The following is a 55924-nucleotide window of genomic DNA, read 5'->3' on the forward strand; positions in this document are numbered from 1 at the left end:
CCCCGCCGCGCCGCCCCACCGCCCCCCCCCCCCCCCCCCCCGCCCCGCCGGGCCCCCCCCCCCCCCGCGCCCCCCCCCCCCCTGCCCGCACCCATCAGGAGGGTCCGTGAAGGTCGCCGTCTCCGGCGCGTCCGGGATGATCGGCAGCGCCCTGCTGCCCGCGCTGCGAGCGGACGGCCACGAGGTGGTCCAGCTGGTGCGCCGCACCCCTCGGACCGCCGACGAGCACCGGTGGGACCCGCAGCACCGGCGCATCGACCCCGGCGTCCTCCGCGACGTCGACGCGGTCGTCAACCTCTCCGGCGTGGGGGTGGGTGACCGGCGCTGGAGCGAGCGGCACAAGCAGGCGGTGCTCAGCAGCCGGGTGGACAGCACCGCCACGCTGAGCGAGGCGCTGGCCGAGGCCGCCACCGCCGACCCCGACCGGCCCCGGGTGCTGCTGAACGGCTCCGCGGTCGGCTGGTACGGCGACACGGGCGACCGCGTGGTCGACGAGTCCGACCCGCCCGGGGACGACTTCCTGGCCCGCGTCTGCGTGGCCTGGGAGGGGGCGACCGCCCCCGCCGCCGACGCCGGGGTGCGCGTGACCACCCTCCGCACCGGGCTGGTGCTCGGCCGCGGCGGCCTCCTCGCGCGGATGCTGCCGATCTTCCGCGCCGGCCTGGGCGGGCGGCTGGGCTCCGGGCGGCAGTACGTCCCCTGGATCAGCCAGGCCGACGAGGTCGCCGCCATCCGCTTCCTGCTCACCCACCCGGTCGCCGGCCCGGTGAACCTCTGCGGCCCGGAGCCCGTCACCAACGCGGAGTTCACCGCGGCGCTGGGCCGGGTGCTGCACCGGCCCACGGCGCTGCCGGTGCCCGGCCCGGCGCTGTGGGTGGTGCTCGGCGAGTTCGCCCAGGTCGGCGTCCTGGCCGGCCAGCGGGCGGTGCCCCTCGCGCTCACCGAGGCCGGGTTCCGGTTCACCCACACGGACGTCGACGCCGCCGTGCGGGCCGCGGTCGCCCGGGACTGAGCCTCCGAGGCCGGGGTCAGGCCACGCGCTCCGCGCGGTCGATCCGCCAGCCCTCCGGTGTGCGGACGAGGACCATCCGCACCTGGGCCTCGCCCCGGCCGGGGACCGTCCGCACCGCCGGGCCGCCCGGGTCGTCGGCGGGCACCACGCGGTAGCCCGGCCAGCGGTCGGTGAGCAGCAGCTCGGCCCGGTCGGCCGACGCCTCGACGACGGCGACGTCCACCACCTCCGGGGCGAACCCGCTGAGCGCCTCCCCCGCCCCGGCCAGGCCACGCGCGTGCTCCTCGTCCGCCGCCAGGAGAGGGCTGCCCGGCAGATGGACGGAGCGCAGCCGGTCCGGCGCACCGCTGAGCCCCTCGGCACGCCGGGCGTAGAGCTCGGCCACCAGCGCCCGCCACCCCTCCGGGGACGTGGGCGCCGCGGCCCCACCGGCCGACGGGGCCGGGGGGACGGCCGCCGCTCCCGGAGGCGGGGTCGGCGTCGCGGTCGGAGCGGGGGTGCCGGACCCGGTCGGCGTCGCGGCGGCGGCCGGGCCCGGCGCCTCGGCGCCACCCCAGCGCGCGCCCAGCCAGGCGGTGACCGCGAGCGTCGCCACCACCAGCGCGGTGACGAGCAGCCCGCGGGCCACGCGAGCCGAGCCGGCCGCGGCACGCACCGACCACCGCCGCCGCGCCGGCGGCGCCACCTCCGCCGGGCCGGGTCCAGGGCGTCGCCCCGGCACCACGTGCGTCAGGGCGGCCGGCCCGTCCGGGCGGCCGTGGCCGCCCGGGGAGGCGGTGCTCAGCGCCACGGGCTCCGCTCGGCAGGCGTGCCGCAGGTCGAGGGCGAACTCCGCCGCGGTGCCGCGCTCGTGCGGGTCGGCCGCCAGCCCGCGCGCGATCACCTCGACCAGCCGCGGCGGCGCGCCCGGGGCGAGCTCCGCCAGATCCGGGAGGTGACCGGCGGCGGCCACCGCGAGCGTGCCGGTGGGGGTGGCGGCGTTCCACGGGGCGATGCCGGTCAGGGCGTGGAACGCGGCGGCGGCGACGCCGAAGACGTCCGAGGCGGGACCGGGGGCGCCACCCCGGGCCACCGCCGGGTCGACGTAGGCCGGGGTCACCTCCGCCGCCGCCGTCTCGCCCAGCACCCGGGCCACCCCGAGGTCGGTGAGCACCGGCCGCCCCTCGGCGGTGAAGACGATGTTCCCCGGAGCGAGGTCCCCGTGCACCACGCCGTGGTCGTGGGCGTGCGCCAGGGCCGCGGCGACCGGCGCGATCGCGGTGACGACCTCGCCGGGGCGCAGCCGGCCACGGCGGGCCAGCAGCGCGGCGAGGCTCCCGCCGGGAAGCAGCTCGAGCACCAGCGCGACCCGGGCGACCCCGCCCCGGCGCGGCTGGTGCACCACCTCGATCAGCCGGACCAGGTGCGGGTGGTCGAGCTCGCCCAGGAGCGCCGCCTCGCGCGCCTGACGGGCAGGGTCCCCGGCGACGAGCACCTTCACCGCCACCGGGTCGCCGCCCTCGCGCGGAACCGCCTGCCAGACCTCCCCCGACGCACCGCGGCCGAGCAGGTCCTGCAGGACGTAGCCCGGCACGGCCGGGGGCGGCGGTGAGCCCGGCGCGTCGGGCGGGGGGACGGGGATCGGCACGAGGGAGCACGCTAGGGGCACCCGGCCCGCCGGCGCTCCCGTCGTCCACAGGCCTGGGCCACGCGGACCTCCGGTGCCCGCTACCGTCGGGCGGTGTCCACGTCGCCACGGGCCGAGGTCCTCGTCGTCGGAGCCGGCCTGGCCGGGCTCACCGCCGCCACCCGGCTGGCCGCCGCCGGTCTGGACGTGCACGTCCTGGAGGCCGGGGACCACGCCGGCGGGCGGCTCGCGACCGAGCGCATCGACGGCTTCCTGGTCGACCGCGGCTTCCAGGTGTTCAACACCGGCTACCCGCGCGCGGCCGACCTCGACCTCGCCGCCCTGGATCTCGGGTGGTTCGAGCGTGGCGCGGTCATCCGCGTCGACGGGCGGGCGCACCGGGTGGTCGACCCCCGCCGGCAGCCGACCGCCGTCGTCGGCACGGCCGTGGCGCCGCTGGGCTCGGTCCGTGAGAAGGCGGCCCTGGTGGCCTACTCCCTGCGCGCCGGCTACTCCCCCGTCGACCGCCTGCTCCGCGCCCCGGAGACCACGGCGGAGGCGGCGCTGCGCGCGGCCGGCGTGGGGGACGCGGCGCTGGACCGCTTCCTCCGCCCGTTCCTCGCCGGTGTGCTGCTGGAGGATCAGCTCGCCACCTCCAGCCGCTACCTCGACCTGTTGTGGCGCAGCTTCGTCCGGGGGGCGACCGGCCTGCCCGCCGCGGGCATGCAGGCGATCGGCGAGCAGCTGGCCGGGCGTCTGGACGCCGGGCGGGTGCACCTGCGCACCGCGGTGCGGTCGGTCTCCCCCGGATCCGCGGCCACCGACGAGGGCACCTGGTCGGCCGACGCCGTCGTCGTCGCCACCGACCCGGCGACGGCGTCGCGGCTGCTGCCCGGCGTCGAGGCGGACGCGCCCCGGGAGGTGACCACCCACCTGCACGTGCTGCCCGGCTCGCCGTGGCCCACGCCGCTGATCGTCCTGGGGCAGCCGCGCGGCCGGCTGGTCAACACCGCCGTGGTCTCCGACGCCCAGCCCCGCTACAGCCCGGACGGCCGCGCACTGGTGGCCAGCTCCACCCTCGACCGCACCCGGGAGGAGGAGGTGCGCGGCGAGATCGCGGCCGCGCACGGCGTCGCCCCCTCGGACCTCGAGCACCTGACGTCGGTCACCGTGCCGGGCGCCCAGCCGGCCGCGCTCCCGCCCCTGCAGCTGCGCCGACCCGTCGACCTCGGGGACGGGCTGTTCGTGTGCGGGGACCACCGGGACACCCCGTCCATCCAGGGCGCGATGGCCAGCGGCGCCCGGGTGGCCCGCGCCGTGCTCCGCCGCCTGCGCCCGGCCGGAACGCGAGGAGCCGCCTGATGCCCGCGACCGCGCCGACGATCCTCGCCACCAGCATGGGTTTCGCCCCACGCGGCCGCGGCCCCGCCGACTGGCGGCCCGGACCGGTGTTCGACCTCGCCGTCGAGCTCGCCGGCGCCCCCGAGCGCCCGAGGCTCTGCTACCTGGGCACCGCCACCGGCGACGACCCGGCCCGCGTCGCCGCCGTCTACGGCGCCTTCGCCGGCAGCCGCGTCGAGGTCAGCCACCTCAGCCTCTTCCCGATGCCCACGGTGCCCGACCTGCGGGCGCACCTGCTCGCGCAGGACGTCGTGTGGGTCGGTGGCGGGAGCGTCGCCAACCTGCTGGCCGTCTGGCGGGTGCACGGGCTGGACGAGGTGTTCCGCGAGGCGTGGGAGGCCGGCGTCGTGCTCTCCGGCGTCTCGGCGGGATCGCTGTGCTGGCACGTGGGCGGCACCACCGACTCCTACGGCCCCGACCTCCGGCCGGTCACGAACGGGCTCGGGTTGATCCCGACCAGCAACGGCGTGCACCACGACTCCGAGGAGCAGCGGCGCCCGCTGTACCACCGGCTGGTCGCCGACGGCACGCTCCCCGGTGGGCACGCCACCGACGACGGCGCCGGGCTGGTCTACCGGGGCACCGCGCTGGTGGAGGCGGTCAGCGACCGCCCCGGCGCCGCCGCCTACCGGGTGGAGCGCGGCCCCGACGGGACGGCGGTGGAGACCCGGCTGACCCCGCGCCGCCTCGCGTGACCGGCCCCGTCCAGAGGCTCGTCGCGAGCGTGCGAGCCATGAGGAGGACGGGGTCCTTTCTATAGGCTGGCGGCCGTGAGCGAGCTGCGGATCATCCGGGCGGGCACCGTTCCCTACGAGGAGGCGTGGGCGCAGCAGCGCGAGCTGCACGCCCGGCGGGTCGCCGGCGAGGCTCCCGACACGCTCCTCCTGCTCGAGCACCCGCCGGTCTACACCGCCGGCAAGCGCACCGAGCCCCACGAGCGACCGTTCGACGGCACGCCGGTCATCGACGTGGACCGCGGCGGGAAGATCACCTGGCACGGCCCCGGCCAGCTGGTCGGCTACCCGATCGTCGCGCTGGCCGACCCGGTCGACGTGGTCGCCTACGTCCGGCGGCTGGAGGGCGCGCTGATCGAGGTGTGCGCCGGGTTCGGGCTGGAGACGGTCCGCGTGGAGGGCCGCAGCGGCGTCTGGGTGGCGGCGGACGGGGCTCGCCCCGAGCGCAAGGTGGCGGCGATCGGCGTCCGCGTCGCCCGGGGCGTGACGATGCACGGCTTCGCGCTCAACTGCGACCCCGACATGACCGCGTTCGCCAACATGATCCCGTGCGGCATCCCCGATGCGGGCGTCACCTCGCTGTCGGCCGAGCTGGGCCGGGACGTCACGACGGCCGAGGCGATCGCGCCGGTCGAGGAGGCGATGCGCGCCGTCCTCACCATCGGCGCGACGACGACCGCGGCACGCTAGCCCGTCCGCCGGGACCGCTCCCGCGGGAAATCTCAGCGCTAAGGTAGTCCTCCCGCCGGGAGGAGAACCGAGATGCCCAGGATCGAGCCGTTGCCGCGCGAGTCGCTGCCGGAGTACGAGGACACCTTCCGTGCCGTGGAGGCCGCGCTGGGGGTCCTGCCCAACAGCACGCTGACCATGGCCCGGCGGCCCGAGATCATGGAGGCGTTCGCCCGCCTCAATGCGGTGGTCATGGCCGAGGGCACGGTCGGAGGCGTGCTCAAGCAGTTGGTCGCGACCGTCGTCTCCGGTGCCGCCGGCTGCGCGTACTGCCAGGCGCACACCTCGCACGTGGCGCAGCAGCGGGGTGCCGACGCAGAAAAGCTGGCCGCGGTCTGGGACTTCGAGGCCAGCCCGCTCTTCACCGACGCCGAGCGGGCCGCCCTGCGCGTGGCCCGTGGCGCAGGCCTGACGCCGAACGCCGTGACCGACCAGGAGATGGCCGACCTGCGCCGGCACTTCGACGACGACCAGATCGTCGAGATCGTCGCGGTCATCGCCAACTTCGGCTTCCTCAACCGGTGGAACGACACCATGGCCACGCAGCTGGAGCGTTCGCCGCTGGCCTGGGCCACCGACCGCCTGCAGGACGCGGGGTGGGAGGCCGGCAAGCACGCCGGCTCCTGAGGACCCCGCCGGGCTGCGGTGCTGCCGCACCTCGGCCCGGCGCGGGTCCTCAGCCCAGCACGAAGTTGACCAGCCGGCCCGGGACGGCGACGACGCGGCGGATCGTCGCCCCGTCCAGGTAGCCGGCGATCTTCTCGTCCGCCCGCGCGGCCGCCTCGAGCGCGGCGGCGTCGGCGTCCGCGGGCACGGACACCTGCGACCGCACCTTGCCGTTGACCTGGACGGCGACCTGCACCGTGTCCTCGACCAGCCACCGCTCGTCGGCCACCGGGAAGGGCGTCCAGGCCGAGGACGAGTCGTGGCCCAGCCGCGACCACAGCTCCTCGGCCAGGTGCGGCGCCAGCGGGGCCACCATCAGCACCAGCGGCTCGGCGACCGAGCGCGGCACCGGCCGGTCGGCCCCGAAGGCCTGCGTGAGGTGGTTGGTCAGCTCGGTGATGCGGGCGATGGCGATGTTGAACCGCAGCGTGGCGTAGCCGTCGCGGACGCCGTCGATCGCCCGGTGCAGCGCCCGCAGCGTCTCCTCGGCCGGCTCGACGTCGGCGGCCCGGACCGCCCCGGTCCCCTCGTCGACGACGACCCGCCAGATGCGCTGCAGCAGGCGCTGGGAACCGACGACCGCCTTGGTCTCCCACGGCCGCGACTGCTCCAGCGGGCCGGTGGACATCTCGTAGACCCGGAAGGTGTCGGCACCGTAGGCGCCGATCATCTCGTCCGGCGTCACCATGTTCTTGAGGCTCTTGCCGATCTTCCCGTACTCGCGGTTGACCGGCTTGCCCTCGTAGAAGAACCGCCCGTCCTTCTCCTCGACGTCGGCCGCGGGCACGTAGAAGCCCCGCTCGTCGGTGTAGGCGTAGGCCGAGATGTAGCCCTGGTTGACCAGCCGCCGGAACGGCTCCTCGCTGGACACGTGGCCCAGGTCGAACAGCACCTTGTGCCAGAAGCGGGCGTACAGCAGGTGCAGCACCGCGTGCTCGACGCCGCCGACGTACAGGTCGACACCGCCGACGTCGCCGGGCTCGCGCGGGCCCATCCAGTACCGCTCCAGCTCCGGGTCGACCATCCGCTCGTCGTCACCCGGGTCCAGGTAGCGCAGGTAGTACCAGCAGGAGCCGGCCCAGTTGGGCATCGTGTTGGTCTCGCGGCGGTACTTCTTCGGCCCGTCGCCGAGGTCCAGCTCCACCGTCGTCCACTCCGACGCGCGCGACAGCGGCGGCTCCGGGGCGGAGTCGGCGTCGTCGTCGTCGAACGTCTTGGGCGAGTAGTCGTCGACCTCGGGCAGCAGCACCGGCAGCATCGACTCGGGGACGGCGACCGGGCGGTCGTCCTCGTCGTAGAGGATCGGGAACGGCTCGCCCCAGTAGCGCTGCCGGCTGAACAGCCAGTCGCGCAGCTTGTAGGTGGTGGTCGCCTCGCCGGAGCCCTTCTCCACCAGCCACGCGGTGATGCGCGCGATCGCCTCGGCCTTGTCCAGCCCGTCCAGCGAGATGTCGTCGTTCGCCGAGTTGATCATCCGGCCGGGGCCCGTGTACGCGCCGCTGTCGGCGTCGAAGCCCTCGGGCCGCTCGACGGTCGGCACGATCTCCAGGCCGAATTTCCGCGCGAACTCCCAGTCGCGCTGATCCTCCCCCGGCACGGCCATGATCGCGCCGGTGCCGTAGCCGGTGAGCACGTAGTCGGCGATGAACACCGGCAGCTCGCGGCCGTTCACCGGGTTGACCGCGGTGGCGCCCAGCCAGACGCCGGTCTTCTCGCGGCCGGCGTCCTGGCGGTCCAGCTCCGACCGGCGCGAGGCCTGCCGCTGGTACTCCCGCACCGCCTCTGCCGGGTTCGCCGCACCGCCGGTCCAGCGCGGGTCGGTGCCGTCGGGCCAGGCCGCGGCGGTCAGCGACCCGACCAGCGGGTGCTCGGGGGCCAGCACCATGTACGTGGCGCCGAACAGGGTGTCGGGCCGGGTGGTGAAGACCTCGATCGTCTCGGCCCCCGCGGCGAACCGGATCCGCGCGCCCGTCGAGCGGCCGATCCAGTTGCGCTGCATCAGCTTCAGCGAGTCCGGCCAGTCCAGCCGGTCCAGGTCGGCCAGCAGGCGGTCGGCGTAGGCGGTGATCCGCATCATCCACTGCTTCAGGGGGCGCCGGAAGACGGGGAAGTTGCCGCGCTCCGACCGGCCGTCGGGCGTGACCTCCTCGTTCGACAGCACGGTGCCCAGGCCCGGGCACCAGTTCACCGGCGCCTCGTGCAGGTAGGCGAGCCGGTGCGCGTCGACGACGGCACCCTTCTGCACCTCGTCCAGCTCGGCCCAGGGGCGGCCGGAGGGGTTGGTGCCCTCCGCCGGCTCGCGGGTGCCGGCCTCGAGCTCGGCGACCAACTCCTCGATCCGCCGCGCCCTGCCCGCCTCCGCGTCGAACCAGGAGCCGAAGATCTGCAGGAAGATCCACTGGGTCCACCTGTAGTAGCCCGGGTCGATCGTCGCGAAGGTGCGGCGCTGGTCGTGGTCGACGCCCAGCCGGCGCAGCTGGGCCGAGATCGCCGCGATGTTGGCCTCGGTGGTGATCCGCGGGTGCTGCCCGGTCTGGACGGCGTACTGCTCGGCGGGCAGGCCGAAGGCGTCGTAGCCCATGGGGTGCAGCACGTTGTCGCCGTTCATGCGGCGGAACCGGCTGGTGACGTCGGTGCCCAGGTAGCCCAGGGGGTGGCCGACGTGCAGCCCCGCCCCCGAGGGGTACGGGAACATGTCCATCGCGAAGAACTTGGGCCGGTCGGCGACCCGCTCGAAGCCCGCGCTCAGCCGGCCGACCGGGTTCGGCGTGTGGAAGGTGCCCTCGGACTCCCACCGGTCCTGCCAGGCCAGCTCGATCTGCTGGGCCAGCGCCGGGGTGTACCGGTGCGGCGGCACGCCGTCGCCCGTGGCCTCGGTGGCGGGGCTGTCGGTCTGGCTCATCGTCTCGTGCTCCCGGATCGTGGTGCGCGGTGCGGTACCGGTGGTGGGCAACAAAAAACCCCTCTCGCAGGAGGGGTCGCCGTGCTGTCCGAGGGGTCTCAGGTCAGCACGGCCGGCGAAGCAGGAGCCGCCCGGTCACACCCCCCAGCTTATCGCGGTGCGGCGCGGGCACCGCCCACGGGCGGCGGCGCCGGCCTCCCCCCATCGGGCCACAGCGGACGGTTTCGTCTCGACGTGCCTCCCCGCGGGGCCGATGACGGTCTCGTGCACCCCCTCGACGCGTCGGCCGGCCGTGACAGCCCACCCGCGACCGGTGGGCTGCTGCTCGCCTGCCTCGGAGCGCTGGCGGCCTACGCCCTCGGCGCGTTCGACCGCCCGTCCGGCACCACGGCCGCCGTCGTCCACGACCTCGTCCTCTACACCGCCGTCTACGTGCTGGGGGCGGCGGTCTGCCGGCGGGCCGCGCGGCGTCGCGGACCGGACCGGCTGATGTGGCAGGCGCTCGCCGTGGCCTTCGGGTGCACCGCGGCGAGCACCCTGCTCTACGTCCTCGTGCTCGTCCCCGTGCTCGGCGAGGTCCCGACCTGGCTGCGGGTGACCCTCTGGGCGCCGGCCTACCCGGCGATGGCGGTGGGCCTGGTCGGGCTGGTCCGGTCACGGGTCACCGCGATCCACCCGAGCATGTGGTTCGACGCGCTGACGGGGGCCTGCGGCGCGGTCGTCTTCGCCGTCACCCTGCTGCCCTCGATCGCGGTCGGCCCGGTCGACGGCCCGCTCGCGGTCGTGCAGCTGTACCCGGTCACCGACACCGTCCTGCTGGCCGCCGTGTCCGCGGTCTGCGCCGTCATGGGGATCCGCCGGGACTGGCCGATGGCCCTGATCGTGGCCGGGCTGCTGTGCACCCTCACCGCCGACGCGCTCTACGTGCAGCAGGCGCTGCTCGGCGACGTCACCCCGGCCGGCTCGCTCACCCTCGTCTGGCTGACGGGTGCGGCCTTCACCGCCGTGGCCGCCCACGTCGCCGGCCGCACCGCCCGCATCGAGCCGGCGCAGGCGGACCCGCTGGCGCGGCTGAGCTGGCGGGTGGCCTTCGTCCCCCTCGGCGCCGGCGTGATGAGCGTCGCGGTGCTGGTCTCCACGTGGGGTTCACCCGGTCTCGGCGTCGCCGGCTGGGCCGCCGTCACCTGCCTCCTGGCCCTCCTCGCGCGGACGGCGATGTCGGTGCAGGAGCTCCGCGGCCTGCACGAGATCCGCACCCAGGCACGCACCGACGAGCTGACCGGGCTGCCCAACCGGCGGGACCTGCTCGAGCGGGCGCGGACCGCGCTGCGACCGGGCACGAACCGGCCGGTCGCGCTGCTGCTGCTCGACCTGGACGGGTTCAAGGAGGTCAACGACAGCCTGGGGCACGCCGCCGGTGACGACCTGCTGCGCATGATCGGCCCCCGCCTGTGGCCGCACCTGGGCCCCGACGACCTGCTCGCCCGGCTGGGCGGGGACGAGTTCGCCGTCCTCCTGCCGGGCTGCGGTCTGGACGACGCGGTGGCCCGCGCGGACCTGCTGCGGGCCCGGGTGCTCGAGCCGTTCGTGGTGGACGGGGTCCGGCTGCACGTCGGCGTCAGCATCGGCATCGCCACCGGCCCGGTGCCCGCGGCCACGGTGACCGAGCTGCTGCGCTGCGCCGACGTGGCGATGTACGCGGCGAAGAACGCCCGCGAGGGCGTGCGCAGCTACGTCCCCGACCCGGCGAGCGGCTCGGGCGACCGGCTCCGCACGATGGAGGACCTCCGCACCGCGCTCGACGAGGGGCAGCTCGTGGTCCACCTGCAGCCGCAGGTCTCCCTCGACGGCGGGCACGTCGTCGGCGTCGAGGCGCTGGTGCGGTGGGAGCACCCCTCGCGCGGGCTGCTCTCCCCCGGCGTCGTGCTGCCCGCCGCGGAGCAGGCGGGCCTGATGCGGCCGCTGACCGACGCCGTCCTCGGCCTCGCGCTCGACGCCGCCGCCCGCTGGTGGCGCGACCGCCCCGTGCCGGTGTCGGTGAACCTCTCCGCCGCCAACGTCAGCGACCCGGACCTGCCCGCCCGCGTGTGCAGCCTGCTCCGGGCCCACGGCCTGCCGCCGCAGGCGCTCACCGTCGAACTCGTCGAGGACACCCTCATGGCCGATCCCGACCGGGGGCGCACCGTGCTGGGCGAGCTGCGGCGGCTGGGCATCCGCACCTCGATCGACGACTACGGCACCGGCTACAGCTCGCTGGCCTACCTGCGCCACCTGCCGGCCGACGAGCTGAAGCTGGATCGCAGCCTCACCTACGACGTGGGCCGCGACCACCGGGCGACGGCGATCGTCCGGCACACGGTGGCGCTCGCCCACGACCTGGGGCTCACCCTGGTCGCCGAGGGCGTGGAGGACGACCGGACGCGCGCGGTGCTCGCCTCGCTCGGCTGCGATGTCGCCCAGGGGTACGCGATCGCCCGGCCCATGCCGATCGACGACCTCCTCGCGTGGCTCGGGACGCCGGACCCCCGGCGGCCGGCGGTGCCGGCCCCGCGGGAACCGGTGGGCATGCGCTTCCCCCAGGCCCGCTGACCTCGGTCACACGCCGGCCGGGACCCGTACGGGGCGCGGGGTCCGGGCGGTCGCGGAGAGCGTGAGCCAGCGCGGGAGGGCCCGGCACGCCTGCGGCTCCCCGCTGAGCACCAGGTCCCCGGAGCGGAGCGCCTCGGACCACCCGACGTCGCCCCGCCACACCTCGGTGAGGGTCCGGAGCGCGGTCTCCACCGTCACCCGGACCGGGAACCCGGGGTCGACGTCGCAGACGTCGACCCCGTCGGTGGCGATCACCAGCCACCAGCGCCCCGACGTCGCCAGCTCCGGGAAGCAGAAGAAGATCACCGTGCGGCCGTCCGGCACCGCCTCGGTGTCGACGTTGCGGTGGATGTCCCAGAGCAGCAGGTGCGGGTCCAGGTCGGCGTCGCCCAGCTCGGGGATCCAGCGGATGCCCCAGCGGCCGAGCGCGTCCACGATCGGCTCCAGCTCCCGGCCGGACTCGGTGAGCCGGTAGGTGACCCGGTTGCCGTCCTCCCACCGCTCCACCACACCGGCGCGGACCAGCGTGTGCAGCCGCTTCGACAGCAGCGCCGGCGACATGCGGGGCAGGCCCCGGCGGAGGGCGTTGAAGTGCCGGCTGCCCAGCATGAGCTCGCGGACGACGAGGAGCGTCCACCGCTCGTCGAGGAGTTCCATGGCCTTGGCGACCGGGCAGAACTGGCCGTACTGCGAGGGCATGACGGGTCCCTCCCGACGTCCCCGTGCGGGATGAACGGTAGGACCGAGCACGGCTTCCCGGAAGGGCCGGAGGCCCGCGGTACAGACCGAGTACCGGGGCGGTTCAGATCCAGCACTGGAGCGGGCGTGCGGGACGGCGGGACGGTGACGGGGCCACCGACCCGTCCGCGAGGAGGACCCCATGACCACCACCGCCCCCGCCCCCACGGCCCCCGTCCCGAGCCCCGCGACCCCCACGCTGGCCGAGACCGCCCCCGCCGTCCTCTCGCTGATCGCCGGCTACGTCGGCCACCGCACCATGGCGATCGGACTGCGCGCCGGGCTGCTGGGCCGGCTCGCGGAACACCCGGGATCCACCGCCGACGAGCTCGCCGAAGCGCTGGACCTCGACGCCTTCTACGTCTCCGTCTGGTGCCGCGCCGCCGTGGGCGCCGGGATCCTCGAGCGCACGGGGTCCGGCTTCCGGCTGGCACCGCACATGGCCACGCTGCTGCTCGACACCGGTTCCCCGGCCTACGTCGGCGGCGTGTTCGGCGTCCTGGAGGCGCAGGAGGTCTTCGGGCGGTTCGAGCAGGCCTTCGCCACCGGCGAGCGCATGTGGTGGGAGGACACCAGCCCGGAGTGGATCGCCGCCGTCTCCGGGACCGGGACGCCCTTCTACACGAGGCTGGTCCCCGGTGGGCTCGACCGCGTGCCCGGCGTCGCCGACGCGCTGGCGGCGGGCTGCCGGGTCGTCGACACCGCCTGCGGCGCGGGGGTCGGCCTGGTGCGGCTGGCCAGCACCTACCCGGCCTGCACCGTCGTCGGGGTCGACGGCGACCGGCACTCGATCGACCTCGCGCGGGTCCGCCTGGACGCCGCCGGGCTCGGCGACCGTGTCGAACTGGTGCACAGCGCCCTCGAGGACATGGAGCTCGAGACGCCGGCGCGCGTCGTCGTCAACAACATCTCGATGCACGAGTGCCGCGACATCGACCGGGTGACCGAGAACGTGAAGGCCGCGCTCGAACCCGGGGGCTGGTTCGTCATCTCCGACTTCCCGTTCCCCGACACCGACGAGGGGCTGCGCAGCGTGCCCGGGCGGATCATGAGCGGCATCCAGTTCTTCGAGGCGCAGATCGACGACCAGCTGCTCCCCCGCAGCGCGTACGACGACCTGCTGACCCGCCACGGGTTCACCGACCTGGGCTCGGTCCAGCTGACCCCGATGCACGCGCTCACCTACGGCCGCCGCCCGTAGCCCGCGCCCGGTGGCGCCTCAGCCGAGCTGGGGCGCCACCTCGGCCGCCACGAGGTCCAGGTGGTCGAGGTCGGCGAGGTCCAGCACCTGCAGGTACACCCGCTGGGCACCGGCCTCGGCGTACCGGCCCAGGACGTCGACCGCCTCGGCCGGGGTGCCGGCGACGCCGTTCTCCCGCAGCTCCGCCACGTCGCGGCCGATGGCCGCGGCGCGGCGGGCGAGCTCGGACTCGTCGCGGCCGACGCAGAGGACCAGCGCCGAGCTCTGCACCAGGGACGACGGGTCGCGCCCGGCCTCCTCGCAGGCCTCGCGGACACCGGCGAACAGGCGGGCGTTCTCCGCGGCGGGCATGAAGGGCACGTTGAACTCGTGCGCGTACCGGGCGGCCAGCCGGGGCGTGCGCCGTGCGCCCCGACCCCCGACGAGGATCGGCACGCCGCCCTCCTGCACCGGCTTGGGCAGCGCCGGCGAGCCGGACAGCTGGTAGTGCCGCCCGTCGAAGTCGAAGGTCTCCCCCACCGGGGTGCCCCACAGCCCCGTGATGACGGCGAGCTGCTCCTCGTACCGGTCGAACCGCTCCCCCAGCGACGGGAAGGGGATGCCGTAGGCGGTGTGCTCGGCCTCGAACCAGCCCGAGCCGAGCCCGAGCTCCACCCGGCCACCGCTCATCGCGTCGACCTGCGCGACCGAGATCGCCAGCGGGCCGGGGAGCCGGAAGGTGCCCGCGGTCATCAGCGTGCCCAGCCGGATCCGGCTGGTCTCCCGGGCGAGACCGGCCAGCGTGATCCAGGCGTCCGTGGGCCCCGGGAGTCCGTCACCCCCCATGGTCAGGTAGTGGTCGGAACGGAAGAAGGCGTCGAAGCCGGTCTCCTCCGTGCGCCGGGCGACGGCCAGCAGGTCGTCGTACGTGGCGCCCATCTGCGGCTCGGTGAAGATGCGCAACTGCACCGCCGGACCGTAACCAGCTCCACGCCCGGTCGCGCATCCGGCTGCCGCTCGGGGTGTGTTTACGCGCCGGACCGGGCAGGATGATCGCCAGACGTCAACTCGGAGGTGCAGCACGTGTTCCGGAAGAAGACGCGCGGCGAGATCATCAGCGCCGAAGTGCAGGAAGGCCTGGCCCACCTGGGGACGGCGGTGACCGAAGCAGGTCGCGCCGCCGCCGAACAACTCGCTCCACGCGTGGAGGCCGCCCAGCGGGCCGTGGCGCCGAAGGTGGCCGCGGCGACCGCCGTCGCCGCCCCGGCCGTCGCCTCCGCGCGCGACACGCTCGGTCCGCGGGTGGATGCGGCGCGGGACGCCCTCGGGCCCCGCGTGGACGCGGCGTGGGACGCCTTCGGGCCCCGCGTGGACGCGGCCCGCGAGGCGGCGGCGCCCAGGGTCGCCGCCTCCCTCGCCGCGGCCCAGCTGGCGGCCAACCGGGCCGCGACCGACCTCGGCCCACGGGTCGAGGCGGCGCAGAAGGCGCTCAGGGAGGACGTCGGCCCGCGGCTGACCGCCGCCCAGGCGGCGGCGCTCGGCTACGCCACCCCGCGCGTCCTCGCGGCCCGCGAGGCGGTGTCGCCGGCGCTGGAGAGCGCCCGCGGCACGCTGCTCGCGGGCGTGGACAGCGCCCGCAGCGAGCTCGAGGCACGCCGCGCCGAGCTGGCCGCCTCGGCCGCCGAGTCCACCCGCAAGGCGCGGAAGGCGGCGAAGAAGGCGCGGAAGAACGCCGGCAGGAAGCGGCGCGATTTCGAGAAGGCGGCCCTGGCCACCGCGGCCACCGTCAAGCGGCGCACGGGCGTGGAGTCCGAGCCCCGCCGGTGGCCCTGGGTGTTGGCGCTGCTGGCCGCGGGTACTGCGGCCTTCGTCCTCCTCCGGCGCAGCAAGCAGGAGTCGTGGACGCCCGCTCCGGCCGGTGACGGCCCGGTGCCCAGCTACCGAGAGGACCCCGTGCCCAGTTCCGACAGCACCTCCGGGAAGACCGTGTCCACCGCCGACACCACCGGCGACTCCGCACCGCCGGAGTCGGACATGGGTGTCCGCGACGCGCAATTCGTCGACGGTGACGGCGCCGACAGCGCGAGCGAGGACATCAAGAACACGCCGGAGCCCTTCACCTCCGGTGGCGGCGCCACCGAGGGCCCGACCGCCGGTCCGGACGACCGCCAGGTCTGACGGCTCGACACCGCTCCCCCACCGCAGCCCCCGCCGCCTCGTGCGACGGGGGCTGCGGTGTGTCTCCGCGAGTACGGTGGGGATCATGAGCGAGGCACCGGCGAGGAACCCTGAGCAGACCCCCGTCCAGGATTCCCGGGTCGAGCCCGCCGGCCGGAAGATGCTGCGCCTCGAGGTCCGCAACAGCCAGGTGCCCATCGAGCGCAAGCCCGAGTGGATCAAGACCCGGTTGAAGACCGGGCCCGAGTACACCGAGCTCAAGTCGCTGGTCCGCCGTGAAGGCCTGCACACGGTGTGCGAGGAGGCCGGCTGCCCCAACATCTACGAGTGCTGGGAGGACCGGGAGGCGACGTTCCTCATCGGTGGCGACCAGTGCACCCGGCGCTGCGACTTCTGCCAGATCGACACCGGCAAGCCCGCCGACTTCGACGCCGACGAGCCCCGCCGGGTGGCCGAGAGCGTCGCCACCATGGGGCTGAAGTACGCCACCGTCACCGGCGTGGCCCGCGACGACCTGCCCGACGGCGGCGCATGGCTGTACGCCGAGACGGTGCGCCAGATCCACGCCCAGCTCCCCGGCTGCGGCGTCGAACTGCTCATCCCCGACTTCAACGCCGACCCCGACCAGCTCGCCGAGGTCTTCTCCTCCCGGCCCGAGGTGCTCGCCCACAACGTCGAGACCGTTCCGCGGATCTTCAAGCGCATCCGCCCCGGCTTCCGGTTCGAGCGCTCGCTGGCGGTCATCACCGCCGCGCGCGAGGCCGGGCTGGTCACCAAGTCCAACCTGATCCTCGGCATGGGTGAGGAGCCCGAGGAGGTCGTCGAGACGATGCGCGCCCTGCACGAGGCGGGGTGCGACCTGCTCACGATCACCCAGTACCTGCGCCCCTCGCCGCGGCACCACCCCGTCGTCCGCTGGGTCAAGCCCGACGAGTTCGTGCAGTTCCAGGAGGACGCCGAGGAGATCGGCTTCCCGGGTGTGCTCGCCGGCCCGCTGGTGCGCAGCTCGTACCGCGCCGGCCGGCTCTACCAGCAGGCGGTCGAGGCCCGGAAGCTCGCTCCGCAGGCCTGACCTCGGGCCCCGCTCCGCCGCAGCGGCCCGCCACGAGCATGCGCGTGGCGGGGGGCGGCTGGTCCTTTCACTATCCTGGGGCCATGGCGCGCAGCAAGTCCTCTGACCCCACCGCTCCCGGCGGCGACGCCGGGCGCACCCCGAAGGACGGTGGCCGGGCCTCTGGCGCCACCGCCGCGAGCGCCGGCAAGGCCGGCAAGCGCGGCAAGGCCCCGAAGCTCGACAAGAACGGCCAGCCCAAGGTCGGGCGCTTCAAGAAGATGCGCAGCCAGGTCGGCATGATCAAGCAGGCCTACACGCTGACCCGGCGCAACGACCCGAAGCTGCCCTGGATCATGCTGATCTGGTTCGTCTCCGTGGCGGCCGTGGTCGAGCTGATCGGCATCCTGCTGAGCGCTCCGTTCCTGTTCCTCCCGCTCGCGCTCCTCCTCGGTGGCCTCGCGGCGCTGATCGTCTTCGGGCGCCGCGCTCAGCGCTCGGCCTACACCCAGGTCGAGGGGCAGCCGGGTGCGGCCGCCTGGGTGCTGGAGGGCATGCGCGGCGACTGGCGGGTGTCCTCCGGCGTGGCCGGCACGCCGCAGCTCGACGCCGTCCACCGGGTGCTCGGCCGGCCGGGCATCGTGCTCGTCGGCGAGGGGGCGCCCGGGCGGGTGCGCGGGCTGATCGCCCAGGAGAAGAAGAAGATCGCCCGCGTCGTCGGCGACACCCCGATCTACGACGTGATGATCGGCGAGGACGAGGGGCAGGTGCCCCTGAAGAAGCTCAGCACCCACGTGATGAAGCTGCCGCGCAACCTCAGCGCCGCCGAGGTCAACGCCCTCGGCCGGCGGATGAGCGCGCTGGGCGGCCCGCGCATGCCCGTCCCCGGTGGCCCGCTCCCGGGCGGTCGGCAGATGTCGGTCAGCCAGCGCCAGGTCCGCCGCCGCGGCTGACCAGCCCGCCCAGGAGGGCCCCGTCCGAGCCGGACGGGGCCCTTCGCCGTCTGGCACCCCGACGAGCCCGCCGCGCAGCCCTGCCCCGCTGGCCATGATCAACGTCCCTGATCGTGCGGCGTCCTCCCTCACCGTGGGCGCTCGGGGAGGACGCCCGATGATCAGGGGAGCTGATCATCGGGCGGGGAGGGAACCTAGTCGAGGACGACGGCGGTGCCGGTGAGCCGGTCGTGCAGCCCGCGGCCGTTGCCGTCCACCACGAGGGCCGGCACCAGCAGCATGAGCAGGGCGGTGCGGACGACGGCGCGCCACGGCGCGAGGCGCGCCCCGGGGATCGGGTGGGCCAGCCGCATGCCGAGCACCCGGTGGCCCGGGGTCTGGCCGAAGAGGACCAGCGTGACGACGGTGAGGACGCCGAACACCAGCAGGCTCCAGTTGCCCGGGGCGGCGGGCGCGGTGAACGCCCAGGCGATCAGCGCCGAGGCGAGGGCGTCGACCAGGTAGCCGCCCACGCGCCGGGTGAACGGGGCCAGCGACCCCGGCCCGGTCGCCGGCAACCCCAGGGACGCGCCCGGGGCGGGAGCCTGAGAGGGTTGACCGGCATCACTGACCATGACCGCCAGCGTAGTAAGGGACCGCCCTCCCCCACGCCTCGCTCCGCTCGGCGCGGGCCGCTGGAGGGTGGCCGCACCCGCGACACGCCCAGAGCGTTGTTACCGCCCCGAAACACTCGGGACACGGCGGGGCAACTCCCCGCTCGTAGCGTGCCGTTCGGCAGTCAGCCCACACCCGGAGGATCGATGTTCACCAGTCCCGACGAGGTCGCCGCCTACATCCGCGACAACGACGTCGAGTTCGTCGACGTCCGCTTCTGCGACCTGCCCGGCGTCATGCAGCACTTCACCATCCCCGCATCGACGTTCGGTGAGGACACGTTCAGCGAGGGCCTGGGCTTCGACGGCTCCTCGATCCGCGGGTTCCAGGCGATCAACGAGTCGGACATGCTGCTGCTGCCCGACGCCAACAGCGCGTTCGTCGACCCGTTCCGCAAGCACAAGACGCTGAACGTCAACTTCTTCATCCACGACCCGATCACGCGCGAGGCCTACAGCCGCGACCCGCGGAACGTGGCGAAGAAGGCCGAGGTCTACCTGGCCGCGAGCGGCATCGCCGACACCGCGTACTTCGGCCCCGAGGCGGAGTTCTACGTCTTCGACTCGGTGCGGTACGACACCTCCATCAACGAGGGCTACTACCACATCGACTCGGAGGAGGGCTCCTGGCGCTCGGGGGCCGGCACGGAGCTCGACGGCGGCCCCAACCGCGGCTACAAGGCCCGCCCCAAGGGCGGCTACTTCCCGGTCGAGCCCTACGACCAGCAGAGCGACCTGCGCGCCGACATGATGAAGAACCTCATCAGCGCCGGGCTGGAGCTGGAGCGGGGACACCACGAGGTGGGCACCGGCGGCCAGGCCGAGATCAACTACAAGTTCGACACACTGCTGCGCTCGGCCGACAGCCTGATGCTGTTCAAGTACATCATCAAGAACACCGCCTGGGCCGCCGGCAAGACCGCCACCTTCATGCCCAAGCCGCTCTTCGGTGACAACGGCTCGGGCATGCACTGCCACCAGAGCCTCTGGAAGGACGGGCAGCCGCTCTTCCACGCCGAGACCGGCTACGCGGGGCTCTCCGACATGGCCCGCCACTACATCGGCGGTCTCCTGTCCCACGCCCCGTCGCTGCTGGCCTTCACCAACCCGACGGTGAACAGCTACCACCGCCTGGTGCCGGGCTACGAGGCCCCGATCAACCTCGTCTACTCGGCCCGCAACCGCTCGGCCTGCCTCCGCATCCCGATCTCCGGCGACAGCCCGAAGGCCAAGCGCATCGAGTTCCGCGTGCCGGACCCGTCGGCCAACCCCTACCTCGCCTTCTCGGCGATGATGATGGCCGGCCTGGACGGCATCAAGAACAAGATCGAGCCGCCGGCGCCGATCGACAAGGACCTCTACGAGCTGCCGCCCGAGGAGGCCCTGGGCATCGAGAAGGTGCCCGCGTCGCTGGACGCCGCGCTGGACAACCTCGAGACCGACCACGAGTACCTGATCGACGGCGGGGTGTTCACCCCCGACCTGATCGAGACGTGGATCGAGTACAAGCGGGAGTTCGAGATCGACCCGATCCGCCTGCGCCCGCACCCGCACGAGTTCGCGATGTACTACGACATCTGAGTCACGGGGGCTACACCGCCCCTGACCTGCACGTCGCGCGGCCCCCGCCAGGATCTCCCGGCGGGGGCCGCGCTGCGTCCGGCGCCGGCCTCCACGTACGGGCCGGCGAGCCGATCACTCCGCGGCCAGGGCCGCGGCAGCAGCTGCCGTCCCGGTGGACAGCAGCGCGAGGCGCAGCTTGTGGAGCGCATGCCACCTGTCGCGCAGGGCCACCCAGTCGTCGGGCACCCGCTGTTCGGCGACCGAGCCGTCCCAGGTGCTCAGCCGACGGTTCACCGGCTGGATCCCGCGGGCCCACACACCGAAGGCGGCCACGTCCGCGGCGAGCGCCAGGGCGCCGGGCAGCCGTCGCCCGGGCTCCCGGCGCGCGAACCAGGACGCGAGGGCCAGCGCTGCCATCGCCGAGACCTCCGGCACCCCGGCGCCCACCCGGTAGGGCCCGAGGACGCGGGTGTGGAAGTGCATCAGCCGCTCAGCGGGCAGCTCCCGCTTCCCCGGCTCCTGCAGGGCGTGACCGTAGCTGAGCCCGGCCTCCACGGCCGTGGCGGTCAGGCCGGCGAGCAGTGCGACACGCAGCTTCCTCATGGAGCACCTCCGATCCGGGTCGTCACGGTGCCGGTGGGCTGCGACACCACCGGCCGCCTTCCATGGTGACGAGCCCAGCGGGCAGGGGCGCAACCCGGTCAGGGGGCAGGAACCGACCGCGGCTGCCGGTGGTGGTCGCCGGCCAGGAGGGACGCGCCCGGGGCCGTAGCCGCGAAGCGCGCCGCGGCGTAGCGTCCGCACCCTCAGGCGGATGCTCACCCGGCGGCCATCACCCGCTGCGCGATGCGCATCCCGGTCACGGGGGGATCGAGTCGTGGGTCTTGCACGCCGGAGCGCGCTGACGGCCGTGGGGGTCGTCGCCCTGCTCACCTCCTCGGCCGTCGTGACGCTGACCGCCGGGTCGGCCGCCGACGACTGCCCGGACGTGGTGGTCGTCGGCGCGCGCGGCTCGACCGACCCGATCACCACCACCAACCGCGGCATGGGCGCGAACGTCGACTACTTCGCCGACTCCCTCGAGCGGGAGCTGACCGCACGGTACGGCGGCGCACTGGTGGTGCAGAGCCTGGCCGTCGCCCACTCCCCCACCTCCGTCGGCGTGCTCACCCCGTCGCGGACCGAGCTGACCGCCCTCGCGGACCCGGCCCGGCGGGACGCGGCGATGCAGCGCTACCGGACCGGCAACCTCGGCACCTACACCCGCAGCGTCGACCAGGGCGTGACCTCCGCCGTCGAGCAGATGTCCGCCCTGCACGCCCGCTGCGCCGACGCCGCCTTCGTCCTCGCCGGCTACTCCCAGGGCGCCATGGCGGTGCACGGGACGCTGACCCGGCTCGCGGACACCGGCCGGGGCGACGTGCTCTCCCGGGTCTCCGCGGCCGTGCTGGTCGCCGACGGGGACCGGGTGGGCCAGACGGCCGCCACACGACGCGGCACGGCGCCGGCGACCGCCCACGGGGTGCGCACCGCGCTCGAGCCGGTCGGGCGGGACGTCGCGGCGACGCCCCCGGTGTTCGACCTCTGCCTCGCCCGCGACATCGCCTGCGATTTCGACGCAGCCCGCCTCCTCCACCGGGGCGTCAGCCCGTCCCTGTCGGCGCTGAAGGAGGCGTCGAAGATCCACACCGGCACCGGCTACCGCCCGCTGCTCCTGCAGGCGGCGCGGGACATCGCAACCGCGATCGTCCCCCCGCCCACCCCCACGCCGACGACGTCGTCGCCCGCGCCGACCACCACGGCCCCGACCACCACCACGGCCCCCACCACCACGACCACCACGACACCCACCACCACGGCCCCCACCACCACGGCCCCCACCACGACGACGACACCGACGACCACGGCCCCGACGACCACGGCCCCGACCACCACCACGGCGCCCACGACCACGACGCCCCCGCCGACCGGCTCGGACGCCCTGGCCGCCTTCCGCGCCGCCCGCGCCGACAGCGCCGCCGGACGCGGCACGCTGGACGTCGTCGTCGTCGGCGACTCGGTCACCGAGGGGCGCGACGTCGGCATGGGCAACCGGTGGGTCGACGGGCTGCTGCGCCTGCTCCGCGACCGCCACCAGCCGGCCGGCGTGCCCGGCGGCGAGGGCTACGTGCCCGCCTACTACGCCGCCGGCGGCATGGCCGACCGCTTCACCTTCTCCGGCAGCGCCACGCTGGGCTCCCAGTACGGCTTCGGCATGCGCGCCAACCACATGCCCTCCGGCGCCGGCAACTCGATGACCACCACCTTCACCGGTACGTCGTTCGAGCTGCACTACGCCGCGAGCCTCAACACCGGCACGATCACCGTCTCCGTCGACGGCGGCCCCGGCATCCCGGTGGCGACCAACGGCGGGGGCTGGACCCCGGCCGACGGGGGCAGCTGGACCTCCCCGCCGCTCCCCCGCGGCACGCACACGGTCACCCTGACCAACACCAGCGGCCGCACCGTCCTGGTGGAGGGCATCAGCGTGTACGACGGCGACGAGGCGGCCGGCGTCCGCCTCTGGGAGGCGGGCCACTCCGGCTGGCAGGCCGAGGACTACGCCAACCGCCCCACGGCGCCGCAGCACGGTCAGGCCGTCGCGGCCGCCGCGCCGCACCTGGTCGTGGTTGCGCTCGGCTACAACGACGTGGTCGCCGGGTTCACGGCCGCCCAGTTCCGGGAGTACCTCACCGCGACCGTCGCGCACCTCCTCGGCCCCGACGTCGGCCCCGACCCGTCGGTCGTGGTCGTCGGCTACCCGCGGCGCACCGACGTCACCGCCGCCGCGTGGCAGGCCTACCTCGACGCCATGGCCGGCGTCGCGGCCGAGCAGGGCTACGCCTTCGCCGACCTCTCCACGATCCCGGACTTCGGGATGTCCGGCGACGGGGTCCACCCGACCGCGACCGGCCACACGCAGCTCGCCGAGGCGCTCGACCGCTTCCTGGCCGCCGGCTGAGGCGCGCCGGCCTCAGGTCCGCATGGAGCCGGCGTCCTCCGGCAGGCGGCCGGTGGCACGACCACCGGCGCCGCGACCAGCGAGATGGCCAGCACCCCGGGCGCGCTGCGCCACCACCCCCTCCCCGGACCGGGTGCCCGGGGGGAAGCCGGCCGGCACGACGAACCGGTCGCGGTCGCCCCGGTACACCAGCGGCTCGACCACCGACCAGCGGACGTCGTCCAGGCGGCGGACGACGACGTCGTCGGACTCGAACGGCACGGCCGGATCACGCCGACCCCGCCGCCGGGCGCGCTCAGATCCTCCGGCGCACCGCCCGCTCCGCCGCGGCGCGGATCCGGCCGGCGTTCGCCGACAGCACCCGGTCCAGCACGCGGTTGACCGGGGCCATCTCGCCCAGCCGGGCCAGCCCCGACCAGCGGGGGACGGCGATCGTCCGCCCCCGGTCCGAGACCAGGCACTCGGCCACCCGGTCGGCGACCCGGTCCGGCGAGATGCCGCGGGAGAGCCGTCCGCGCGCGTCGGCGTCCGACCCAGGGGCGTGGCCGTGGCCGCGTGCCAGCCACTCGGTCTGGACGAAGAAGGGGTTCACCGTGTGCACGCGGATCCCCCGGGTGGTCACCTCGCGCCGCAGCCCCGTCACGAACCCGTGCACCCCGGCCTTGGTCGCCGAGTAGACGGTCAGCGGCGGCACCTGCGACCAGGCGGCCACCGAGGACACCGTGACGACGTCGGCCCGTCCCCGCTCGGCGGCCGACCGCAGGAGGTGCGGCAGCGCCAGCCGGGTCAGGTCGACGACAGCGGTCAGGTTGGTGGCGACGATGCCCTCCACCACCTCCCCCGGCGTGTCCTCCACCAGGCCCGCCCAGCCGAGCCCCGCGTTGTTCACGACGGCGTCGAGGCGGCCGTGCTCGGCCAGCACCCGGTCCACCAGGGCGGCGCGGTCGGCGGCATCGGCGACGTCGGCCTCCGCGGTGGTGACCCCGGGCAGGCCCGCCACCGCCTCTCGCAGCCGTTCGCCGTCGCGGGCGCAGGTGACCACGCGGGCGCCGTCCGCGGCGAGCCGGGCGACGGTGGAGCGGCCGATGCCGGCGCTCCCGCCGGTGACGAGGACGACGCGGTCGGACAGCGATGTCATGGGCGCCTCCTACCCCCGGGCGACATCACACCCACCGGTGCATCGTTTGCCGGGCCGCTGGGCATGCTGCTGATCATGCGCCTGCCCGAACCCCGTGGCCCGCTCACCGACGCCCTCGCCCGCGACCTGGCCACCCGCCCCGCCCTGTCGGCGGCGACGCGGGAGTGCGCCGAGCGCCTCGCCGTCGATCCCGCCGGCGCGCTCGTCGACGACGACCTGCAGCTCGCGCTCGCCGTCTGCTACGAGCTGCACTACCGCGGCTTCGACGAGGTCTCCGAGGACTGGGAGTGGGACCCGGAGCTGCTCCGGCTGCGGGCCGGGCTGGAGCGGCGCCACCTCGCCGCTCTGCAGGAGCTCGTCGGCGACGTCCCCGACACCGGGGACCCGATCGACCGGCAGCTGACCGCCCTCATCGCGGCGGACGACAGCCCCTCCCTCTCGGCCTACATGGCCAAGCACGGCACGCTGGAGCAGTGGCGGGAGTACCTCGTCCTCCGATCGGTCTACCACCTCAAGGAGGCCGACCCGCACACCTTCGCCGTCCCCCGGCTCTCCGGGCGCACGAAGGCCGCCATGGTCGAGATCCAGGCCGACGAGTACGGCGGCGGGTCGGCCGAGCGCATGCACAGCGAGCTGTTCGCCGGCCTCATGCGCGACCTGGACCTCGACGCCGGCTACGGGGCGCTCTGGGACGACGCCCCGGCGGTGGCGTTCGCCTCGGTCAACACGATGTCGCTGTTCGGGCTGCACCGCCGCTGGCGGGGCGCGGCGCTGGGGCACCTCGCCACGGTGGAGATGACCTCCTCCGAGCCGAGCCGCCGGTACTCGGCCGGGCTGCGCCGGCTGGGCTTCGACGGGCGGACCACCGTCTTCTACGACGAGCACGTGGAGGCCGACGCGGTGCACGAGCAGATCGCGTCGGTGGACATGTGCGGCTCGCTGGTGGCCACCGAGCCGGAGCTGGCGCCCGACGTGCTCTTCGGGGCGGCCAGCTCGCTGGCCATGGACGGCCTGGCGGCGACCCACCTGCTGGGCGCCTGGGAGGCCGGCCGCTCCGGGCTGCACCGGCGCCCGGCCCTCGCGGCCTGAGGGCGCGCCGTCAGCCGGCCGGCACGGCCTCGTCGCGCTCGGCGGTGGCGGTGCGGTTGCGGGTGATCAGCCACCCGAAGGCCGCGGCGACGGGGAACATCAGCACCCCGTAGACCGCGGCGGGCACGGCCAGCTCCACGCTGTCCAGCACGCTGATGGCGACCGCGATGGCCAGGGTGCTGTTGTGGATCCCGATCTCGAAGGAGCTGGCGATCGCCTGCCTCCGCCGCACGCCGAGCAGCCGCGGCACCGTGAACCCGATGGCCAGGCTGCAGAGGCAGAAGACCAGCGCCGGCAGGCCGACGTCGCGCAGGTAGCCCCCGATGTTCTCCCGCTCGGCCAGCATGGTGCCGACGATGACCAGCGCCAGGACCACCGCCGAGAGGATGCGCACCGGCTTGTCGGAGCGGTCGGCGAAGCCCGGGGCCGACCGGCGCACCAGCATGCCGAGGGCGACGGGGACGAGCACGATCGCGAAGACCTGCAGCGTCTTGCCGAACTGCAGCCCCAGGCTGCCGGCGTCGGCCGGGTCGAACCAGGCGATCGCCAGGTTGGTGACCACCGGCAGGGTGACGACGGCGATCACCGAGTTGAGCGCCGTGAGGCTGATGTTGAGCGCCACGTCCCCCCGGTAGAGGTGGCTGAACAGGTTCGCCGTGGTGCCACCGGGCGAGGCGGCGAGCAGCAGCATGCCGACCGCCAGCAGCGGGGGCAGGTCGAACAGCAGCACCAGCCCGAAGCAGAGCACCGGCAGCGCGAGCAGCTGGAGCGCCAGAGCGATCACGACCGCCTTGGGCTGCCGGGCGATGCGGGCGAAGTCGTCGGTGGTGAGCGAGAGCCCCAGGCCGAACATGACGACGGCCAGCGCCAGCGGCAGCGCGACGGCGGTGAGCGCGGAATCCATGGGTCCTCCGATCGGGCACCGGCCGGGGAGCCCGCCGGCGAGACGTCCCGCGCATCCTGTGCGATCGGGGTCACGGAAGGCAACCGACCCGCCCGGAGGCTGGTCAGTCCTCCCGACGCGCCTCGCGGAGGAGCTGGGCGGGTCGTGGCCGGCTCGGGGCGCTGGGCGCGGAGAACCCCGAGCGCTTGTGCGAGCCGTCGCAGAAGGGCTTGATGCCCGACTTGCCGCACCGGCACAGCGCGATGGTCTCGCGCCCGGGGTCGATCTCGGCGCCGTCCTGGTCCTGCAGCCGGAAGTTGCCGCGCACGATCAGCGGCCCGTCCCGGTAGGGCGTGATCGTGGCGCCCGCCGCGCGTTCCTCGCCGGGACCGGGGGCGGCGGTGGGGTCCTCGGACGGCTCGGGCTCGGCCGACGGTGATGCTGACACGCACCCCAGCATGCCCCGCCGCCCCTCGGGCCCGACCCGGCGGTCACCCATCGGGGGTCAGCCGCCGTCCGGGAAGGTCAGCGAGCCGACCATGCGGTCCAGCACCTCGACGTTGCGCGGGTAGTCGAACCGCGGGAGCCCCACCGTGTCGGCGACGAGGGTGCGCGGTTCGCCGCCCTGGCTCCCGAGGTCGACGACGTAGCTGGTGATCGGGACCCCTTCGGGCCAGAGCCCCTCGCCCGCCGTGACCTGCTCGATCCGCACGGCCGGCCGGTCGTCGACCGTGACCTCCTCCCGGCTCAGCTCCTCCCCGGCCCCGGTGGAGGCCACCAGGTCGAACGGGATGCCCTCCACCCGCAGGCTCACCGGGGTCACCCGGGCGTCCGAGGCCGGCGGCAGGGTGAACGACTCGGGGGCGAAGCGGGAGCAGGCCGGCACCTGCGTCCCCGGGTTCACCGACCACTCCTCCGGATAGGAGATCGCGAAGCCGGCCGGGCTCTCGCAGCGCTCGGCGAGGGCGACCGGCTCCGCGGGCTCCTCGTCGAGCAGGTCGATGACGATCCGTTGCGGCGAGCTCAGGGGCGCGACGGCGAACGGGCGCCGCGCGTCCAGGCCGGCGAAGAACGTGTACCGGCCCTCGAACACCGTGTCCGCGACCAGCGTGTCGAGCACCGTCGCGTCGGGGACCGACTGCCGCTCGGGCCCCTCCCACGGCTCCGCGTCCGAGGGCGCGTCGCCCGGGAGCGCGATGTTGGTCAGCGTGATGCCGAGGACGGCGTCCCCGGGCACCTCGACCTCCGCTCCCGACCCCTGTGACCGCGGATCACCGGTGTAGGCCACCCGCCAGCCGGCCTCCCCCTCGCCCGCCAGCTCGAAGACGATGCGGTCGAACCCGTCGTGGGTGCCCAGCCGCACGTCGGTCACGGTGACGGGCGGCCCGTCGCCCGTGGCGATGGACGCGTCGGTGTCCCCCTCGCCGACGGGCTCCTGCTCCGCCGAGGTGTCCTCGGGCGGGGGCGAGGTGGTGGTGGGCGAGGTGGTGGTGGGCGACGCGGTCGGAGCCGCATCGGTCGGCGGCTCCTCGTCGGTCCCGCAGGCGACGGTGAGGAGCACGGCCGCGCAGACCCCGGCAGGGAGGAGGCGCATCGCTGGTCCTGACTGGAGTCGGGCAGGGAGTCCCTGACCCCATTGCCAGATCCTTCGGGGGCGAACCATCGAACGGGCGACGCCACCGGATCGTCATGCGGGTCCGGCGGCACCGCCCGGGGCCGGCTGCCCGTAGAAGACCTGCTCGACGACCGTGCGCGCGTGCCGGGTGGTGCGGCGGTAGTCGTCGAGGAACCGGCCGGGTTCGTCGTCGGGGCCGTACCCGCAGGCACGGGCGACCCCGCCGAGCTCGAGGCCCGGCCGCGGTAGCTGGTCGCTGGGGCGGCCGCGCACGAGGAAGATCGCGTTGCGCGCCCGGGTGGCCAGCTCCCACGCCGCGGTCAGCGCCTCCGCCTGCTCCTCCGGCAGCAGCCCCTCCGCCGCGAGCGCGGCCAGCGCCTCGACGGTGGAGGCCACCCGGAGCGCCGGCACCCGGGCGGCGTGCTGGAGCTGGAGCAGCTGGACGGTCCACTCGACGTCGGCCAGCCCGCCGCGGCCGAGCTTGGTGTGGGTGGCGGGGTCGGCGCCGCGTGGCAGCCGCTCCCGCTCCACCCGCGCCTTGATCCGGCGGATCTCGGCGACCTGCTCGGGGGTGAGCCCCTCCGACGGATACCGCACCGGGTCGACCAGGGCGACGAACTCCGCGCCCAGCGCCTCGTCGCCGGCCACGGGCACGGCACGCAGCAGCGCCTGCACCTCCCACACCGAGACCCAGCGCTCGTAGTACTCGCGGAAGGCCGGGAGGCTGCGCACCAGCGCGCCCTGCCGCCCCTCGGGCCGCAGGTCGGCGTCGACCTCGAAGGCCGGGTCCGGCGCCGGTTCGGACAGCAGCCGCCGCAGCGTGTGGGCGACGGCGTTCGCGGCGGCCGTGGCCTTCCCCTCGTCCGAGCCCGGCCGCGGCCGGTGGACGAACAGGACGTCCGCGTCGGAACCGAAGCCCAGCTCACCGCCGCCCAGCCGCCCCATGCCGATGACGGCGAGGTCCATGGGCAGGTCGGCGACGTCGACGCGGGCCTCCTGGGCGTGCGCCCGCAGGGCGGCGTCGAGCCCGGCCTGCAGCGTGGCGGCGGCGACGTCGGTGAGCGCCCGGCCCACCCGGTGCACGTCCAGCCGGCCCAGCAGGCTCGCGGCCGCGATGCGCAGCAGCTCCTGGCGGCGCAGCCCACGGATGACCCGCACCCCCGCCTGCGGGTCGGGGGCCCGGCCGGCCGCCTGCCGCCACGCCTTGGCCAGGGTGGCCGCCGACCGCGGCTCCAGCTCCGCGTCGTCGGCGAGCAGGCGCAGCGCCTCCGGCGTGCGGGTGAGCAGCGAGGCGACGTACTGGCTGGAGCCCAGCAGCTGGGCCAGCCTCTCGGCGACCTGCCCCTCGTCGCGCAGCAGGCGGAGGAACCACTGGTTCCCGCCCAGCGCCTCGCTCACCTGCCGGTAGGCCAGCAGCCCGGCGTCCGGGTCGGGGCAGGAGGCGAAGGTCTGCAGCAGCACCGGCAGCAGGTACTTCTGCATCGAGGCCGACCGGGAGACCCCGCCGGTGAGGGCCGCCAGGTGGCGGAGCGCCCCTTCCGGGTCGGCGAAGCCCAGGGCCCGCAGCCAGTCACCGGCCGCCTTCGACCCCAGGTGCAGGTGCTCGCCCGGGACGCGGGCCACCGCCGACAGCAGCGGCCGGTAGAAGAGCTTCTCGTGCAGCCGGCGCACCTCGCGGGTGTGCAGCGCGAGCTCCGCCCGCAGCACGTCGACGGCGTCGCCGCGGTGGTCGGGCTTGTACCCCAGCGAGCGGGCAAGCCAGCGCAGCTGCTGCTCGTCGGTGGGCAGCAGGTGGGTGCGGCGCAACCGGAGGAGCTGCAGCCGGTGCTCGACGGTGCGCAGGAAGCGGTAGGACGCGATCAGCGTCGCGGCGTCCTCGCGGCCGACGTAGCCGCCGGCCGACAGCGCCAGGAGCGCCGGCAGCGTGCCGCCGACCCGCAGGGTGGCGTCGGCGCGGCCGTGCACCAGCTGCAGCAGCTGGACGGCGAACTCGACGTCGCGCAGCCCCCCGCGGCCGAGTTTCAGCTCCCGCTCGGCCTGGGCGGGCGGGATGTTGGCCTCCACGCGGCGGCGCATCGCCTGCACCTGGCCGACGAACCCGGGCCGGTCGCCGGCCTTCCAGACCAGCGGCCACAGCGCGTCGACGTAGCCGCGCCCCAGGTGCGGGTCGCCGGCGACCGGGCGCATCTTCAGCAGCGCCTGGAACTCCCAGGTGTCGGCCCACTGCTCGTAGTAGGCCGCGTGCCCCGCCACGGTGCGCACCAGCGCGCCCGCCTTGCCCTCGGGGCGCAGCGCCGCGTCGACCTCCCAGGCCGCCTCCCGGCAGATGCGCATGAGGGAGGCCGCGACCCGCGTGGCGCCGGCGAGCGCCGGCGGCTCGGGGTCACCGGGGTCGACCGGCTCCGCCACGAACACCACGTCGACGTCGCTGACGTAGTTCAGCTCCCGCCCGCCGGTCTTGCCCAGGGCGATGACCGCCAGCCGGCAGGCGGCCGTGTCCTGCGGCTGCTCGGCGACGGCGAGCGCCAGCCCGGCGGTGAGCACGGCGGCGGCGATGTCGGCCAGCTCCGCGGCGGCGTCCTCGGCCGGCACGCCGTCGGCCAGGTCGCGCCCGGCCAGCGAGAGGATCGCCCGGCGGTAGGCGTGCCGCAGCGCCGCGATCCGCGAGGGTCCGGCGTCGGGCGCGGCGGAGCCCAGCCGGACGCCCCACGGCGGGTCGTCGGGGTCGGCGCCGACCGCGGCCAGCATCTGCTGCTCCAGCCCGTGCGGGGTGGGCCGGCTGGGGCCGTTGGCGTCGTCGAGCACCTCCCAGTCCAGCGGGTAGGCGGCGAGGTGGTCGGCCAGCCCGGAGCTCGCGCCCAGGACGGCGAGCAGGCGGCCGCGCAGGTGGCCGGAGCCGCGCAGCCGGGCCAGCAGCGTGGCGGCCGCGCCCCCGGTGTGGTCTTCGGCGTCCAGCGCCTCGACCAGCCGGTGGAGCGAGCGGACGGCGAGGTCGGGGTCGCCCGCGCGGGCCAGCGCCGCGACGACCGGCCCCGCCTCCGGGTCGGCCGGCTCGTTGCGGTCGAGATCCCAGAGCCCGAGCGCCGGGTCCGACAGCAGCCGCGCCGCGCGTTCGCCCTCCTCGAAGCCGAACCGGACGAGGCGGACCACCGCGCGCCGCGGGACCTCCGCCTGCGGCACGCTCACGCGCCCACCTGCGCCCGGGAGCGGACCAGGTCGGCGAAGCGCCCGGCGAACGGGCGCCACGCCTCGGCGACGTCGTCGTGCGCCGCGGCCGCCCGGGCGCACAGCGTCTCGACGTCCAGCGGGCTGGCCGCCACGCCGACCGGGTCGCTCGCGGCCCAGGCCCTCACCATCTCCGGCGTCGTCTCGATGTGGAACTGCAGCCCGTAGACGGCGGTGCCGACCCGGTAGGCCTGGTGCGGGTAGTGCGGGTTGCCGGCGAGCAGGGTCGCCCCCGCAGGCAGCTCGGAGATCTCGTCGTGGTGCCACTGGATGACGTCCGGCGAGAGCGGCAGCGGGCGGAACACGGGGTCGGCGTCGGCGGCGTCCCGCTTGGCGACCAGCGTCGCGCCGACCTCGGGCCCGTCCACGCCGACCCGGGTGCGGCCGCCGCCGACCTGGGCCAGCAGCTGGGCGCCCAGGCAGACGGCGAGCGTGGGCAGGTCGGCGGCGAGCGCCTGCCGGAGGAGCTCCCGCACGCCGACGAGCCCGGGGCTGGTCGCCTCGTCGTCCATCGACGACTGCGGCCCGCCCATCACCAGCAGCCCGTCGTAGCCGTCGAGGGTCGGCGGCAGCGGCTGCCCGAGCCCGAGCCGGCGCTCGTCGAGCTCCAGCCCGGCGTCCCGCAGCCACTCCCCCAGCCGAGCCGGCGGATCGGTCTCGCTGGGGACGACGACGAGCAGGTGGGCCACCGTCGCAGCCTAACGAGCGCGTGCGGAGGCAAGCCTGGAACGGCCTCGTCGCAGGGTCCCGTGCCGAGCCTGCGAGGTACGGGGGGCGACGAGGCCCTCCTAGAGCCCGGGGAGGTAGCGCCGCAGCTCGAACGGCGTGACGTTCTGCCGGTAGGAGTTGAACTCCTCCCACTTGTTGCGGAGGAAGAACTGGAACACGTGCTCCCCGAGGGTCTCGGCGACCAGTTCACTGCCCTGCATCGCGGTCAGCGCCTCGCCGAGGCTCACCGGCAGGTCCTCGTACCCGGCCGCGCGCCGCTCGGTGTCGGTGAGCGACCAGACGTCGTCCTCGGCCTCCGGGGGCAGTTCGTAGCCCTTCTCGATGCCGCGCAGCCCGGCGGCCAGCAGCACCGCGAAGGTGAGGTAGGGGTTGCAGGCGGAGTCCGGTGAGCGGACCTCGACCCGGGCCGACTGGGCCTTGCTCGGCTTGTAGCTCGGCAGGCGGACCAGCGCGGAGCGGTTGGCCCGGCCCCAGGTCGCCGCGGTGGGCGCCTCGGTCCCGGCCAGCAGGCGCCGGTAGGAGTTCACCGTCTGGTTGGTGATGGCGGTGACCTCGCGGGCGTGGGTCAGCAGGCCGGCGATGAACTGCTTGCCGGTCGTGGAGAGCCGCATGGGGTCGGCCGGGTCGTGGAAGGCGTTGCGGTCGCCCTCGAAGAGCGACAGGTGGGTGTGCATCGCCGAGCCCGCCAGCTCGGTGAAGGGCTTGGGCATGAAGGTCGCGTGGACGCCCTGGGCCAGCGCCACCTCCCGGACGACGTGCCGCAGGGTCATGATGTTGTCGGCCATGGAGAGCGCGTCGGCGTAGCGCAGGTCGATCTCCTGCTGGCCCGGCGCGACCTCGTGGTGGCTGAACTCCACCGAGATCCCCATCGCCTCGAGCGCGAACACCGCCTCGCGCCGGAAGTCGTGCGCCACGTTGTGCGTGGAGAGGTCGAAGTAGCCGCCGGTGTCGGCCGGCTGCGGCGGAGTGCCGTCGGTGGGCAGGTCCCGGAGCAGGAAGAACTCGATCTCCGGGTGCGTGTAGAAGGTGAACCCCATGTCCCCGGCCTTGGCGAGCGCCCGGCGCAGCACGTGGCGCGGGTCGGCCCACGACGGCGAGCCGTCGGGCAGGGTGATGTCGCAGAACATCCGGGCGGTGTCGCTGGGCCGGCCCTCGCGCGCCGGCATCACCTGGAAGGTGCCGGGATCGGGCTTGGCCAGCATGTCCGACTCGTAGACCCGGGCGAAGCCCTCGATCGCCGAGCCGTCGAAGCCGATGCCTTCGGCGAACGCCGCCTCGATCTCCGCCGGTGCCACCGCGACGGCCTTGAGGTAGCCGGAGACGTCGGTGAACCACAGCCGCACGAAGCGGATGTCGCGCTCTTCCAGGGTCCGCAGGACGAACTCCTGCTGTCGGTCCATGCCGGCCATGATCCAGTCCGCTCGTTTCGGGAGTGTGACGTCGGCGCAAGCCTGCCCCGTCCGGGCGATCCGCACACCGTCCTGCGCCACGGACGACGACGTGTCGCGGTCGGCGGCGCCCGGTCAGCCGGGCGGGTGCCAGTCCGGGGGGCTCAGCACCGCCGCCATGCGGCTCAGCTCCGCCCGGTGCAGGGAGGCGAGCCGGCCGAGGATCTCCTCGCCCGCCGGGGTGAGCACCACCCGCACCGCGCGCGCGTCGTCCGGGTGCGCTGTCCGCCCGACGAGGTCCTGCTTCTGGGCGCGGTCGACCAGCTCGACCACGCTGTGGTGGCGCAGCTGCAGCCGGTCGGCCAGCTCGCGGACCGTGGCCCAGTCCCGCTCGGGGAACCCCTTGAGCGCCAGGAGCAGCTGGTACTGCTGCGGCGTGAGCCCGTGCCGGCGCACGACCTCCTCGCTGAACCGCAGGTAGCGCCGGATGCCGAACCGGAACCGGGCCAGCGCCTCGAAGTCGGCCTTGCTCAGGGGCGCCGGGTCGCAGTTCTCACCCGTCGCCGTCACCGCGCCATCACATCACGGCGCCGCGCGCGGAGGTCTGGCGACTTCTATCGTGCTGCGATACGTTCGGCCTCGTCCCGGGCGGGCTCCGCCCGGGCGTCGGCGAGGAGGACCTCGTGCGCGGACAGCCCGGCGGACCGGCGCGGGAGCGGCCATGAGCACCCGCGCGGGCTCCCCGCCGGTCGTCGTCCGGGTCACCGCCACCTCCGAGGACGCCGTCGACTGGGCGGCGGCCGAGGCCTCGATCCGCGGCCTGCCGCTGCGGCTGGTGCACCCGGTGAGCAGCACGGCCGAGGCGCTGGAGGCCGCGGCGTCCCGGGCCCGCGCGGTCGACGGTGGCCTCGCCGTCGAGAGCTCCCGGGTCAGCGGGCCGGCCCGCCGCGCGTTGCTGCGGGAGAGCCGCACGGCAGCCCTGCTGGTGCTCGGCGCCCCTGCTCGCGCGACGCTGACCCGGGTGCTGCCCGCGCATGCGCCCCTGCGGCTCGCGGCCGCCGCCGCGTGCCCGGTCACGGTGGTCCGCGCCCTACCTCGCGCCACCGATCCGCGGTCGGCACCTCGCGTGGTGGTCGGGATCGACGGCACGCCCTCCTCCGGCGCCGCCCTCGGCTTCGCCGTCCGGGCGGCCCGCCGACGGGGCCTCCCCCTCGTCGTCCTGCACGCGTGGACCGCCGACGCCCCCGCGGACCTCGAGGGGGTGTGCGCCTCCCGCGTCGTCACCGAGGCCGGCGCCGTCGGGCTGGTGGACCGGACGATCGCACCGTGGCGGGAGGAGTTCCCCGACGTCCCCGTGACCGCGGACGTCCGGTGCGAGGACGCCGCCGCCGCGCTCGTCGCGACGTCCGACGGCGCCGCGCTCGTCGTCCTGGGGACCCCGGGCCGACGCCGGCTGGCCGGGAACCTCCGGCCGGTGGGGCTGCGGGTGCTGGCCGGGGTCGCCGGCCCGGTCGTCGTCGTCGGCCACGAGGGACGTGGGACGCAGCCGAGCCGACGGGGACTGCGCAGCGCCTCGAGCCGCTGACCGGCATCCGGCTGCCATGGCCGACGACCCTGCTCCCGGGGGCGGCTGGGCGCCGACCCGCGCACCGGGGCGGTCGCCTTCTGGCGACCGCGACCACCGGCCCCCCCTCGCACCCCGGGTGGGTGCGAGGCGAGGATGGGGCCGTGAGCGATCAGCAGCCGGTGCAGATGCGGGTGTCCCTGGCCCAGGTCGACACGCGGGTCGGCGACCTCGCGGGCAACAGCGACCTGGTGGTGCGCTGGGCGGCGGAGGCCGCCGGGTCCGGCGCCCACCTCGTCGTCTTCCCCGAGATGACGCTGACCGGCTACCCGCCGGAGGACCTGGTGCTGCGGGAGTCGTTCGCCCGCGCCAGCGAGCAGGCCCTGGTCGACCTCGCCGCCCGGCTGGCGGCCGACGGGCTCGGGGACCTCGCCGTCGTCGTCGGGTACCTGGCGCACACCGAGGGCAGCGGCCCCGCCCCGGTCGACGAGCCACCGACCGACGACCACCGGCCCAGCGACGCCAACCCGCGCCGGGGCGCGCCGCGCAACGCCGCGGCCCTGCTGCACGGCGGCGAGGTCGTCGTCCGCTACTACAAGCGCCACCTGCCCAACTACGGCGTCTTCGACGAGGCGCGGTACTTCGTGCCCGGCACCGAGCTGCCGGTGGTGCGGCTGCACGGGGTCGACGTCGCGCTGACCGTCTGCGAGGACCTCTGGGTCGAGGGCGGACCGTGCGGGGTCGCCGGGCAGGCCGGGATCGACCTGGTGGTCTCGCCCAACGCCTCTCCCTACGAGCGGGCCAAGGACGACCTGCGGCTGCCGCTGGTGCGCCGCCGGGCCGCCGAGGCGCGGGCCGCGATCCTGTACTGCAACCAGGTCGGCGGGCAGGACGAGCTCGTGTTCGACGGCGACTCGATGGCCGTCTCCCCCACCGGCGAGCTGCTGGCCCGCGCGCCGCGGTTCGTCGAGCACCTGCTCACCGTCGACCTCGCGCTGGACCCCGCCGCGGTGCCGCAGCGGCGCGAGGGCCGGATCGGGCCGATGACCGTCACCCGGCACGTGCTGTCGGAGGCCCCGGTGCCGGCGTACGAGGCGCGGCCGGCGACCGTGGCCGAGCCGCTCGGCGACTGCGAGGAGGTCTGGCGGGCCCTGGTCCTCGGCCTGCGGGACTTCATCGACAAGAACGGCATGCCCTCGGTCGTCCTGGGCCTCTCCGGCGGCATCGACTCCGCCATCTGCGCGGCGCTCGCCGTCGACGCCCTCGGCGCCGACCGGGTGCACGGCGTCGGGCTGCCGTCGAAGTGGTCCAGCGAGCACTCGCTGGCCGACGCCGAGGACCTCGCCCGCCGCACCGGCCTGCACTACTCGGTCGTGCCGATCGCGCCGATGGTCGACGCGTTCGAGGCCTCGGTGGAGCTCTCCGGCGTGGCGGCGGAGAACCTGCAGGCGCGGGTGCGCGGCACGCTGCTCATGGCGCTGTCCAACCAGCACGGGCACCTGCTGCTGACGACGGGCAACAAGAGCGAGGTCGCCGTCGGCTACTCCACGCTCTACGGCGACTCCGCCGGCGGCTTCGCCCCCATCAAGGACGTGCCCAAGACGCTGGTGTGGGAGCTGGCCCGCTGGCGCAACGCGCACGCCGCCGGGCGCGGCGAGACCGAGCCGATCCCGCGGAACTCCATCGACAAGCCCCCGTCGGCCGAGCTCGCGCCCGGGCAGGTCGACAGCGACTCGCTGCCCTCCTACGAGGAGCTGGACGCGGTGATCGCGGACTACGTCGACCGCGACCTCGGCATGGCCCAGCTGCTCGAGCGCGGCCACGACCCGGAGGTGGTGGCGCGGGTCCTCCGACTGGTGGACAGCGCCGAGTTCAAGCGCCGCCAGTCGGCGCCCGGCACCAAGATCAGCCTCAAGGCGTTCGGCCGCGACCGGCGGCTGCCCGTCACCAACCGGTGGCGGGAGACCGTGCCCACCGTGCGAGAAGGAGCACAGGCATGAGCGAGTCGGTCCTGTACGGCGGGCAGTCGACGGCGCGGGTGCGCATCCACCACCTGCAGCAGGCCAAGGAGCGCGGCGAGAAGTGGGCGATGCTCACCGCCTACGACACCTACAGCGCGGCCATCTTCGAGGAGGCCGGCATCCCGGTGATGCTGGTCGGCGACTCCTCCGGCAACGTCGTCCTCGGGCACACCAGCACCGTGCCGGTGACCGTCGAGGACATCCTGCTGATGACCAAGGCGGTCACCCGCTCCACCAAGCGGGCGCTCATCGTGGCCGACCTGCCCTTCGGGTCCTACGAGTCGGGGCCGCAGCAGGCCTTCGAGACCGCCGTCCGCATGATGAAGGAGGGCGGCGCCCAGGCGGTCAAGCTCGAGGGCGGGCTGCGGGTGGGGCCGCAGATCAAGCTGCTCCACGACGCCGGCATCCCGGTCATGGCGCACGTCGGCTTCACGCCGCAGAGCGAGCACGCGCTCGGCGGGTTCCGGGTGCAGGGCCGGGGCGCCGGGGCCGAGCAGCTGCTCGCCGACGCGCACGCCGTCCAGGAGGCCGGCGCCTTCGCCGTCGTCCTGGAGATGGTGCCGGCCGCCGTCGCCGCGCAGGTGACCAAGGAGCTCTCCATCCCCACGATCGGCATCGGCGCCGGCGTGGACTGCGACGCGCAGGTGCTGGTGTGGCCGGACATGGCGGGGCTCAACGGCGGCCGGGTGCCGAAGTTCGTGAAGAAGTACGCGGACCTGCGAGGCGAGCTGCTGCGGGCGGCGAGGGAGTACGCCGACGACGTCCGCGGAGGGGTCTTCCCGGGGCCGGAGCACTCGTTCGACTGACCGACCGCAGGGCCGAGGTGCCCTGTCGGCTCCGCGCCGGGGGTGTCACGGTGCTCCATGGGCACCGCGGAGAACAAGGAACTCGTGCGCCGGATGGTCGACGAGTGCGTGAACACCCACCGGGCGGACCTGCTCGACCGGTTCGTGACCGCGGACGTGCGGGTGCATGCCGGGACGCCGGGGGCGGCTCCGGCCACCGAAGGCCTGCAGCAGCTCCGGGAGTCCTTCTCCCGGTTCCGGACGGCCCTTCCCGACCTGCACGTCCACCTCGACGACGTCCTCGCCGAGGGCGACCGGGTGGCCGTGCGCTGGACGGGCAGCGGCACCCACTCCGGTGCGCTGGCCGGCGTCGCGCCGACCGGGACGCCGGTGCGGTGGGGCGGGACCGACCTCTACCGGATCGCCGGGGACAAGGTCGCCGAGTGGTGGCGCAACGACGACATGGTCTGGCTCCTCCACCAGCTGGGCCGTGACCTCACGCCGGTCTCCGGTTGAGCCGCAGCCGGCACCGCTCCCGCACCGCGAGCCGGCCGTAGCCGACGACGTTCGGCGTGACGGCGACGGCGTAGGTGCCGGCCTGCGTGCCGGTCGCGTCGACGTCCAGGCCCAGCGGGTCGAAGAGGTAGTGACCCAGGAAGCCGCCCTCGTATCCCGGTGCGCCGGCCCGCTCGCGCAGCCACAGCTCGAGGTCGGTGAGCGGGCAGTCGGCGCCGGCCAGGTTGACGGCGAGGATCACCAGTGCGACGGGGGCGTGCAGCAGCACGAGCCGGGGCCACCGGAGGGCGAGCAGGGCGCCGACCAGCATGAACAGGACGGCGGCGGCGTGCACGAGCGCCACCGCGTTCGCGAGCAGCACTCCCCCACTGTGCCACCCGGGGCGTGGCCCGGGGGCCGGTCAGCCGGCGAGCTGGGCCAGCAGCACCGCCGGCGCCTCGGCCAGCGAGGGGCCGTACCAGGTGAGGTGCCGCCCGCTGACGAACACCGGCCGGGCCTGCGGCCACGCCTCCGGGCCGTCCTCGGGCGTGAACGCGTAGGGCTCGTCGGGGAGGACGACGAGCTCCGCCGGCACCGTCGCGGGCTCGTCCGGGCGGAGCTTCGGGTACCGGTCGGCGTGCTCCGCGAACACGTTGCGGACGCCGAGCCGGGCCAGCACGTCGCCGGCGAAGGTGTCACGGCCCAGCACCATCCAGGGACGACGCCAGATCGGGACGACCGCCGGCACGTCCGGCAGCCGCGGCGGCGCGGTCCAGGCCGCCCGCGCCGCGGCCAGCCAGCCGGGGTCGGGGCGGTCCAGCACGGCGCAGAGCCGGGTGAGCGAGTCCAGCGCCTCGTCGACGGTGGCCGGCGCGGTGACCCACACCGGCACGCCCGCAGACCGGAGCGCCGCGACGTCGGGGTCCCGGTTCTCCTCGGCGTTGGCGACCACCAGGTCCGGCGCCAGGTCGAGCACCCGGCCCACGTCCGGCCACTTGGTGCCGCCGACCCGCGGGACGTCGAGCCCCGCCGGGTGGCTGCACCAGTCGGTCGCCCCGACCAGCAGGCCGACGTCGGTGGCGGCGATCGCCTCGGTCAGCGACGGCACCAGCGAGACCACCCGCCGCGGCGGCGGCCCCGCGTAGGGCCGCCGCTGGTCGTCGCACCTGCCGCCGCCGGTGAGAAGCCGGAGCGGCCCCCTGCAGGGCCCCGCCGCGAGCGTGCGAGCGGTGGGGGGCAGGGGGTCATTCATCAGACGTCGGTGATCCGGACGCCCGCGTGCACCTTGTACCGGCGGTTGACCGACACGAGGTTGATGGTCAGCGCCTCGACCTGGCGGGCGTTGCGGAGCCGCCCGGCGTAGATGCCGCGCATCCCCGGCAGCCGCCCCGCGAGCGCCTGCACCGTGTCCATCGCGGCCCGGTCGTCCCCGACGACCATCACGTCGCCGTCGATGGTGGGCTTGGAGAGGTCCTCGAGGAGCTTGGCCGACAGGTGGTGGAAGGCGCCGACGACGTGCGAGTCGGGCAGCAGCGCGGCGGCCTGCTGGGCGGCGCTGCCCTCCTCGACGTCGAGCACGTACGCGCCGAGCTCGTCGAAGCCCATGGGCACGACGCAGTCGACGACGATCTTGCCGGCCAGCGGGGTGGCGAGGTCGCGGAGCGTGTCGCCGTGCCCCGCGAAGGGGACGGCGACGATGACCAGGTCCGCCGCGCCCGCGACGTCGACGTTCGAGCCGCCGGTGACCGACACCTCGACCCCGCCGGCCACCGTCGCGGCGCGCTCGGCGACCTCGGCGGCCACCTCGGCGGCGCGCTCGGCGTCGCGGGAGCCCAGCAGCACCCGCTGCCCCTGGGCGGCCAGCCGCACGGCCAGCCCGCGCCCCTGCGGACCGGTGCCGCCCAGCACACCCACGACCAGTTCCTCGACCGCGCGACCGTCCGTCACGTCCACCCCTCCCGCGGCGCCGGACAGCCCGGCTGCTCGGACCGATCATGCCCCGCCCGGTCAGGACGGCGGGGGGTCGCCCCGCCACTCGCGGTCCTCGGCGTCCAGCTCCTCGTTGCGCTCGGCGATGGAGGCCAGCGCGTGCTCGGCCTCCTCGCGGGTCTCGTACGGGCCGAGCCGGTGCCGCTCGGCGCAGCCCTCGCGCGGCTCGACGGTGTGGTGCCTGAGGCAGAAGAACCAGGGCCCCTCGCTCATGCGCGACCTCCTTCGCTCGTCGGACGTCCCCAGCCTTCCACCGGTCGCCCGGGCCCGCTCGGACGGCGTTGGCGCCGGCGCGACGACTCCGACCTCACCCGGAAGGGCGCCGGAGGGTGACGGTCAGGAAACGGGGGGTGTCGGAACGCCGGTCCGTGCGGCATCCTGCACCGGTGACCGGCCCGGACGTGCGCGCCTCTGACCAGGCCACCGTCACCCCGGAGCCGGCGACCCCGCACGGTTCCGAGCACCGCGTCGCCGCCCTGACCGTCGCCGTGCTGCTGGCCACCGGCGCCGTCATGGGGTCGGTCAACCTCGTCGTGGACGGCGTGCTGCGGGAGGGCGCCGCCCGGTGGGCCTACGCCGGCACCATGCTCCTGCTGCTGACCCTCGCCGTTGCGCTGGGCATCCGCGGCCGGCTGGGGCCCGGGTACACCCTCGCCCTGGTGCTGCTCGGCGACCTGATCTACCTCGTGGTGGTGCTCTGCATCGAGGACCCGCTGCGCTACGCCACGCCGCTCATGCTGCTCTTCCCCGCGCTCGCGGCCGCCTGGTTCCTGGAGGCGCGGGCGCTCACCGTGCACATGGCGGTGACGACCGCCGTCTGCCTGGCCGCCCTCTGGCCCAGCTACGACGGCGCCATGGCACTCGGCGTCCAGGTGGGGGTCAGCGCCTGCACGCTGAACGGCGCGGCGACCTCGGTCTTCCTGCTGCGCCGGCGGGTGCAGCGTCTCCTGGCGGCGACCGAGACGCTGACCCGGATCGACCCCCTCACCGGGTTGCACAACCGCCGCTACCTCGTCGAGCAGGCCGAGCGGCTCTGGCGGCAGGCACGGCGGGACGGCACCCGGGTGTGCGCCATGGTGCTCGACCTCGACCACTTCAAGCGGCTCAACGACGAGTTCGGGCACGCGGTCGGCGACGCCGTCCTCAGCGCCGTGGCGACCTCCCTCGCGGCCGCCGTCCGCCCCGCCGACGTGCTGGCGCGCATCGGTGGCGAGGAGCTGGTGGTGGTGGGCTCGGTGAGCGACGCGACCGAGGCCGGCCGGCTGGCCGAGCGGCTGCGGTCGGCGGTCGCCCGGGGCCACGGCACCGGTGGGCACGGCGTCACCGCCTCCGTGGGTCTCGCCGTCACCCGGCCGCTCGACGGCGAGGACGCGGTGGCGGCGCTGTGGCGGCTGGTCGACGAGGCCGACGCCGCCATGTACCGGGCCAAGCGCGAGGGCCGGGACCGGGTGGCCACCGCGGGCGTCCCCCGCGCCCGCAGCCCGCGCGCCGAGGAGACCAGCTCCTAGGCCCCCGGGTGCCTCTCTCGACCGGTGGATCCCGCGGTTCTCTGCTTCCCTAGGGGCATGCCGCAGGCCGCGCCCGCCCCGACGCGCACGCTGCCGCCGCCGCTGCGCGAGCAGGCCGACGTCCGCGACCGGTGGCTGACCCAGCGGCTGCTCGACGTCCTGCCGGGGCTGATGGACCAGGCGGGCATCGACCTGTGGATCGTGGCCGGCCGCGAGTACAACGAGGACCCGGTGCTCGCCACCCTGCTCCCGGCGTCCTGGCTCTCCGCCCGGCGGCGCACGATCCTGCTGCTGCACCGCAGCGACGACGGCGTGACCCCCGCGGCGGTCTCCCGCTACCCGGTCGGCCAGTTCCTCCCCGCCTGGACCGCCGAGACCCGCGAGCCCGCCGGGCGCGATCAGTGGGCGGAGGTCCGCCGCTTCGTGGAGCAGGCCGATCCGCGACGGATCGGCATCGACGTCTCCGAGCACTTCGCCCTCGCCGACGGCCTCTCCCACTCCGAGCACCGGCTGCTCAGCGAGGCGCTGGGCCCGTACGCCGACCGGCTGGTCTCCGCGGAGCGGCTGGCGGTGAGCTGGCTGGAGACCCGCCTGCCCGAGGAGATCGGGGCGCTGCGCGGGATGAACCGCCTGGTGCACCAGGTGATCGCCGAGGCCTTCTCACCCGCCGTCGTGCGGGCGGGCGAGACGACCGCCCTGGACCTCGCCTGGTGGCTGCGGCAGCGCTTCCACGACCTCGGGGTGGAGCCGTGGTTCCAGCCCTCGGTGCTGCTGCAGCGCGCCGGGGTGCCGCTCGCGGAGGACGAGGGCACGCTGCTGCCCGCCGTCCCCCGCGACGTGGCGGTGCTGCCCGGTGACCTGGTGCACTGCGACGTCGGGCTGAGCTGCCTGGGCCTGCGCACCGACACCCAGCGCAACGCCTACGTCCTGCGGCCGGGCGAGACCGACGCTCCCGTGGGGCTGCGCGCCGCGCTGCGGGCGGCCAACCGGCTGCAGGAGCTCACCGCGGCCGCGCTCCTGCCGGGCCGCACCGGCAACGAGGTGCTGGCCGCCGCCCGCGCCGCCGCGGCGGACGAGGGCATCGACGGCGACGTCTACTCCCACCCCATCGGCTACCACGGGCACGGCGCCGGCCCGGCCATCGGCCAGTGGGACCAGCAGCAGGGCGTGCCGGGGGCCGGCGACCACCCGGTGCGCCCCGACACGGCCTACGCGCTCGAGCTCGCGGTGCGCCGGCCGGTGCCGGAGTGGGGCGGCCAGTGCGTCCGGCTGGGGCTCGAGGAGGGCGTCGCGCTCACCACCGACGGCGTCGAGTACCTCGACGGGCGGCAGACCGCGTTCGTCCTGATCGGGTGACACCCCGCCGCCCCCGCGGACGGGAGCGGCGAGGGCCGGGCGGTCACTTCTGGCGCGACTTCGCCGTCCGCTTGTCGTTGGCCTTCTGGATGGCGTCGACCAGCTGCTTCTTCTTCATCTTCGACCGGCCGGAGATGTCGAGCTTCTTCGCCAGGTCGTACAGGTGGCTCTTCGACGCGTTGGCGTCCACGCCCCCCTTGGTCTTCCGGTCGGTGTCGCGGCCACCGGCGGCCTGGGCGTCGGAGGGCCCCTTCTTGCCGCCCTCCTTCTTCTGCCAGCGGTCCCCGACCTTCTCGAACGAGTGCTTGACCGCGGCCCACGCCGTCCGGGCGGCCCGCTCCTCGTCGTCGTACTCGTCCACCGCGGAGTCGTAGGCCTTGGCGTAGGTGCGCTGTGCCTTCTTCGGCGAGCGCTGCAGGGTGCTCGGCAGCTCGGACTGCTTGGCGTCGCCCTTCTTCGTCGTCTTCGGCATCGCTCTCTCCTCTCGTGTCCGGCCAGGACCTACCCCGGCCGCCTCGGACGATCACATCCGTCGAGCCGTCACGAGCCGCTCACCAGCGGCTCCGCGAACCGGCCCACCGAGCGGGCTCGGCGAGCTCCACGCGGACCGGCTGCGCCGGTAGGTTCCGCCCGTGGACGAGAGCACCTTCTGGACGCTGGTCGAGGACACCCGCGCGGAGGCCGCCGAGACGGCGCGCGGCTCGGTGGTCGCCGAGCACGTCGCCACCCTCACGGCCGCCCTCGAGGAGCTCTCCGACGACGACGTCCTCGGCTTCTACCGCCAGCTCATGACCGCCCGCGCCCGGGCGAACCGCTGGGACCTGTGGGCCGCCGCGTACCTGGCGCTCGGCGGCGCGAGCGACGACGCCTTCCTCGACTTCCGGAACTGGCTGATCAGCCTGGGGCGGGACGCCTACGAGCGGGTGCTCGCCGATCCGGACGCCGTGGCCGACCTCGAGTGGGACGAGGACGAGGACGACTTCGGCTGCGCCGAGGAGTGGGCCTACGCCCCCCTGGAGGTGCTGGACGACCGCGGCTTCGCCGAGGAGGACCTGGACCCGGGCCCCGACGAGGTCGACGACCAGTTCGGCAAGCCCGCGGGCGAACCGTTCCCGGAGGACGACGACGAGTGGTTCGCCGCCCGGTTCCCCCGGCTCTGGGCGGCCTACGGCCAGGTCTAGCCGGGTCTAGCCGGGTCTAGCCGGGTCTAGCCGTCCAGGTACCGCGTCCAGTGCGCCCGCTCGGCGTCGGTCATCGCCCGGCTGGCGTTCACCGCGAAGTCGAACACCACCAGGACGCAGTCCGCGCGGATCGCGACCTGGCCGTCCTGCTCCAGCTCCTGCCGGAGGGTGAAGGACTTCGTGCCCAGCCGGGTCACCCAGCTCCGCACGCAGAGCTCCTCGCCGACCCGGTAGTAGAGCTGGCGCAGGTAGTCGACCTCGAGGCGGGCGAGGATCAGCCCGCCACCGGTGTGGTCGTCGCCCAGCGCCAGCCGTGCGTCCTCGAGGAGGCTCAGCGCACGGGCGTGGTTGACGTGGCCCAGCATGTCGGGGTCCGACCAACGCAGCCGGACCGGGTGCTCGTGCCGCACGTCAGGGCAGGTCCGCGGTCTCGGCGGACTGCCGGTGCGCCCCCTGGGCATCGTCCGGGTCGGGGTGGACCGTCCGCTCCTCCGACTCGGCGAGGATGACCTCGGCCGCGACCTCCTCCATGCCGCTGCCCCGCAGCGCCTCCTCCTCCGGCAGCAGCTGCGACCGCGTCCCGACGTTGTCCTCGGTGACGTTGTCCAGCGCCTCCGGGCTCGGCTTCTTCTGCGTGGTCACGTCAGAACCGCTGCTGCTCGGTGCCGATGCCCAGGGCGCGGGCGACCTCCTGGACGTTCTCGAACCGCTGCCCGGCGGGCAGCCGCCGCAGGTCCGACAGCACCCGGTCGGTGGGGTTGCCTTCCTGCGCCTTGGCGATCAGCTGGTCGCGGTCGGCGGGCCACACCTCCTTGCCGAGGGCCTCGGCGAGCGCGGCACGGTGCTCGATGTCGCGCTGGTCGGTGCCGGGCGCGGTGGCGGCCTGGTGGGGGTCGGTCACGGGGATCTCCTTCGTCGTGGCGGTGGAACGTCGGGGTGCCGGGGTCAGCTGCCGGCGTCGGTGGAGGCGTCGGTGTAGCGCAGGATCGCGGCCACCGGCTCGTCGTCGGGCAGCGCCGCCCTCGGGACGGCGAGCACGCCGGCGGCGCTGGCGACCGCGGCCTCGACCAGGGCGGCCCCGGCCGGTGCGACCTCGCCGTGCACGCCCAGGGCGTCCATGTCCTGCTGCTTCACGCCGAGCTCCAGCGGGCCGCCGCCGACCAGCAGGGTGGCGTCGGCGTCCTGCTCGTCGGTGAGGAGGAGGGTCTCGACCTGGCCCTTGCGCAGCGCCTCGACGACCGCGTCGGTACCGGTGACGGCCAGCCCGTGGGCGCCCGCGGCCTGCACCTTCTCCACCGCGTCGGCGATGTCGCGGGCCTCGTGCTCGGCGATCAGCTCGGCGGCGCGGCGCTGGACGGGCTCGCGGTCGGCCCCCGCGGCGCGACCCCCCTCGTCCATGGACACGACGAGGTCCGACCACGCCGCGTGCGCCTTGTCGCTCAGGATCTGGCGGGCGCGCACGTCACCGGCGAGCAGGATGAACCGGATCGGCAGGCGCCGGACGAACGAGTCGATCTCGTCGGCGACCCGGCCGGCGTTCTCCTCCCACTGGTTCTCAGCGGTGTGCATGTAGGTGTTGTGCGCCCAGCCGCCGACCTTCACCTTGCGCATGTGGAAGGTGTCACCCTCCACCTGCCGCTCCTCGTCCGGCCGGCCGGAGAGCCCGGCGACGGTGAGATCGGCGCCCACCCGGTCGGCGACGACGACGATGTGCGGCACGCGGCCGGCGAGCTGGCGCAGCACCGGGAGCAGATCGGGGTGCGCCGACCACTGGGCGGTCTCCCGGGCAGGGCTGTCGGCCAGCACCTCGTCGAGCACGACGGACCCGTCCGACGCGACGACGACGGCGCGGCCCTTCAGCGTGCCGGCCTGGCCGCCCTCGTTGCCCTCGAGCAGCCGGGCGCGCACGGCCTCGGTCACCACCTCGGGGGCGCCCTGCTCGGTCAGCTGCTCGGTCAGCGCCCGCACGCGCAGGTCCAGCTCGGTGTCGGCGTTCTCGGTCGTGTGCGTGACGTCGGCGCAGACCGTGGCGTAGGGACCAGCGGCGGCGAACACCGGCTCCAGGAAGGACACGTCCATGTCGGGGGGACAACTCCTCGATCGATCGGGGGTGTTCGGTGGGCGGGGCCGGCTCGCGGAGCCGCGGCTCCCGCCGTCGCCGCCTACCCACCGACCGGCCCCTCACACCCGGTGTCGATTCCGGAGGGCGGGGGTAGGCGGTCCCGCGACACGGAACCGCAGAGAGGACGAGGCATGACCGAGCACGACCAGCTGCCCCTGCCCGACTACGACCACCTGCCCGTGGAGGGCCTGGCCTCGCGGATCCGGACGCTGGACGCCCAGGGTCTGGAGACCCTGCTCGAGTACGAACGCGCCCACGCCGACCGCGTCCAGGTGGTCATGATCATGGAGAACCGCCTGCAGTCGCTCCGCGAGGGCGCCCAGCCCTCCGGCGGTGACCCGGCCGCGCCGGCCGCCGACGACCCGTCGCACGCCGCGGGGGGCTCGAAGGTCTCCGAGGCGACGACCGGCCCGGCCATGAACCCGCCGTCGCAGGGCGACCCGACCAACCCCGCCCAGCCCCGCTCCACCGGCTGACCCTCGACCTGTCCGGGCATAGGAGGCATCACATGCGGGCTGAGCGACCGATCCGCACGTAAGGCCTCCTATGCCCTGAGGACGACGACGTCACGGCCCGCTGAAGGTGGCCACGATGTCCATGACCGCGGGCCCGAGCAGCACGATGAACAGCGTCGGGAGGATGCAGAGGATCAGCGGGAAGATCACCTTGACCGGGATCTGCATCGCCTTCTCCTCCGCCCGCTGGCGCCGCTTCAGCCGCATCTCGGCGGCCTGCGTCCGCAGCACGTCGGCGATCGAGACGCCGTACTGGTCGGCCTGCACCACGGCCCGGATGAACCGGCGCAGGTCGGCGACGCCGGTCCGCTCGGCCAACGCCAGGTAGGCGTCCCGCCGGGGCTGGCCGACGGCGATGTCCTGCAGGGTGCGCACCAGTTCCTCGGCGAGCGCGCCCTTGCCGTTGCTGCCGGCGCGTGCCATGGCGGACTCGAACCCGAGCCCGGCCTCCACCGCGATGGTCATCTGGTCGAGGGTGTCGGCCAGCTCGAGCGCGATCGCCTCCTGGCGCTCCTGCCCGCGGCTGTGGAGCAGCAACTCGGGGAGGAAGTAGGCGACCACGGTTCCGAGGACCGCGGCACCAGCGGTCACGGGGCCGGGCGAGGAGGTCGCCACGAGCAGCCCGAGCCCGCCCGCGACCGGGCCGAGGACGAGCTTCGCTGCGACGAGCCTGGGCACCGGCCAGGCAGCGGGCCGACCGGCGCGGCCGGCCAGGCGGTCGAGCCGCGCGACGGTCCCCCGCGGGGTCAGCCCCCGGACGACCCTGGAGAGGACGCCAGGACCGGTACGGCCGCGCGCACCGGTCACCGCGGCGGGGTGGATGCCGCGCAGCAGGTTGTCGCGGACCTGCGCGCTCTGCCCGGCGGCGCCAGAGAGCAGCGACCAGCCCAGCACGGGCAGGGCCGTGGCCAGGGCGAGCGCGGCCAGGACCACGGAGACGGGAACCGTCGTCATCAGAACCTGATCGCCACGGTCTTCTTGAGCCACAGGCCGCCCACGAGCAGCATCACGGCCGCCCCGGCGAGCAGGCCGTAGCCGACGAGGCTCTGCGTGAACTTGGCCAGGTACTCCGGGTTGCTCACCGAGAGGAACCCGGTCACACCGAAGGGCAGGGCCATCAGCACGATGGCGGACAGCTTCCCCTCGGCCGACAGCGCCTTGACCTGGCGGCGGATGGCGTTGCGCTCACGGATGGTGTTGCCGACGGCGTCGAGCACCTCGGCGAGGTTGCCCCCGACCTCCCGGTGGATGGCGATCGCCTGGGCGACCCAGGTGAAGTCGTCGCTGCCCATGCGGTCGGCGACCTCGTCGAGCGCGTCGTTGAGGTCGCGGCCGACGCGGGTCTCGTTGACGATCCGCGCGAACTCCTCCGACGTCGGCGCCTCCGCCTCGTGCGACACCGAGTCCACGGCGCGCAGCAGGCTGTGCCCGGCTCGCAGGCTGCTGGCCATGAGCTGCAGGGAGTCGTCGAGCTGGTCGGCGAACGCGGCCTGCCGGCGCCCGGCGAGGAAGCCGAGCAGCAGCTTGGCGCCGAACGGCACCACCACGACCAGCAGCAGCGCCAGGAGCGGGCCGGCGAGGACGGCGCCGAGGAGTGCGCCCACCACCGTGGTGAGGCCGACGGCGAGGACGAAGTTCGGCAGCGTCGTCGACAGGCCGGCGCGCTCGAGGGCCGCCGCCCCGGCGGCGAGCCGGCCGCGCTTGACCAGCACCTTCTCGACCGCGGCCCCGGCCGCCGCCCCCGCCCCCGCCAGCGCCGAGGTGGGCGGCGCCACGGACGGGTCCAGGCGGGCCAGCGGCACGCGCGCGGGGCCGGCCGGGAGGACGACCAGGGCGAGGACCAGCAACGCCGCGGCGATCGATCCGACGCCGAGCGCCAGGAGCGCAGCGGACACGGTCACCACCGCCTGGGCGCGGCCGGCTCGACCGCACCGAAGACGCGGGGCGAGAGCGTGATGCCGAGGTCGTCGAACTTGTCGGTGAACCGCGGCCGGACGCCCGTCGGCACGGGCTTCCCGAGGAAGGTGCCGTGCGCGTCGACCCCGGCGGAGTAGTCGAAGAGGAAGGCGTCCTGGAGGGTCACGGTCTCCCCCTCCATGCCCTGCACCTCGGTGACGTGGGTGACGCGGCGGCTGCCGTCCCGCAGCCGGGTGATCTGGACGACGAGGTCGACGGCGGAGGCGATCTGCTCCCGGATCGCCCGAAGCGGCAGGTCCATCCCGGCCATGAGCACCAGGGTCTCCAGCCGGGCGATCGCGTCGCGCGGGGTGTTGGCGTGCACGGTGGACAGCGAGCCGTCGTGGCCCGTGTTCATCGCCTGCAGCATGTCCAGCGACTCGCCGCCCCGGCACTCCCCGACCACGATCCGGTCGGGGCGCATGCGCAGCGAGTTCCGGACCAGGTCGCGGATGGTGATCGCGCCCCTGCCCTCGATGTTCGGCGGCCGCGACTCCAGCCGGACGACGTGCTCCTGCTGGAGCTGCAGCTCGACGGCGTCCTCGATGGTGACGATGCGCTCGCCGTCCGGGATGAACGAGGAGAGCACGTTCAGCAGCGTCGTCTTCCCGGTGCCGGTGCCGCCGGAGACGATGATGTTGAGCCGGGCCTCGACGCAGGCGTGCAGCAGCTCGGCCATCTCCGGGGAAAGGGTCCCGAACCCGATGAGGTCCTGGACCCCGAACGGCTCCTTCGAGAACTTGCGGATGGTCAGCGTCGAACCGCTGAACGCCAGCGGTGGGATGATCGCGTTCACGCGGGAACCGTCCGCCAGTCGGGCGTCGACCAGGGGGGAGGATTCGTCGATCCGCCGCCCGACCCGGGACACGATGCGGTCGATGACCCGGCGCAGGTGCTCCTCGGAGGTGAACCGCGTGGCGGTGCGCTCCAGCCGGCCGCCGCGCTCCACGTAGATCGCGTCCGGCCCGTTGACCATGATCTCGCTGACCGCGGCATCGTCGAGCAGCCGCTGGAGGGGGCCGTACCCCAGCACGTCGTCGGCGAGCTCGGCGGTCAGCCGCTGGCGCTCCTCCGTGCTGAGCGGGACGTTCTCCTCCTCGACGACCTCGTCGAGCTCCTTGAGGACCACCGCGCGCAGCGCATCCTCAGCCATCGAGGGGTCGTTCATCCGGCTGCCCATGCGCTCGAAGAGCGCCTTGCCGACGCGGTCCTTGAGCCGGGCCAGGGCGTCGGTCGGCGGCACAGGGGCCGCCGCGGCGACCGGCCGGGGCCTGGGCAGGGTGCGGGTGGCGGCCGGCGTGCCCGGCGAGGCCGCGTGGACCGTGACGGGCGCCTGGGCGACGGCGGGGGCGGGCTGCTCGGTCGCGGGCGCCCCTGCTCCCCCGCCCCGCGCCGCCTGCAGCCGCTGGGCGAGGTTCACGACGCCGCCCGGTGCCTGGCCCGGTAGCGACCGGCCTTCGCGAGCGGGGTGGCCGAGAACCGGGACACCAGCCGGCGCAGCTCGCGCACCATCGGGTCGCGGCGGCCGCCGCTGGACAGGATGGGGACGCCCTGGTTGGTCGTGGCGGGCACGGCCTTCGACCGGGGCAGGACGACGTCGACGCCGGTCCCGATGGTCGTCTCGACGTCGCGCACGGTCAGGCCGCCCTTGGGGTCGGCGAAGTTCATGACGACGTGCCGCCCGGCGGGGATCATGGCCAGCTCCCGGAGCACGTCGAGCTCCTTGCGCAGCCCCCGCACACCGGGCACGTCCATGCTCGTGAGCATGACGACGTCGGACGCACGGTCCAGCGCCGCCAGAGTCTGCTCGGACAGACCGGGGGCGGTGTCGACGACGACGTAGCGGAACTCGCGCGCCAGCGAGGCAAGCAGCCTGGTGACGTCCTCACCGCTGACCGTGTCACCGGCGGCCGGCGACTCCGCACCGCAGACGGCGAACAACCCGCTCGGGTGCTGGGTCAGGAAGGTCTTGAGGACCATGGTGTCCTCCGCCGCCGGCCCGTGCACGGCGTCGGGGAGCGTGTACTCGGGGACCAGTCCCAGGGCGGAGGCGACGTCGCCGAACTGCACGTCCAGGTCCACCAGCACGGTCGACTGCGGAGCGGCCTCGGTCAGCCCGATGGCCAGGTTCGTGGCGACGGTGGTCTTGCCGACGCCCCCCTTCGGCGAGGCGATGGTGATGACCCGCCCGGCGTAGCGGTCGGTCTCACTGGTCGGGCGCAGCACCCGGCGCCGGCCGGCAGCGGCCCGCCCGGCCCGCTCGACGGCGGCGGCGATCTCATCGACGTCGGCGTCGGGCGGCAGCAGGTCGCGGATGCCCGCGCGCATGGCCGCCTGCCACATCTCGGGCGACGGCTCGGCCATGAGGACGACGGTGATGCCGGGCGACTGCACGTCGAGCCGGCCGGCCAGGCCCAGCACCTCGGGCGCCGGCGCGTGCGGGCCCACGAGCAGCACGTCGGGCAGTTCGCCGTCGACGAGCTGCTCGAACAGCCGGGCCGGGTCGCTGGGCAGCCGCCCCGGCGGCAGCACGTGGACGTCGCCGCCGGTGGCCTCCTTGACGCGCAGGACGAGGTCCTCCCCGGCTCCGGCCAGGACGACGCGGCTCATGAGTAGGCCTTTCCGTAGATGGTGTCCGGCGTGAGCACCTGGGTGCGGGAGACGTCGGGATCGGCGGGCTCGAGCGACAGCCAGACGGTGCCGTGCTCGGCGCCGAAGACGATCGCCTCGACCTGCGGAGCGGTGACGGCGAACGTGATCATGAGGCTGCCCGAGGGGGCGGGCGCCGCGACGGGCGCCGTCGTGCCCTCCGCGGGCGCCGGAGGCGGCGCCGGGGCCCCCTGGACCTGGGTGACGAGCACCTCGTGCAGGACGGAGTGGGTGGTCACCGGATCGGTCATGGAGACGAAGACGCCGACGGTGTCACCGGCTGCCAGCCGACCGCCCACGGCGCGCTGCGGCTCCAGGACGATGCTGACCTCCTGCAGGCCCTCGGGCACGGGTACCGTGCCGGGCGCCTGCCGCTCGTCGGGCCGCACGAACCGGCTGTCGAGCAGCTGCTCCCCCGGCGCGAACTCCACGTCGGTGACGCGGTCGGCCAGCGCGGCGAGGTCGGTGACCCGGCCGGGCAGCGCCGCCTTCGCCGGCAGGAGCTCCACGCCGACCAGCCCGGCCAGCGCGCTGGCCGGGGTGCCGGCGGGGATGGCCACCTCGGCCACCAGCACCTCCACTGCCTGCACGCCGGCGAGGGCACGCTGCTCCGCGCCGCGCACGTAGCCCACGAGGACCACGGTGCCGACGACGATCAGCACGAGGGCCGCCACGGCGGCCAGGAAACGGCGTCTCACGAGTGGGCGCCCCTATCGGATCAGTCTGAGGATCGAGGCGCCCGTCTGCGGGGCGTCCGGGCTGTAGTTCCAGTCGTCGGAGAGCTCGACGAAGCGGGTGTAGTAGCCGGTGACGCACCGGTCGCTGGAGTTCGTGCCGGGCCCGCAGACCTTGTGGCCGCTCGTGATCGAGCCGTTGACGGCGTAACCGGTGAGCGTGAAGGCGGCGTAGCCGTAGACGCGGTACCAGCCGTTGCTGCCGCCGGCGCCGAACTGGTCGAAGAGCGGCAGCAGGACGGTCTGCCCGAGCCAGCCCTGGAGGTCTGCCTCCGAGCAACCGTGGGGCAGCGCGACGCCGGTGTCGGACATCATCAGCTGCCCGATCGCGGAGGTGGCGTGGCAGCGGCCCTGGTCGGGCACGACCCACCCGAAGCCACCGGGCACGAAGTTGCCCGACGGTCCGGTGCAGCCGCCGACACCGTCGGACTTGCTGAACATGATCGTCTGCAGCGTCTCCGTCGACGGGATCCCCCCGCCGGTCTGCGCCTCGAACGAGCACCAGGAGAAGGTGAGGGGGAGGACGGCGGTGCCCTGGCTCGGGGCACCCCAGCCGACGGTCGCGGTGGCCCCGACCTGGGTGCTGTCGTGGCCGATGACCGGCGCGAACCAGTGCTCCTTGGGCGCGGACCCGGTGACGGTCACGCTGAGCGGGTCGCCGCTGAGCACGGGCTGGGCCGCGGTCCCCGTCGGGTCGTTGTAGGTGATGAGCTGCTGGGCCGTCGCCAGCATGTCGCCGCAGTTGCCGCGCGAGCAGTCCTGCGCGACGGCGATCGCGGCGGCGTCGGCCGCGACCTGGAGCCGGGCGCGCTCGGCGTAGAGGGCGCCGATGTCGACGGCGATGGCCGTGAAGCCGAGCAACGGGACGAGCAGCAGCGAGAAGAGGACGGCGGTGGCGCCGCGCTCGCCGGCCAGCCGGCGGCGGAGCCGCGAAGTCAGCCGTTGCATCGCATGACCCCCGTTCCGGTGAGCTCGATCTCGGAGCCGAAGAAGCCGGTCAGGTACGGCTTCGGGTAGGTGATGGTGAGGCGGACGGCGGTGTCGCCGGCGCCGGTGGTGGGGCAGGTCTCCGCCGTCCCGCCGACGATCACGATGTCGATCTGGTCGTCGGTGACCGCCGGGTTCAGCGAGGCGGCGGCGGTGCGGACGACGGCCCGCGCGTCGGCGGGGTCGTTGCGCAGGGCCATGGCGCGCACCCCTTCGCGGGCGGCCGCCGAGAGCGTGCCCTGCACCTGGAAGGCGTGGCCGAACTCGGCGATGCCGATGACCAGCACGAGCAGCAGCGGCACGATGAAGGCGAACTCGACCGCGGTCGCACCGCGCTGGTCCTGCAGACGTCGGCTCATCCCCACCACCACCTCTCCTCGTACGACGGCGCAGCGGCCCTCGGGGTGAGGGCCGCTGCGCCAGGACCGCTACGGCGTCGCGCAGCAGCGAGCGGTCAGGGGGTGGTGGTCGTCGTGCCGCCGCCACCGACGGCCGGCAGCTGGCCCTCGACGTCGGAGAAAAGGTCGCTCAGGCCGCCACCGAGGGCGGTCACGGCGACGATGATGGCGACGGCGATGAGGCCGACCATGAGGCCGTACTCGACGGCGGTGGCGCCCTTCTCGTCCCGGCGGAGACGCTCCTGGGCGACCGCGACGAAGCTGGCGATGGTGGCGTAGGCGTTGATCACGTGCACTCCCTGAGGTGTCGGCCGTCCGGCAGGATCGGGTGATCCGGCCTGTGCGGCTGCTAGGGGGAGTTGTCGTGCAGAACACGCCGGGGCTTGAGCGGTATTCACCCGTTCCAGCGACACCGGCCCGTCGTACGGGCGACGTGGGAGCGGGTCGGATCACGCTGCGTGAGCGGATCAGCCGAGCAGGGCGCCGCTCCACCCGACGGCCATAGCGGCCCCGGCGAGCATCGCCGGCCCGAACGGCAGCTCGGTCCGCCGGCCGACGCGCCGGGTCAGGAGCAGGAGCAGGGCGACCGCCGCCTGCACCACGAAGCCGGCGACCGCGCCCAGGAGCACCGCGTCCCAGCCGAGCCAGCCCAGCGGCAGGCCGATCAGGGCGGCGAGCTTGACGTCGCCCATGCCGAGGCCGGCGGGCGAGATCAGCGCCATCACCAGGAAGCCGCAGAAGAGGGCGGCGGCCGCCAGCCCGGCGCGCAGCAGCGGGTCCCAGGTGCCCTGCGTCGCCGCGGCGACGAGGAGCAGGCCCGCGGTGGCGACGGCCGCCGGCCCGGTCACCCGGTTGGGCAGCAGCCGGTGGCGCAGGTCGACCAGCGCGAGGAGGACCCCTGCGCCGGCCACGACCAGGAAGGCCGGCAGCGCCCGGTCCGCACCGATCCGCAGGGCGACGAGCGCGAAGAGCGCCCCCGTCAGCAGCTCGGTGAGCGGGACCGGCAGCGCCCGCCGGGGACGGGGTTCCCCACCGTCCCACGGGAAGGTCGCGGCGAGCCGGTCGGCCACCGCGCCGGTGAGCACGCCCAGCAGCGCGGCCACCGCGACCGCCGCGGCGGTCACCGGCCGGCGGAGGGGGTCTCGACGATCACGGCGCACACCCTGGCACAGCGCGGTGGGCGGACCGGGCAGGCGGCGCCGCCGGACGGTGGGCGGACTCCCGGCCGGTGGGCCACACTCCGGACGTGACAGTGGACGAGGGCACCACCCAGCGGACAGCGGCGGTCTGGTCCTACCAGGGGCACGGCGTGCACGCCGCACCCGGCGTGCACGAGTACGCGCTCGAACTGGTCCGGCAGCAGCTGCCCGAGGGCGGCCGGATCCTCGAGGTGGGCGCCGGCTGCGGTGCGCTGGCGTGCCGGCTGCGAGAGGCGGGCTTCGACGTCGTCCCCACCGACCTGGACCCGCCGCACGACTGGATCCACCGCCTCGACCTCGACGACCCGCAGTGGACCGAGGCGACCCGCGGCCCGTTCGACATGGTGGTCTGCGTCGAGACGCTGGAGCACGTCGAGAACCCGCGGCAGGTGCTGCGCTCCATCCGGGCGCTGCTGGAGCCCGGCGGCAAGCTGCTGGTCAGCACGCCCAACGTCGGCCACCCGCACTCGCGGCTCAAGATGTTCCTGCGCGGCGCGCCGTTCATCTTCGGGCCGGGGCACTACTACCAGCCCGGCCACATCTCGATCCTCCCCGACTGGATGCTCGTCGAGCACATCCGGACGGCGGGGTTCGGCGACATCACCGTCACCAGCGGGGGGTCGACCTGGTACGTGGGCCTGCGGAAGGTGGCGCACCGGATCGAGACGGCGCTGCTGTGGGCGATCGGGCTGCGGCCGCGGGCGGAGTCGGGCGAGGGCATCTGCACCTTCGTCACCGCCGTCGCCGTCTGACCGGGTCGGCCGGGGCTGACCGGCGTACGACAGTACCTCGACGGACGAGCGCCCCCCACCCGGGATCCGGGCAGGGGGCGCTCGTCGTCGTGCGGTGTGGTGGTTACGGCAGGAAGGTCACGTGCGGGTGGTCCATGTGGTTGGCCGTGGGCGAGCCACGGTCCTCCATGCCCTGCCAGGCCCAGCCGGTCCACGTACCGGCGATCCGCTGCTCCCAGATCACGTACTCCACGCCGAGCCGGGCCGCGTTGTCGATCACGTACTGGGCGACGGCGTCACCCTTGGCCGAGTCGGCGTAGACCATGAAGTCGGCCGCGAGGCCCGCGGTGGGGCTGTGGCCGGGGCGGGTGAGCACCGTCCCGACGCCGTGCACCTCGGCGATCTCCTGGACGTCGGGGCGGACGTGCGCGTCCCACTGGTCGTAGGCCGCCGACGTCGCCGCCGGGGCGGAGGCCGGAGCCGGGGCGGGGGCCGGAGCCGGGGCCGGCGCGGGAGCCGGAGCCGGGGCGGGCCGCTCGTCCCGGCTGGCGCGCTCGGGGGCCAGTCCCCCGCCGCTGAGGGCGAGGACCTGACCGACCCGCAGCACGTTCGCGTCGGGGCCGATGACGCCGAGGTTCAGGGCGTGCAGGTCCTGCCACGTGGTGCCGTGGCGGGCCGCGATCTTGCCGAGCGTGTCGCCGGCGACCACGG

56 protein-coding genes (1 of these 56 cut by a window edge) are annotated in these 55924 nt (G+C 74.9%); 22 read left to right on the forward strand and 34 right to left on the reverse strand.

Going from position 1 to position 55924, the window contains the following annotated elements; translation table 11 throughout:
• Positions 1-106: 106 nt before the first annotated feature.
• Positions 107-1012 (forward strand): TIGR01777 family oxidoreductase, encoded by a 906-nt coding sequence (locus tag ACI79P_RS14930; RefSeq protein ID WP_456581838.1) that lies wholly within the window; start codon positions 107-109, stop codon positions 1010-1012.
• 16 nt (positions 1013-1028) lie between these two features.
• On the opposite strand, the gene ACI79P_RS14935 is transcribed toward ACI79P_RS14930, so the two are convergent.
• A complete protein-coding gene (locus ACI79P_RS14935) occupies positions 1029-2639 on the reverse strand; it encodes a protein kinase domain-containing protein (RefSeq protein WP_456581839.1) in 1611 nt (536 codons plus the stop codon).
• A gap of 93 nt (positions 2640-2732) precedes the next feature.
• On the opposite strand from ACI79P_RS14935, the gene ACI79P_RS14940 reads away from it, so the two are divergent.
• The 4 genes from ACI79P_RS14940 (at position 2733) to ACI79P_RS14955 (ending at position 6109) form a co-directional block, all read left to right on the forward strand.
• Complete coding sequence (locus tag ACI79P_RS14940) at positions 2733-3980, forward strand: FAD-dependent oxidoreductase (RefSeq protein ID WP_456581840.1); 1248 nt, start codon at positions 2733-2735, stop codon at positions 3978-3980.
• Positions 3980-4714, forward strand: coding sequence for a Type 1 glutamine amidotransferase-like domain-containing protein (locus tag ACI79P_RS14945; protein WP_456581841.1), 735 nt, complete (start codon positions 3980-3982; stop codon positions 4712-4714). Before ACI79P_RS14940 ends, ACI79P_RS14945 begins: the two co-directional genes overlap by 1 nt.
• 75 nt (positions 4715-4789) lie before the next feature.
• Positions 4790-5443, forward strand: a complete 654-nt coding sequence (gene lipB, locus ACI79P_RS14950; protein ID WP_456581842.1) for a lipoyl(octanoyl) transferase LipB — start codon at positions 4790-4792, stop codon at positions 5441-5443.
• A 72-nt stretch (positions 5444-5515) separates the two neighbouring features.
• Positions 5516-6109 carry a carboxymuconolactone decarboxylase family protein gene (locus ACI79P_RS14955; RefSeq protein ID WP_456581843.1) on the forward strand — a complete coding sequence of 198 codons (594 nt, stop codon included), beginning with the start codon at positions 5516-5518 and terminating at the stop codon, positions 6107-6109.
• Positions 6110-6158: 49 nt separating this feature from the next.
• Here the strand turns inward: ACI79P_RS14955 and leuS are convergent, their stop codons facing one another.
• Complete coding sequence (gene leuS, locus ACI79P_RS14960; RefSeq protein WP_456581844.1) at positions 6159-9101, reverse strand: leucine--tRNA ligase; 2943 nt, start codon at positions 9099-9101, stop codon at positions 6159-6161.
• A gap of 213 nt (positions 9102-9314) precedes the next feature.
• On the opposite strand from leuS, the gene ACI79P_RS14965 reads away from it, so the two are divergent.
• Complete coding sequence (locus tag ACI79P_RS14965) at positions 9315-11639, forward strand: putative bifunctional diguanylate cyclase/phosphodiesterase (protein WP_456581845.1); 2325 nt, start codon at positions 9315-9317, stop codon at positions 11637-11639.
• A 6-nt stretch (positions 11640-11645) separates the two neighbouring features.
• Here the strand turns inward: ACI79P_RS14965 and ACI79P_RS14970 are convergent, their stop codons facing one another.
• On the reverse strand, positions 11646-12338 hold the full coding sequence (locus ACI79P_RS14970) for a winged helix-turn-helix transcriptional regulator (RefSeq protein ID WP_456581846.1): 693 nt from the start codon (positions 12336-12338) through the stop codon (positions 11646-11648).
• Positions 12339-12519: 181 nt separating this feature from the next.
• Here ACI79P_RS14970 and ACI79P_RS14975 point away from each other — a divergent pair, with 181 nt between their 5' ends.
• Positions 12520-13578: a class I SAM-dependent methyltransferase gene (locus tag ACI79P_RS14975; protein WP_456581847.1), complete on the forward strand. Its 1059-nt coding sequence runs from the start codon at positions 12520-12522 to the stop codon at positions 13576-13578.
• Between the two features lie 18 nt (positions 13579-13596).
• On the opposite strand, the gene ACI79P_RS14980 is transcribed toward ACI79P_RS14975, so the two are convergent.
• Positions 13597-14526 carry an LLM class F420-dependent oxidoreductase gene (locus ACI79P_RS14980; RefSeq protein WP_456581848.1) on the reverse strand — a complete coding sequence of 310 codons (930 nt, stop codon included), beginning with the start codon at positions 14524-14526 and terminating at the stop codon, positions 13597-13599.
• Between the two features lie 114 nt (positions 14527-14640).
• On the opposite strand from ACI79P_RS14980, the gene ACI79P_RS14985 reads away from it, so the two are divergent.
• The 3 genes from ACI79P_RS14985 (at position 14641) to ACI79P_RS14995 (ending at position 17739) form a co-directional block, all read left to right on the forward strand.
• On the forward strand, positions 14641-15735 hold the full coding sequence (locus ACI79P_RS14985; RefSeq protein ID WP_456581849.1) for a hypothetical protein: 1095 nt from the start codon (positions 14641-14643) through the stop codon (positions 15733-15735).
• Positions 15736-15820: 85 nt separating this feature from the next.
• Positions 15821-16807, forward strand: a complete 987-nt coding sequence (lipA, locus tag ACI79P_RS14990; RefSeq protein ID WP_456581850.1) for a lipoyl synthase — start codon at positions 15821-15823, stop codon at positions 16805-16807.
• Between the two features lie 83 nt (positions 16808-16890).
• Positions 16891-17739, forward strand: a complete 849-nt coding sequence (locus ACI79P_RS14995) for a DUF4191 domain-containing protein (protein WP_456581851.1) — start codon at positions 16891-16893, stop codon at positions 17737-17739.
• 194 nt (positions 17740-17933) lie between these two features.
• Here the strand turns inward: ACI79P_RS14995 and ACI79P_RS15000 are convergent, their stop codons facing one another.
• Entirely contained in the window at positions 17934-18353 is a 420-nt protein-coding gene (locus tag ACI79P_RS15000; protein ID WP_456581852.1) for an RDD family protein, read from the reverse strand.
• A gap of 186 nt (positions 18354-18539) precedes the next feature.
• Between ACI79P_RS15000 and glnA (ACI79P_RS15005) the strand changes: the two genes are divergently transcribed.
• Positions 18540-19973, forward strand: coding sequence for a type I glutamate--ammonia ligase (gene glnA / locus ACI79P_RS15005; protein ID WP_456581853.1), 1434 nt, complete (start codon positions 18540-18542; stop codon positions 19971-19973).
• A 114-nt stretch (positions 19974-20087) separates the two neighbouring features.
• On the opposite strand, the gene ACI79P_RS15010 is transcribed toward glnA (ACI79P_RS15005), so the two are convergent.
• A complete protein-coding gene (locus ACI79P_RS15010; protein WP_456581854.1) occupies positions 20088-20558 on the reverse strand; it encodes an anthrone oxygenase family protein in 471 nt (156 codons plus the stop codon).
• Between the two features lie 274 nt (positions 20559-20832).
• On the opposite strand from ACI79P_RS15010, the gene ACI79P_RS15015 reads away from it, so the two are divergent.
• The gene (locus ACI79P_RS15015; protein WP_456581855.1) at positions 20833-22956 is read left to right on the forward strand and encodes a cutinase family protein; all 2124 of its coding nucleotides are present in this window, start codon (positions 20833-20835) and stop codon (positions 22954-22956) included.
• A gap of 12 nt (positions 22957-22968) precedes the next feature.
• Here ACI79P_RS15015 and ACI79P_RS15020 read toward each other — a convergent pair whose 3' ends face one another.
• Both ACI79P_RS15020 and ACI79P_RS15025 read right to left on the reverse strand, forming a co-directional pair.
• Entirely contained in the window at positions 22969-23217 is a 249-nt protein-coding gene (locus ACI79P_RS15020; protein WP_456581856.1) for a hypothetical protein, read from the reverse strand.
• 34 nt (positions 23218-23251) lie between these two features.
• Positions 23252-24094: an SDR family NAD(P)-dependent oxidoreductase gene (locus ACI79P_RS15025; RefSeq protein WP_456581857.1), complete on the reverse strand. Its 843-nt coding sequence runs from the start codon at positions 24092-24094 to the stop codon at positions 23252-23254.
• 75 nt (positions 24095-24169) lie between these two features.
• Here ACI79P_RS15025 and ACI79P_RS15030 point away from each other — a divergent pair, with 75 nt between their 5' ends.
• Positions 24170-25183: an iron-containing redox enzyme family protein gene (locus ACI79P_RS15030; RefSeq protein ID WP_456581858.1), complete on the forward strand. Its 1014-nt coding sequence runs from the start codon at positions 24170-24172 to the stop codon at positions 25181-25183.
• A 10-nt stretch (positions 25184-25193) separates the two neighbouring features.
• Here the strand turns inward: ACI79P_RS15030 and ACI79P_RS15035 are convergent, their stop codons facing one another.
• From ACI79P_RS15035 to ACI79P_RS15065, 7 genes are all read right to left on the reverse strand, one after another.
• Positions 25194-26087 carry a bile acid:sodium symporter family protein gene (locus ACI79P_RS15035; RefSeq protein WP_456581859.1) on the reverse strand — a complete coding sequence of 298 codons (894 nt, stop codon included), beginning with the start codon at positions 26085-26087 and terminating at the stop codon, positions 25194-25196.
• Between the two features lie 103 nt (positions 26088-26190).
• Positions 26191-26514, reverse strand: a complete 324-nt coding sequence (locus ACI79P_RS15040; protein WP_456581860.1) for a CDGSH iron-sulfur domain-containing protein — start codon at positions 26512-26514, stop codon at positions 26191-26193.
• 57 nt (positions 26515-26571) lie between these two features.
• Positions 26572-27660: an AMIN-like domain-containing (lipo)protein gene (locus ACI79P_RS15045; protein WP_456581861.1), complete on the reverse strand. Its 1089-nt coding sequence runs from the start codon at positions 27658-27660 to the stop codon at positions 26572-26574.
• A 93-nt stretch (positions 27661-27753) separates the two neighbouring features.
• Positions 27754-30867: a bifunctional [glutamine synthetase] adenylyltransferase/[glutamine synthetase]-adenylyl-L-tyrosine phosphorylase gene (locus ACI79P_RS15050; protein WP_456581862.1), complete on the reverse strand. Its 3114-nt coding sequence runs from the start codon at positions 30865-30867 to the stop codon at positions 27754-27756.
• Positions 30864-31595, reverse strand: coding sequence for a type 1 glutamine amidotransferase (locus ACI79P_RS15055; RefSeq protein WP_456581863.1), 732 nt, complete (start codon positions 31593-31595; stop codon positions 30864-30866). Before ACI79P_RS15055 ends, ACI79P_RS15050 begins: the two co-directional genes overlap by 4 nt.
• A gap of 99 nt (positions 31596-31694) precedes the next feature.
• Positions 31695-33035, reverse strand: a complete 1341-nt coding sequence (glnA, locus tag ACI79P_RS15060; RefSeq protein WP_456581864.1) for a type I glutamate--ammonia ligase — start codon at positions 33033-33035, stop codon at positions 31695-31697.
• Positions 33036-33158: 123 nt separating this feature from the next.
• Positions 33159-33593, reverse strand: coding sequence for a MarR family winged helix-turn-helix transcriptional regulator (locus ACI79P_RS15065; RefSeq protein WP_456581865.1), 435 nt, complete (start codon positions 33591-33593; stop codon positions 33159-33161).
• 151 nt (positions 33594-33744) lie between these two features.
• On the opposite strand from ACI79P_RS15065, the gene ACI79P_RS15070 reads away from it, so the two are divergent.
• From ACI79P_RS15070 to ACI79P_RS15085, 4 genes are all read left to right on the forward strand, one after another.
• Positions 33745-34608 carry a universal stress protein gene (locus ACI79P_RS15070; RefSeq protein ID WP_456581866.1) on the forward strand — a complete coding sequence of 288 codons (864 nt, stop codon included), beginning with the start codon at positions 33745-33747 and terminating at the stop codon, positions 34606-34608.
• A 143-nt stretch (positions 34609-34751) separates the two neighbouring features.
• Positions 34752-36587, forward strand: coding sequence for an NAD+ synthase (locus ACI79P_RS15075; RefSeq protein ID WP_456581867.1), 1836 nt, complete (start codon positions 34752-34754; stop codon positions 36585-36587).
• Positions 36584-37414 carry a 3-methyl-2-oxobutanoate hydroxymethyltransferase gene (gene panB, locus ACI79P_RS15080; protein WP_456581868.1) on the forward strand — a complete coding sequence of 277 codons (831 nt, stop codon included), beginning with the start codon at positions 36584-36586 and terminating at the stop codon, positions 37412-37414. The genes ACI79P_RS15075 and panB overlap by 4 nt, the downstream gene beginning before the upstream one ends.
• A gap of 57 nt (positions 37415-37471) precedes the next feature.
• Entirely contained in the window at positions 37472-37909 is a 438-nt protein-coding gene (locus ACI79P_RS15085; RefSeq protein ID WP_456581869.1) for an ester cyclase, read from the forward strand.
• Here ACI79P_RS15085 and ACI79P_RS15090 read toward each other — a convergent pair.
• The 4 genes from ACI79P_RS15090 to ACI79P_RS15105 all read right to left on the reverse strand — a co-directional run bounded on the left by ACI79P_RS15090 (position 37890) and on the right by ACI79P_RS15105 (position 40090).
• Positions 37890-38270, reverse strand: a complete 381-nt coding sequence (locus ACI79P_RS15090; RefSeq protein WP_456581870.1) for a DUF2784 domain-containing protein — start codon at positions 38268-38270, stop codon at positions 37890-37892. The genes ACI79P_RS15085 and ACI79P_RS15090 overlap by 20 nt on opposite strands.
• Positions 38271-38309: 39 nt before the next feature.
• A complete protein-coding gene (locus ACI79P_RS15095) occupies positions 38310-39008 on the reverse strand; it encodes a helical backbone metal receptor (protein WP_456581930.1) in 699 nt (232 codons plus the stop codon).
• A 131-nt stretch (positions 39009-39139) separates the two neighbouring features.
• Positions 39140-39835 (reverse strand): NADPH-dependent F420 reductase, encoded by a 696-nt coding sequence (gene npdG, locus ACI79P_RS15100; protein WP_456581871.1) that lies wholly within the window; start codon positions 39833-39835, stop codon positions 39140-39142.
• 60 nt (positions 39836-39895) lie between these two features.
• The gene (locus ACI79P_RS15105) at positions 39896-40090 is read right to left on the reverse strand and encodes a hypothetical protein (protein WP_456581872.1); all 195 of its coding nucleotides are present in this window, start codon (positions 40088-40090) and stop codon (positions 39896-39898) included.
• Between the two features lie 173 nt (positions 40091-40263).
• On the opposite strand from ACI79P_RS15105, the gene ACI79P_RS15110 reads away from it, so the two are divergent.
• Both ACI79P_RS15110 and ACI79P_RS15115 read left to right on the forward strand, forming a co-directional pair.
• The gene (locus tag ACI79P_RS15110) at positions 40264-41385 is read left to right on the forward strand and encodes a diguanylate cyclase (RefSeq protein WP_456581873.1); all 1122 of its coding nucleotides are present in this window, start codon (positions 40264-40266) and stop codon (positions 41383-41385) included.
• A 57-nt stretch (positions 41386-41442) separates the two neighbouring features.
• On the forward strand, positions 41443-42741 hold the full coding sequence (locus tag ACI79P_RS15115) for a M24 family metallopeptidase (protein WP_456581874.1): 1299 nt from the start codon (positions 41443-41445) through the stop codon (positions 42739-42741).
• Between the two features lie 43 nt (positions 42742-42784).
• Here ACI79P_RS15115 and ACI79P_RS15120 read toward each other — a convergent pair whose 3' ends face one another.
• Positions 42785-43213 carry a ChaB family protein gene (locus ACI79P_RS15120; RefSeq protein WP_456581875.1) on the reverse strand — a complete coding sequence of 143 codons (429 nt, stop codon included), beginning with the start codon at positions 43211-43213 and terminating at the stop codon, positions 42785-42787.
• 160 nt (positions 43214-43373) lie between these two features.
• On the opposite strand from ACI79P_RS15120, the gene ACI79P_RS15125 reads away from it, so the two are divergent.
• The gene (locus ACI79P_RS15125) at positions 43374-43922 is read left to right on the forward strand and encodes a DUF4240 domain-containing protein (RefSeq protein ID WP_456581876.1); all 549 of its coding nucleotides are present in this window, start codon (positions 43374-43376) and stop codon (positions 43920-43922) included.
• Between the two features lie 26 nt (positions 43923-43948).
• On the opposite strand, the gene ACI79P_RS15130 is transcribed toward ACI79P_RS15125, so the two are convergent.
• Genes ACI79P_RS15130 through ACI79P_RS15145 form a run of 4 tightly spaced genes read right to left on the reverse strand, consistent with a single transcriptional unit; the run spans position 43949 to position 46001 of the window.
• A complete protein-coding gene (locus ACI79P_RS15130) occupies positions 43949-44383 on the reverse strand; it encodes an acyl-CoA thioesterase (RefSeq protein ID WP_456581877.1) in 435 nt (144 codons plus the stop codon).
• Positions 44334-44564, reverse strand: a complete 231-nt coding sequence (locus ACI79P_RS15135) for a hypothetical protein (RefSeq protein WP_456581878.1) — start codon at positions 44562-44564, stop codon at positions 44334-44336. The genes ACI79P_RS15130 and ACI79P_RS15135 overlap by 50 nt, the downstream gene beginning before the upstream one ends.
• A 1-nt stretch (position 44565) precedes the next feature.
• Complete coding sequence (locus ACI79P_RS15140; RefSeq protein WP_456581879.1) at positions 44566-44823, reverse strand: DUF2795 domain-containing protein; 258 nt, start codon at positions 44821-44823, stop codon at positions 44566-44568.
• 44 nt (positions 44824-44867) lie between these two features.
• Positions 44868-46001: a baeRF2 domain-containing protein gene (locus ACI79P_RS15145; protein ID WP_456581880.1), complete on the reverse strand. Its 1134-nt coding sequence runs from the start codon at positions 45999-46001 to the stop codon at positions 44868-44870.
• 174 nt (positions 46002-46175) lie between these two features.
• On the opposite strand from ACI79P_RS15145, the gene ACI79P_RS15150 reads away from it, so the two are divergent.
• Positions 46176-46520, forward strand: coding sequence for a hypothetical protein (locus tag ACI79P_RS15150; RefSeq protein WP_456581881.1), 345 nt, complete (start codon positions 46176-46178; stop codon positions 46518-46520).
• A 90-nt stretch (positions 46521-46610) separates the two neighbouring features.
• On the opposite strand, the gene ACI79P_RS15155 is transcribed toward ACI79P_RS15150, so the two are convergent.
• The 9 genes from ACI79P_RS15155 to ACI79P_RS15195 form a co-directional block, all read right to left on the reverse strand.
• On the reverse strand, positions 46611-47513 hold the full coding sequence (locus tag ACI79P_RS15155; protein ID WP_456581882.1) for a type II secretion system F family protein: 903 nt from the start codon (positions 47511-47513) through the stop codon (positions 46611-46613).
• Positions 47513-48454, reverse strand: coding sequence for a type II secretion system F family protein (locus tag ACI79P_RS15160; protein ID WP_456581883.1), 942 nt, complete (start codon positions 48452-48454; stop codon positions 47513-47515). The genes ACI79P_RS15155 and ACI79P_RS15160 overlap by 1 nt, the downstream gene beginning before the upstream one ends.
• Before the next feature lie 2 nt (positions 48455-48456).
• Entirely contained in the window at positions 48457-49935 is a 1479-nt protein-coding gene (locus ACI79P_RS15165; RefSeq protein ID WP_456581884.1) for a CpaF family protein, read from the reverse strand.
• Positions 49932-51125 carry an AAA family ATPase gene (locus tag ACI79P_RS15170; protein WP_456581885.1) on the reverse strand — a complete coding sequence of 398 codons (1194 nt, stop codon included), beginning with the start codon at positions 51123-51125 and terminating at the stop codon, positions 49932-49934. The genes ACI79P_RS15165 and ACI79P_RS15170 overlap by 4 nt, the downstream gene beginning before the upstream one ends.
• Positions 51122-51862 (reverse strand): Flp pilus assembly protein CpaB, encoded by a 741-nt coding sequence (gene cpaB, locus ACI79P_RS15175; RefSeq protein ID WP_456581886.1) that lies wholly within the window; start codon positions 51860-51862, stop codon positions 51122-51124. Before cpaB ends, ACI79P_RS15170 begins: the two co-directional genes overlap by 4 nt.
• A gap of 12 nt (positions 51863-51874) precedes the next feature.
• Positions 51875-52846 (reverse strand): pilus assembly protein TadG-related protein, encoded by a 972-nt coding sequence (locus tag ACI79P_RS15180; RefSeq protein ID WP_456581887.1) that lies wholly within the window; start codon positions 52844-52846, stop codon positions 51875-51877.
• Positions 52834-53244 (reverse strand): TadE/TadG family type IV pilus assembly protein, encoded by a 411-nt coding sequence (locus ACI79P_RS15185; protein ID WP_456581888.1) that lies wholly within the window; start codon positions 53242-53244, stop codon positions 52834-52836. The genes ACI79P_RS15180 and ACI79P_RS15185 overlap by 13 nt, the downstream gene beginning before the upstream one ends.
• Positions 53245-53339: 95 nt before the next feature.
• Positions 53340-53573, reverse strand: coding sequence for a Flp family type IVb pilin (locus ACI79P_RS15190; RefSeq protein ID WP_456581889.1), 234 nt, complete (start codon positions 53571-53573; stop codon positions 53340-53342).
• Between the two features lie 177 nt (positions 53574-53750).
• A complete protein-coding gene (locus ACI79P_RS15195) occupies positions 53751-54407 on the reverse strand; it encodes a prepilin peptidase (RefSeq protein WP_456581890.1) in 657 nt (218 codons plus the stop codon).
• 122 nt (positions 54408-54529) lie between these two features.
• Here ACI79P_RS15195 and ACI79P_RS15200 point away from each other — a divergent pair, with 122 nt between their 5' ends.
• The gene (locus ACI79P_RS15200; protein ID WP_456581891.1) at positions 54530-55234 is read left to right on the forward strand and encodes a class I SAM-dependent methyltransferase; all 705 of its coding nucleotides are present in this window, start codon (positions 54530-54532) and stop codon (positions 55232-55234) included.
• A 103-nt stretch (positions 55235-55337) separates the two neighbouring features.
• On the opposite strand, the gene ACI79P_RS15205 is transcribed toward ACI79P_RS15200, so the two are convergent.
• Positions 55338-55924: the 3' portion of a LysM peptidoglycan-binding domain-containing protein gene (locus tag ACI79P_RS15205; RefSeq protein WP_456581892.1), read on the reverse strand. 286 nt of this gene lie beyond the right edge of the window; only the last 587 of its 873 coding nucleotides appear in the window; its start codon lies beyond the right edge, outside the window; it ends in the stop codon at positions 55338-55340.

Source organism: Blastococcus sp. SYSU DS0510, from assembly GCF_054050835.1.

What these genes read in the sequence shown, in the direction of transcription:
- ACI79P_RS15030 (WP_456581858.1), top strand. Translation starts at nt 24,170, where the DNA reads ATGCGCCTGCCCGAACCCCGTGGCCCGCTCACCGACGCCCTCGCCCGC.
- panB (WP_456581868.1), top strand. Translation starts at nt 36,584, where the DNA reads ATGAGCGAGTCGGTCCTGTACGGCGGGCAGTCGACGGCGCGGGTGCGC.
- ACI79P_RS15145 (WP_456581880.1), bottom strand. Translation starts at nt 46,001, where the DNA reads ATGGACGTGTCCTTCCTGGAGCCGGTGTTCGCCGCCGCTGGTCCCTAC.
- ACI79P_RS14975 (WP_456581847.1), top strand. Translation starts at nt 12,520, where the DNA reads ATGACCACCACCGCCCCCGCCCCCACGGCCCCCGTCCCGAGCCCCGCG.
- ACI79P_RS15105 (WP_456581872.1), bottom strand. Translation starts at nt 40,090, where the DNA reads ATGAGCGAGGGGCCCTGGTTCTTCTGCCTCAGGCACCACACCGTCGAG.
- ACI79P_RS14995 (WP_456581851.1), top strand. Translation starts at nt 16,891, where the DNA reads ATGGCGCGCAGCAAGTCCTCTGACCCCACCGCTCCCGGCGGCGACGCC.
- ACI79P_RS15150 (WP_456581881.1), top strand. Translation starts at nt 46,176, where the DNA reads ATGACCGAGCACGACCAGCTGCCCCTGCCCGACTACGACCACCTGCCC.
- ACI79P_RS15045 (WP_456581861.1), bottom strand. Translation starts at nt 27,660, where the DNA reads ATGCGCCTCCTCCCTGCCGGGGTCTGCGCGGCCGTGCTCCTCACCGTC.
- ACI79P_RS15025 (WP_456581857.1), bottom strand. Translation starts at nt 24,094, where the DNA reads ATGACATCGCTGTCCGACCGCGTCGTCCTCGTCACCGGCGGGAGCGCC.
- ACI79P_RS15185 (WP_456581888.1), bottom strand. Translation starts at nt 53,244, where the DNA reads ATGAGCCGACGTCTGCAGGACCAGCGCGGTGCGACCGCGGTCGAGTTC.
- ACI79P_RS15170 (WP_456581885.1), bottom strand. Translation starts at nt 51,125, where the DNA reads ATGAGCCGCGTCGTCCTGGCCGGAGCCGGGGAGGACCTCGTCCTGCGC.
- ACI79P_RS14955 (WP_456581843.1), top strand. Translation starts at nt 5,516, where the DNA reads ATGCCCAGGATCGAGCCGTTGCCGCGCGAGTCGCTGCCGGAGTACGAG.
- ACI79P_RS15130 (WP_456581877.1), bottom strand. Translation starts at nt 44,383, where the DNA reads ATGCCCAGGGGGCGCACCGGCAGTCCGCCGAGACCGCGGACCTGCCCT.
- ACI79P_RS15070 (WP_456581866.1), top strand. Translation starts at nt 33,745, where the DNA reads ATGAGCACCCGCGCGGGCTCCCCGCCGGTCGTCGTCCGGGTCACCGCC.
- ACI79P_RS15000 (WP_456581852.1), bottom strand. Translation starts at nt 18,353, where the DNA reads ATGGTCAGTGATGCCGGTCAACCCTCTCAGGCTCCCGCCCCGGGCGCG.
- ACI79P_RS15180 (WP_456581887.1), bottom strand. Translation starts at nt 52,846, where the DNA reads ATGCAACGGCTGACTTCGCGGCTCCGCCGCCGGCTGGCCGGCGAGCGC.
- ACI79P_RS15085 (WP_456581869.1), top strand. Translation starts at nt 37,472, where the DNA reads ATGGGCACCGCGGAGAACAAGGAACTCGTGCGCCGGATGGTCGACGAG.
- ACI79P_RS15115 (WP_456581874.1), top strand. Translation starts at nt 41,443, where the DNA reads ATGCCGCAGGCCGCGCCCGCCCCGACGCGCACGCTGCCGCCGCCGCTG.
- glnA (WP_456581853.1), top strand. Translation starts at nt 18,540, where the DNA reads ATGTTCACCAGTCCCGACGAGGTCGCCGCCTACATCCGCGACAACGAC.
- lipA (WP_456581850.1), top strand. Translation starts at nt 15,821, where the DNA reads ATGAGCGAGGCACCGGCGAGGAACCCTGAGCAGACCCCCGTCCAGGAT.
- ACI79P_RS15010 (WP_456581854.1), bottom strand. Translation starts at nt 20,558, where the DNA reads ATGAGGAAGCTGCGTGTCGCACTGCTCGCCGGCCTGACCGCCACGGCC.
- glnA (WP_456581864.1), bottom strand. Translation starts at nt 33,035, where the DNA reads ATGGACCGACAGCAGGAGTTCGTCCTGCGGACCCTGGAAGAGCGCGAC.
- ACI79P_RS14970 (WP_456581846.1), bottom strand. Translation starts at nt 12,338, where the DNA reads ATGCCCTCGCAGTACGGCCAGTTCTGCCCGGTCGCCAAGGCCATGGAA.
- ACI79P_RS14945 (WP_456581841.1), top strand. Translation starts at nt 3,980, where the DNA reads ATGCCCGCGACCGCGCCGACGATCCTCGCCACCAGCATGGGTTTCGCC.
- ACI79P_RS15155 (WP_456581882.1), bottom strand. Translation starts at nt 47,513, where the DNA reads ATGACGACGGTTCCCGTCTCCGTGGTCCTGGCCGCGCTCGCCCTGGCC.
- ACI79P_RS15120 (WP_456581875.1), bottom strand. Translation starts at nt 43,213, where the DNA reads ATGCCGAAGACGACGAAGAAGGGCGACGCCAAGCAGTCCGAGCTGCCG.
- ACI79P_RS15035 (WP_456581859.1), bottom strand. Translation starts at nt 26,087, where the DNA reads ATGGATTCCGCGCTCACCGCCGTCGCGCTGCCGCTGGCGCTGGCCGTC.